51 protein-coding genes (1 of these 51 running past the window's edge) are annotated in these 55,764 nt (G+C 75.3%); 35 read left to right on the top strand and 16 right to left on the bottom strand.

What is annotated here, in order from left to right; genetic code table 11:
• The 3 genes from ANAEK_RS04925 to ANAEK_RS04915 form a co-directional block, all read left to right on the top strand.
• Positions 1–557 carry the final stretch of an ArsA-related P-loop ATPase gene (locus ANAEK_RS04925; protein ID WP_012525049.1) on the top strand. It extends 571 nt beyond the left edge of the window, so 557 of the gene's 1,128 nt are visible here — the last part of the coding sequence; the start codon falls outside the window, past its left edge; the stop codon is at positions 555–557.
• An 81-nt stretch (positions 558–638) separates the two neighbouring features.
• Positions 639–1,049, top strand: coding sequence for a secondary thiamine-phosphate synthase enzyme YjbQ (locus tag ANAEK_RS04920; protein WP_041454028.1), 411 nt, complete (start codon positions 639–641; stop codon positions 1,047–1,049).
• Entirely contained in the window at positions 1,049–2,134 is a 1,086-nt protein-coding gene (locus tag ANAEK_RS04915; protein ID WP_012525047.1) for a hypothetical protein, read from the top strand. The genes ANAEK_RS04920 and ANAEK_RS04915 overlap by 1 nt, the downstream gene beginning before the upstream one ends.
• A gap of 3 nt (positions 2,135–2,137) precedes the next feature.
• On the opposite strand, the gene ANAEK_RS04910 is transcribed toward ANAEK_RS04915, so the two are convergent.
• Positions 2,138–3,958, bottom strand: a complete 1,821-nt coding sequence (locus ANAEK_RS04910) for a long-chain fatty acid--CoA ligase (RefSeq protein ID WP_012525046.1) — start codon at positions 3,956–3,958, stop codon at positions 2,138–2,140.
• A gap of 235 nt (positions 3,959–4,193) precedes the next feature.
• On the opposite strand from ANAEK_RS04910, the gene ANAEK_RS04905 reads away from it, so the two are divergent.
• Positions 4,194–5,513, top strand: coding sequence for an O-acetylhomoserine aminocarboxypropyltransferase/cysteine synthase family protein (locus ANAEK_RS04905; RefSeq protein WP_012525045.1), 1,320 nt, complete (start codon positions 4,194–4,196; stop codon positions 5,511–5,513).
• Between the two features lie 75 nt (positions 5,514–5,588).
• Here ANAEK_RS04905 and ANAEK_RS04900 read toward each other — a convergent pair whose 3' ends face one another.
• From ANAEK_RS04900 to ANAEK_RS04890, 3 genes are read right to left on the bottom strand one after another with little or no spacing between them, the layout of a single operon-like run.
• Complete coding sequence (locus ANAEK_RS04900; protein ID WP_012525044.1) at positions 5,589–7,703, bottom strand: caspase family protein; 2,115 nt, start codon at positions 7,701–7,703, stop codon at positions 5,589–5,591.
• The gene (locus ANAEK_RS04895; RefSeq protein WP_012525043.1) at positions 7,700–8,485 is read right to left on the bottom strand and encodes a hypothetical protein; all 786 of its coding nucleotides are present in this window, start codon (positions 8,483–8,485) and stop codon (positions 7,700–7,702) included. The genes ANAEK_RS04900 and ANAEK_RS04895 overlap by 4 nt, the downstream gene beginning before the upstream one ends.
• A complete protein-coding gene (locus tag ANAEK_RS04890; protein ID WP_012525042.1) occupies positions 8,482–8,988 on the bottom strand; it encodes an RNA polymerase sigma factor in 507 nt (168 codons plus the stop codon). Before ANAEK_RS04890 ends, ANAEK_RS04895 begins: the two co-directional genes overlap by 4 nt.
• Before the next feature lie 219 nt (positions 8,989–9,207).
• Here ANAEK_RS04890 and ANAEK_RS04885 point away from each other — a divergent pair, with 219 nt between their 5' ends.
• The 14 genes from ANAEK_RS04885 (at position 9,208) to ANAEK_RS04820 (ending at position 23,443) form a co-directional block, all read left to right on the top strand.
• Complete coding sequence (locus ANAEK_RS04885; protein ID WP_012525041.1) at positions 9,208–11,061, top strand: ATP-binding protein; 1,854 nt, start codon at positions 9,208–9,210, stop codon at positions 11,059–11,061.
• The gene (locus ANAEK_RS04880; RefSeq protein WP_012525040.1) at positions 11,058–12,458 is read left to right on the top strand and encodes a sigma-54 dependent transcriptional regulator; all 1,401 of its coding nucleotides are present in this window, start codon (positions 11,058–11,060) and stop codon (positions 12,456–12,458) included. The genes ANAEK_RS04885 and ANAEK_RS04880 overlap by 4 nt, the downstream gene beginning before the upstream one ends.
• A gap of 46 nt (positions 12,459–12,504) precedes the next feature.
• Complete coding sequence (locus ANAEK_RS04875; RefSeq protein ID WP_012525039.1) at positions 12,505–13,401, top strand: urease accessory protein UreD; 897 nt, start codon at positions 12,505–12,507, stop codon at positions 13,399–13,401.
• Positions 13,402–13,415: 14 nt separating this feature from the next.
• Entirely contained in the window at positions 13,416–14,189 is a 774-nt protein-coding gene (locus tag ANAEK_RS04870; RefSeq protein ID WP_012525038.1) for an urease subunit gamma, read from the top strand.
• The gene (ureC, locus tag ANAEK_RS04865; protein ID WP_012525037.1) at positions 14,189–15,904 is read left to right on the top strand and encodes an urease subunit alpha; all 1,716 of its coding nucleotides are present in this window, start codon (positions 14,189–14,191) and stop codon (positions 15,902–15,904) included. The genes ANAEK_RS04870 and ureC overlap by 1 nt, the downstream gene beginning before the upstream one ends.
• Positions 15,904–16,560 (top strand): urease accessory protein UreF, encoded by a 657-nt coding sequence (locus ANAEK_RS04860; protein WP_012525036.1) that lies wholly within the window; start codon positions 15,904–15,906, stop codon positions 16,558–16,560. The genes ureC and ANAEK_RS04860 overlap by 1 nt, the downstream gene beginning before the upstream one ends.
• Before the next feature lie 5 nt (positions 16,561–16,565).
• Positions 16,566–17,282 carry an urease accessory protein UreG gene (ureG, locus tag ANAEK_RS04855; RefSeq protein WP_012525035.1) on the top strand — a complete coding sequence of 239 codons (717 nt, stop codon included), beginning with the start codon at positions 16,566–16,568 and terminating at the stop codon, positions 17,280–17,282.
• A gap of 267 nt (positions 17,283–17,549) precedes the next feature.
• Positions 17,550–18,719 carry an ethylbenzene dehydrogenase-related protein gene (locus ANAEK_RS04850; RefSeq protein WP_012525034.1) on the top strand — a complete coding sequence of 390 codons (1,170 nt, stop codon included), beginning with the start codon at positions 17,550–17,552 and terminating at the stop codon, positions 18,717–18,719.
• The gene (locus ANAEK_RS04845; RefSeq protein WP_012525033.1) at positions 18,716–19,159 is read left to right on the top strand and encodes a hypothetical protein; all 444 of its coding nucleotides are present in this window, start codon (positions 18,716–18,718) and stop codon (positions 19,157–19,159) included. The genes ANAEK_RS04850 and ANAEK_RS04845 overlap by 4 nt, the downstream gene beginning before the upstream one ends.
• Positions 19,152–20,306 carry a hypothetical protein gene (locus tag ANAEK_RS04840; RefSeq protein WP_012525032.1) on the top strand — a complete coding sequence of 385 codons (1,155 nt, stop codon included), beginning with the start codon at positions 19,152–19,154 and terminating at the stop codon, positions 20,304–20,306. The genes ANAEK_RS04845 and ANAEK_RS04840 overlap by 8 nt, the downstream gene beginning before the upstream one ends.
• Positions 20,306–20,641: a hypothetical protein gene (locus tag ANAEK_RS04835; RefSeq protein WP_012525031.1), complete on the top strand. Its 336-nt coding sequence runs from the start codon at positions 20,306–20,308 to the stop codon at positions 20,639–20,641. Before ANAEK_RS04840 ends, ANAEK_RS04835 begins: the two co-directional genes overlap by 1 nt.
• Positions 20,642–20,644: 3 nt before the next feature.
• The gene (locus ANAEK_RS04830) at positions 20,645–22,537 is read left to right on the top strand and encodes a PP2C family protein-serine/threonine phosphatase (RefSeq protein WP_012525030.1); all 1,893 of its coding nucleotides are present in this window, start codon (positions 20,645–20,647) and stop codon (positions 22,535–22,537) included.
• A 40-nt stretch (positions 22,538–22,577) separates the two neighbouring features.
• The gene (locus ANAEK_RS04825) at positions 22,578–23,045 is read left to right on the top strand and encodes an ATP-binding protein (protein WP_232288372.1); all 468 of its coding nucleotides are present in this window, start codon (positions 22,578–22,580) and stop codon (positions 23,043–23,045) included.
• Complete coding sequence (locus tag ANAEK_RS04820; protein ID WP_012525028.1) at positions 23,042–23,443, top strand: hypothetical protein; 402 nt, start codon at positions 23,042–23,044, stop codon at positions 23,441–23,443. The genes ANAEK_RS04825 and ANAEK_RS04820 overlap by 4 nt, the downstream gene beginning before the upstream one ends.
• 234 nt (positions 23,444–23,677) lie before the next feature.
• Here the strand turns inward: ANAEK_RS04820 and ANAEK_RS04815 are convergent, their stop codons facing one another.
• The 4 genes from ANAEK_RS04815 to ANAEK_RS04800 form a co-directional block, all read right to left on the bottom strand.
• Entirely contained in the window at positions 23,678–24,406 is a 729-nt protein-coding gene (locus ANAEK_RS04815) for a hypothetical protein (RefSeq protein ID WP_012525027.1), read from the bottom strand.
• Between the two features lie 873 nt (positions 24,407–25,279).
• A complete protein-coding gene (locus tag ANAEK_RS04810; protein WP_012525026.1) occupies positions 25,280–25,735 on the bottom strand; it encodes an SRPBCC family protein in 456 nt (151 codons plus the stop codon).
• Positions 25,736–26,045: 310 nt separating this feature from the next.
• Complete coding sequence (locus ANAEK_RS04805; RefSeq protein WP_012525025.1) at positions 26,046–26,621, bottom strand: hypothetical protein; 576 nt, start codon at positions 26,619–26,621, stop codon at positions 26,046–26,048.
• Positions 26,622–26,727: 106 nt separating this feature from the next.
• The gene (locus tag ANAEK_RS04800) at positions 26,728–30,819 is read right to left on the bottom strand and encodes a fibronectin type III domain-containing protein (RefSeq protein ID WP_012525024.1); all 4,092 of its coding nucleotides are present in this window, start codon (positions 30,817–30,819) and stop codon (positions 26,728–26,730) included.
• 815 nt (positions 30,820–31,634) lie between these two features.
• Here ANAEK_RS04800 and nrfH point away from each other — a divergent pair.
• The 6 genes from nrfH to ANAEK_RS04770 all read left to right on the top strand — a co-directional run bounded on the left by nrfH (position 31,635) and on the right by ANAEK_RS04770 (position 38,124).
• Complete coding sequence (nrfH, locus tag ANAEK_RS04795) at positions 31,635–32,090, top strand: cytochrome c nitrite reductase small subunit (RefSeq protein WP_012525023.1); 456 nt, start codon at positions 31,635–31,637, stop codon at positions 32,088–32,090.
• Between the two features lie 37 nt (positions 32,091–32,127).
• A complete protein-coding gene (locus tag ANAEK_RS04790; protein WP_012525022.1) occupies positions 32,128–33,600 on the top strand; it encodes an ammonia-forming cytochrome c nitrite reductase subunit c552 in 1,473 nt (490 codons plus the stop codon).
• A 103-nt stretch (positions 33,601–33,703) separates the two neighbouring features.
• A complete protein-coding gene (locus ANAEK_RS04785; RefSeq protein ID WP_012525021.1) occupies positions 33,704–34,096 on the top strand; it encodes a hypothetical protein in 393 nt (130 codons plus the stop codon).
• A 24-nt stretch (positions 34,097–34,120) separates the two neighbouring features.
• Positions 34,121–36,379: a molybdopterin oxidoreductase family protein gene (locus tag ANAEK_RS04780; RefSeq protein WP_012525020.1), complete on the top strand. Its 2,259-nt coding sequence runs from the start codon at positions 34,121–34,123 to the stop codon at positions 36,377–36,379.
• 17 nt (positions 36,380–36,396) lie between these two features.
• Positions 36,397–36,645 carry a hypothetical protein gene (locus tag ANAEK_RS04775; RefSeq protein ID WP_012525019.1) on the top strand — a complete coding sequence of 83 codons (249 nt, stop codon included), beginning with the start codon at positions 36,397–36,399 and terminating at the stop codon, positions 36,643–36,645.
• Between the two features lie 138 nt (positions 36,646–36,783).
• On the top strand, positions 36,784–38,124 hold the full coding sequence (locus tag ANAEK_RS04770; protein WP_012525018.1) for a multiheme c-type cytochrome: 1,341 nt from the start codon (positions 36,784–36,786) through the stop codon (positions 38,122–38,124).
• Between the two features lie 32 nt (positions 38,125–38,156).
• On the opposite strand, the gene ANAEK_RS04765 is transcribed toward ANAEK_RS04770, so the two are convergent.
• Genes ANAEK_RS04765 through ttcA form a run of 4 tightly spaced genes read right to left on the bottom strand, consistent with a single transcriptional unit; the run spans position 38,157 to position 41,840 of the window.
• Positions 38,157–39,071 carry a hypothetical protein gene (locus ANAEK_RS04765; RefSeq protein ID WP_157376675.1) on the bottom strand — a complete coding sequence of 305 codons (915 nt, stop codon included), beginning with the start codon at positions 39,069–39,071 and terminating at the stop codon, positions 38,157–38,159.
• Complete coding sequence (locus tag ANAEK_RS04760; protein WP_012525016.1) at positions 39,068–40,234, bottom strand: phosphopentomutase; 1,167 nt, start codon at positions 40,232–40,234, stop codon at positions 39,068–39,070. Before ANAEK_RS04760 ends, ANAEK_RS04765 begins: the two co-directional genes overlap by 4 nt.
• 37 nt (positions 40,235–40,271) lie before the next feature.
• A complete protein-coding gene (deoC, locus tag ANAEK_RS04755) occupies positions 40,272–40,955 on the bottom strand; it encodes a deoxyribose-phosphate aldolase (protein WP_012525015.1) in 684 nt (227 codons plus the stop codon).
• Between the two features lie 9 nt (positions 40,956–40,964).
• The gene (gene ttcA, locus ANAEK_RS04750) at positions 40,965–41,840 is read right to left on the bottom strand and encodes a tRNA 2-thiocytidine(32) synthetase TtcA (protein WP_012525014.1); all 876 of its coding nucleotides are present in this window, start codon (positions 41,838–41,840) and stop codon (positions 40,965–40,967) included.
• A gap of 114 nt (positions 41,841–41,954) precedes the next feature.
• On the opposite strand from ttcA, the gene ANAEK_RS04745 reads away from it, so the two are divergent.
• From ANAEK_RS04745 to ANAEK_RS04710, 8 genes are all read left to right on the top strand, one after another.
• A complete protein-coding gene (locus tag ANAEK_RS04745; protein WP_012525013.1) occupies positions 41,955–42,221 on the top strand; it encodes a TIGR02300 family protein in 267 nt (88 codons plus the stop codon).
• Between the two features lie 168 nt (positions 42,222–42,389).
• Positions 42,390–43,277, top strand: a complete 888-nt coding sequence (cyoE, locus tag ANAEK_RS04740) for a heme o synthase (RefSeq protein WP_198137459.1) — start codon at positions 42,390–42,392, stop codon at positions 43,275–43,277.
• 1 nt (position 43,278) lies between these two features.
• On the top strand, positions 43,279–44,247 hold the full coding sequence (locus ANAEK_RS04735; RefSeq protein ID WP_232288371.1) for an ABC transporter ATP-binding protein: 969 nt from the start codon (positions 43,279–43,281) through the stop codon (positions 44,245–44,247).
• Positions 44,244–45,107, top strand: a complete 864-nt coding sequence (locus ANAEK_RS04730; RefSeq protein ID WP_012525010.1) for an ABC transporter permease — start codon at positions 44,244–44,246, stop codon at positions 45,105–45,107. Before ANAEK_RS04735 ends, ANAEK_RS04730 begins: the two co-directional genes overlap by 4 nt.
• Entirely contained in the window at positions 45,104–45,532 is a 429-nt protein-coding gene (locus ANAEK_RS04725; protein WP_012525009.1) for a DUF420 domain-containing protein, read from the top strand. Before ANAEK_RS04730 ends, ANAEK_RS04725 begins: the two co-directional genes overlap by 4 nt.
• A 127-nt stretch (positions 45,533–45,659) precedes the next feature.
• On the top strand, positions 45,660–46,112 hold the full coding sequence (locus ANAEK_RS04720) for a hypothetical protein (protein WP_012525008.1): 453 nt from the start codon (positions 45,660–45,662) through the stop codon (positions 46,110–46,112).
• A gap of 6 nt (positions 46,113–46,118) precedes the next feature.
• Positions 46,119–46,514: a hypothetical protein gene (locus ANAEK_RS04715; protein ID WP_012525007.1), complete on the top strand. Its 396-nt coding sequence runs from the start codon at positions 46,119–46,121 to the stop codon at positions 46,512–46,514.
• Positions 46,515–46,711: 197 nt separating this feature from the next.
• Positions 46,712–47,113 (top strand): four-helix bundle copper-binding protein, encoded by a 402-nt coding sequence (locus ANAEK_RS04710; RefSeq protein WP_012525006.1) that lies wholly within the window; start codon positions 46,712–46,714, stop codon positions 47,111–47,113.
• A gap of 64 nt (positions 47,114–47,177) precedes the next feature.
• Here the strand turns inward: ANAEK_RS04710 and ANAEK_RS04705 are convergent, their stop codons facing one another.
• Together ANAEK_RS04705 and ANAEK_RS04700 are read right to left on the bottom strand one after the other, a co-directional pair.
• Entirely contained in the window at positions 47,178–48,395 is a 1,218-nt protein-coding gene (locus tag ANAEK_RS04705) for a glycosyltransferase (RefSeq protein WP_012525005.1), read from the bottom strand.
• Positions 48,396–48,520: 125 nt separating this feature from the next.
• Positions 48,521–50,563: an APC family permease gene (locus ANAEK_RS04700; RefSeq protein ID WP_012525004.1), complete on the bottom strand. Its 2,043-nt coding sequence runs from the start codon at positions 50,561–50,563 to the stop codon at positions 48,521–48,523.
• Between the two features lie 143 nt (positions 50,564–50,706).
• Here ANAEK_RS04700 and ANAEK_RS04695 point away from each other — a divergent pair, with 143 nt between their 5' ends.
• The 3 genes from ANAEK_RS04695 (at position 50,707) to ANAEK_RS04685 (ending at position 53,376) form a co-directional block, all read left to right on the top strand.
• Entirely contained in the window at positions 50,707–51,009 is a 303-nt protein-coding gene (locus tag ANAEK_RS04695; protein WP_012525003.1) for a hypothetical protein, read from the top strand.
• An 82-nt stretch (positions 51,010–51,091) separates the two neighbouring features.
• On the top strand, positions 51,092–52,684 hold the full coding sequence (locus ANAEK_RS04690) for a DUF4118 domain-containing protein (RefSeq protein ID WP_012525002.1): 1,593 nt from the start codon (positions 51,092–51,094) through the stop codon (positions 52,682–52,684).
• The gene (locus tag ANAEK_RS04685; protein ID WP_012525001.1) at positions 52,681–53,376 is read left to right on the top strand and encodes a response regulator; all 696 of its coding nucleotides are present in this window, start codon (positions 52,681–52,683) and stop codon (positions 53,374–53,376) included. The genes ANAEK_RS04690 and ANAEK_RS04685 overlap by 4 nt, the downstream gene beginning before the upstream one ends.
• Before the next feature lie 16 nt (positions 53,377–53,392).
• On the opposite strand, the gene xrtE is transcribed toward ANAEK_RS04685, so the two are convergent.
• Positions 53,393–55,039 carry an exosortase E/protease, VPEID-CTERM system gene (gene xrtE / locus ANAEK_RS04680; RefSeq protein ID WP_012525000.1) on the bottom strand — a complete coding sequence of 549 codons (1,647 nt, stop codon included), beginning with the start codon at positions 55,037–55,039 and terminating at the stop codon, positions 53,393–53,395.
• A gap of 10 nt (positions 55,040–55,049) precedes the next feature.
• Positions 55,050–55,550, bottom strand: coding sequence for a hypothetical protein (locus tag ANAEK_RS04675; RefSeq protein ID WP_012524999.1), 501 nt, complete (start codon positions 55,548–55,550; stop codon positions 55,050–55,052).
• Positions 55,551–55,764 lie beyond the last annotated feature (214 nt).

Below are 55,764 nucleotides of genomic sequence, written 5' to 3'. Positions count from 1 at the left end.
GGTTCGGGCTGCGGCTGGCGCAGCTCGGCGGCGGGTACGTGGCGAAGACGCTGGCGCGCTTCACCGGCCAGCAGGTCCTGTCCGACCTGGGCGACTTCCTGCAGGGCTTCCAGGGGATGTACGACGGCTTCAAGGAGCGCGCCGGCGAGGTGCGGGCCATGCTGGCCCGGCCCGAGACCGGGTTCGTGCTGGTGGCGTCGCCGGCGGCCGCGGCCATCGAGGAGGCGCTCGCGTTCCACGAGCGACTTCACGCGGAGTCGATGCCGGTGGCGGGGCTGGTGGTGAACCGGCTCACCCCGGACCTGTGGCCGGCGGCGACGCCGCTGCCGGAGGCCGACGACCTGGCCGCGCCGCTGGCCGCGGCCGCCGCGAGCGCGCCCGACCTGGCCGCGCGGCTCGCGGCCACGCTGGCGGAGCACCAGGCGATGGCCGCCGCGGAGCGCCGCTCGCTCGCCGGCCTCCTCGCCCGGATCGGTGCGCCGCACGCGCTGGTGCCGCGGCTCGAGGGCGACGTGCACGACCTGGCGGGCCTGGCCCGGATGGCAGACCGGCTGTGACGCTCGCGGGTGGTGCCCCGGCGGGCGCGCAGCGCGCGGCGGCGGTTCCCGATTCCGGATCGGCCGTCTAGTATGTGCCCGATGCGCCTTCCCGATCTCGAGGTCGAGACCCACGCCGCGCGCGAGCTGGTGGAGATCACCGCCGAGGTGCGCCGCGCCGTCGCCGCCGCCGGCCTGCGCGAGGGGCTGCTGCTCGTCTACTGCCCGCACACCACCGCCGGGATCACCATCCAGGAGAACGCCGACCCCGACGTGCGGCGCGACCTCGTGCTCGCGCTCGAGAACGCGATCCCGGACGCGCCGGCGCGCGGGCGCTACCGGCACGCGGAGGGCAACAGCCCGGCGCACGTCATGGCCTCGCTGGTGGGGTCCTCGGCCACCGTGATCGTGCGCGACGGCGCGCCGATCCTCGGGACCTGGCAGGGCGTGTACCTGTGCGAGTTCGACGGCCCGCGCCGGCGCACGGTGCACCTGCAGGCGGTGGCCGCGTGATGCGCCGCCTCGCCCTCCTCGCGCTGGCGCTGTCGGCGGCCTGCGCGGGCGCGCGGCGCGCGCCGCCGGCCGCCGAGCAGGTCGCGTTCGCGCCGGGCGAGCCGGTGCCCGGCCCGGCCGAGCGCGACCTCGCCGGGAAGAACGAGGAGGAGCTGGCCGCCCTCGGCGCGGCCGCGACCCAGGCCGGCGACGTCGAGCGCGCCGCCGCGGCCTGGGCGCGCCTCGCGGACGCGTTCCCCGCCTCGCCGCGCGCGCCGGAGGCGCGGCTCCGCGCCGGACTCGCCTACCAGCGCGCCGGCGCGTGGCGCCTCGCGCTGGAGCGCTTCCGCGCGCGCGCCGCCGGGCCGGGCGACGCGGCCGGGGCGCTCGAGGCCGAGTTCGGCGCCGCCGAGTGCCGGTACCACCTCGGCGAGCTGGACGAGGCCGCCGCCGCGCTGGCGGGGCTGGCCGGGCGGCCCGGGCTGGAGCCGGCGGCGCGGATCCGCGCGCTGGCGCTCCACGGCGTGGTGGAGCGCGACGCCGGCCGCGCGGCCGAGGCGGAGCGGTCGCTCCGGCTCGCGGTGGCCCGCTTCGAGGAGGCCTCGGCGGCGGAGCGGCTCGAGCCGTACTTCGCGGCGCAGGCGCAGTACTACCTGGGCGAGCTGTACCGCGACCGCGTGGCCGCCGTCCGGCTCGACCCCTCCACCGGCGACGCGGACGCGCTGCACGGCGCGCTGGAGCGGAAGTCGGAGGCGCTCCTGTCGGCCCAGGGCGAGTACCTCCGCGCCATCCGCCTGGGCGACGCCCGCTGGGCCGTGGCGGCCGGCGCGCGCGTCGGCGAGCTGTACGACGGGCTCCGCCGCGAGCTGCTCGAGGCGCCGCTCCCGCCCGGCCTGGACGCTGCGCGCGCCGACGCCTACCGCGCCGAGCTGCGCGGGCAGGTCGCCGTGCTGGCGTCGAAGGCGGCGAGCGCCTACGAGCAGACGCTGGACTGGGCGCGCCGCGCCGGCGTGGACGACCCGGCGCTGCTCGACGGCGCGCGCGAGGCGCTCTCGCGGCTCGAGCAGGCGGCCGCCGGCGAGGCGCCCGCCGTGCCTTCGCGCTGACGCCTAGGTGCGCGGCGGCTCGCCGCCGTACATCGCGTCGATCTCGGCGCGGAAGTGCTGCTCGATCACCTTCCGCTTCAGCTTCTGCGACGGGGTGACCTCGCCCTCCGCCTCGGAGAGCTCGCGCGGCAGGATGGCGAACTTCTTCACGGTGGCGAAGCGCGGCAGCCCTGCGTTGAGGCGGTCCACGTGACGCTGCAGCAGCTCCTGCACCTCCGGGAGCCGCGCGAGCGCCGACACCGGCTGGCCCGCGTGGCCGTGCTCCGCCGCCCACCTCGCGATGGCGTCGGCGTCGAGCGTCACGAGCGCGGTGACGAAGTTGCGCCGGTCGCCGTGGACCAGCACCTGCGACACGAACGGCGAGATGGCCTTCAGCTTGGACTCGAGCTCGGCCGGCGCGACGTACTTGCCGCCGGAGGTCTTGATGAGGTCCTTCTTCCGGTCGGTGATGGACAGGAACCCGTCCGCGTCCACGAACCCGACGTCGCCGGTGTGCAGCCAGCCCTCCGGGTCGAGCGCCTCGGCGGTCTGCTCGGGCATGCCGCGGTAGCCGCGCATGATCCACGGGCCGCGCATCAGGATCTCGCCGTCCTCGGCGATGCGCACCTCGATGCCCCGGAACGCGGGGCCGACCGTGCCGATCTTCCGCTTCGAGGGCAGGTTCGCGTGCGTCGCCGCGGACGACTCGGTGAGCCCGTAGCCCTCCAGGATCACGATGCCCATCGCGTCGAAGAACTCGGCGATGTCGCGGGAGAGCGGCGCCGAGCCGGACACGAAGAAGCGCAGGCGGCCGCCGAACAGCTCGCGCACCTTGTGGAACACCAGCCGGTCCGCCACCGCGAGCTGCGCCTGGAGCAGCGTCCCGAGGGGACGCCCGGCCCGCCGCGTGCGCGACGCCTCCAGCCCCACGTCGATGGCCCACCGGAAGATGGCCGCCTTGAGGGGGCCGCCGTCGCGCGCGTTCGAGAGGATCTTGTTGTGCACCTTCTCGAAGATCCGCGGCACCGCGCACACGAACGTCGGGCGCACCACGCCGAGGTTCTCGACGATCCGGTCCACCCGGCCGTCCACCGCGGTGGGGAAGCCGATCCGGAGCTGGGCGGTGCCGATCATCTTCCCGAACGAGTGCGCGAGCGGCAGCCAGAAGAACTGCACCGGGTCCTCGTGGTCGAGGATGCCCGAGGCCTGCACCGAGGCCGACTGCGACACCCAGCACGAGTGCGTGAGCTCGACGCCCTTGGGCACCCCGGTCGTGCCGGAGGTGTAGAGCAGGGTGGCGAGCGCGTCGGGGCGCACCGACGCGGCCGTCTCCTCGAACGCGCCGGGGTGCTCCGCGTCCCAGGCGCGGCCGCGCGCCTCCAGGTCGGCGAGCGTCGTCACCCAGCCGTCCGCGCTGCCCTCCCCGTCGAACACCACCACGTGCCGGAGCGCCGGCATCTCGGCGCGGCGCGAGGCCAGCTTCGCGACCTGCAGCGCGTCCTCCGCGAACGCCACCACCGCGCCCGAGTCGGCCAGGATGTACGCGCACTCCTCCGCGGTGGAGGACGGGTAGATGGTGCTGGTGGCGGCGCCGGCGCAGAGGATGCCGAAGTCGGAGAGCACCCACTCGATGCGGGTGGACGCCAGGATGGCGCAGACCTGCTCCGACTCGACGCCGAGCGCCCGGAGGCCCGCGGAGATCGCGCGCACCCGCGCCTCGGTGTCCGCCCAGGTCAGGCTGCGCCAGCCCGCGCCAGCCGGATGGCGGAACGCCTCGGCGTCCGGCGTGAGGCCGACGCGCTCGAGGAAGAGCTCGGGGACGTTGCGGGGCTGGGTGTCGGGCAAGGGCTGGGTCCTCCGGTCGCTGCGGTTGCCGCGGGAATGTAGACCGATCCGGGCCGGCCGGCGAATGGTCGTCGCGGCCGGCGCGGCGGGCGTCCGATCGCCGTCCGTTAAAACGGACAAACGGTTTGGCGCACCCATCCATGGCCGCATTACGCCCGACCGGCTTGACATCCCGCGCGTCCGTTTCTTAGGATGACCATCCAACTCAACGGACCGTCCCCGCCCAGAGGAACGCATGGCCATCCCCCCGAACAGGAAGCTCCGCTTCGAGACGCTGCAGGTCCACGCCGGCCAGGAGCCCGCGCCGGGAACGAACGCCCGCGCGGTCCCCATCTACCAGACGTCGTCCTACACCTTCGACTCGGCGGAGCACGGCGCGAACCTGTTCGCGCTGAAGGAGTTCGGGAACATCTACACGCGGATCATGAACCCGACCACGGACGTGTTCGAGAAGCGCATCGCCGCGCTCGAGGGCGGCGTCGCCGCGCTCGCCACGTCCTCGGGCCAGGCCGCGCAGTTCCTCGCCATCGCGAACCTGGCGCAGGCCGGCGACAACGTGGTCTCGACCAGCAACCTGTACGGCGGCACGTACAACCAGTTCAAGGTCACGCTCCCCCGGCTCGGCATCGACGTGAAGCTGGTGGAGGGCGCCGAGGTGGACACGATCCGCAAGGCGATCGACGGGAAGACGAAGGCGGTCTACGTCGAGTCCATCGGCAACCCCGCCGGCAACGTCCCCGACTTCGAGGCGCTCGCCGCGCTCGCGCACGACAACGGCATCCCGCTGCTGGTGGACAACACCTTCGGCGCCGGCGGCTACTTCTGCCGGCCCATCGAGTGGGGCGCCGACGTGGTGGTGGAGTCCGCCACGAAGTGGATCGGCGGCCACGGCACCTCGATCGGCGGCGTGATCGTGGACTCGGGCAAGTTCGACTGGGCGAAGAGCGGCAAGTTCCCGTTCTTCACCGAGCCGTCCCCGGGCTACCACGGCCTGGTGTTCAACGACGTGTTCGGCCCGAAGGGCCCGTTCGGCAACATCCAGTTCGTCCTGCGCGCCCGCGTCGAGGGGCTGCGCGACCTCGGCCCGACGCTCTCGCCGTTCAACGCGTTCCTGCTGCTGCAGGGCGTCGAGACGCTCTCCCTGCGCGTGCAGCGCATCGGCGAGAACACGCTCGCGCTGGCGCGCTGGCTGAAGTCGCACCCGGACGTCGCCTGGGTGAACTACACCGGCCTCGAGGAGCACCCGTTCCACCAGCGGGCCCGCAAGTACCTGCGGAACGGGTTCGGCGGCGTCTTCACCTTCGGCGTGAAGGGCGGCTACGAGGCGGGCAAGGCGTTCATCGACTCGGTGAAGCTCGCCTCGCACCTCGCGAACGTCGGCGACGCGAAGACGCTGGTGATCCACCCGGCCTCGACCACCCACCAGCAGCTCTCCGACGCCGAGCAGCAGGGCTCCGGCGTCACGCCCGACCAGATCCGCGTCTCGCTGGGCATCGAGCACATCGAGGACATCAAGGAGGACTTCGACGAGGCCCTCCGCGCCACGCGGCGGTAGCCCCTCCTCCCGCCGCGCCGCGCCCCGGCCCCTCCTGCCCCGCGGCGGGAGGGGCCGTTCCGTCCGCGGCGGCGCTCAGATCCGCAGGCCGGCCGCGAAGCCCGCCCACAGGCGCAGCACCCGGTCGCCGTGGCCGAGCTCGCGGGACGGCGTCCCCGCCACCCCCGGATCGAACGCCGGGTCGCGCGACCACAGCACGTTCACGGTGGGGCCGGCCACCAGCGCCAGCCGCCGCGCGACCTGCCACCCGCCCAGCGCCCGCAGCGTCCCGCGGACGTGGTCGATGGGCTCGTCCGGAACCGACTGGCCGATCAGGTCCACGTCGGCGAACCGGCGCGCGCCGCCCAGCCGCACGCCCAGCCCGAGGCCGGTCCAGAGCCGCGCGTCGCCGCCGGTCCGCTGCACCGCGCCGGTGAGCAGGGTGTGGACCCGGCGCGAGCCGAGCAGGACGCCGGCCTCCAGCATGCCGGCGTCGTTCCCGAGCAGCAGCAGCCGCTGCTCGCCGTCGCGGACGAGCGGCACCAGGCCCACCGACGCGCCGTCCACCGTGTCGGCCACGTTGACGACCCCGACCTGCGCGCCGCGAACCGAGCGGGCCACGTTCACGACGCCGACCTGCGCGCCGTGGATCGCGCCCCCCACGTTCACCACCCCGAGCTGCGCGCCCGAGAGCGCGCCGACCACCGAGGTGACCGCGGCCTGCAGGCCGTGCACCTCGGCGGCGTAGCTCACCACCGCGTTCGCCTGCAGGCCGGTGAAGGCGCCGCCGGTCCAGCCCACCACGCCGCCGACCTGCACGCCCCGCCCGTCCCCGCGCACCACGTTCGCGAGGGCGCCGTACTGCCCGCCGCGAAGCGCGCCCGCCAGGTTCCCCATGCTGCCGAGCTGCAGGCCCACCACCTCGCCCCTGGCGGCGTTGCCCATGCCCAGCTGCACCCCGCGCACGTCCTCGTCGACCCACAGCACGGTGCCGATCCCCACGCCGGTGAGCCGCGTCGCGCGCGAGGCGATCAGGCCGAGCTGCAGGTGGTTCTCCACGGCGCGGTCGCCGTTGGTGGAGAGCGGCGGGAACAGCGCCAGGTCGACGAACGCCGTCTCCAGGGCGCCGCCGCGCGCCGCGGTCCGCTCGCGGGCCACCGAGGCGAAGCGCTCGGACGAGAGCTCGAGGCGCTGCCCGTCCGCGAGCGTCACCCGCGCCTCGCGCAGCCGGTCGCCCTCCTCGGCCGTCACGCGGTAGGTGCCCGGCTCGAGCGCCAGCGCCACCGGCCGGCCCGGGTACTTGCGCAGCTCGGCCACGAGCCGCTCGCCGTCGTCGCGCACGAACCAGCGGCCCTGCGCCGAGTCCGGGACCACCAGCGCGGCGCCCCCGCCGCGCAGCTCGGTGAGCACCACCTCGCCGGCCCCGGCGAGCTGGATGTCCCACTCCGGATGCTGGGGGCCGCTGCGGGTCCGCTCGGTGCGCGCGAGCGTCTCCTGGAACGCGAACTGGTACGCCTCGGACAGCGTCACGCGCCCGTCCTGGCTGGTGTCGGCGGCGCCGCGCAGGCCGGTGACGAGCGCGTGCGTGAAGAAGGACGCGCCGATGCGATCCGACTCCTGCGAGGCCTCGTCGGCGGCGCTCGAGGTGAGGATGGCCCGCCCCGACACGCGGCTCGACGCGTCCACCAGGAACGGCGCGGCCCGGGTGCCGCCCTTGCCGCGGGTGAACGCCCCGGAGGCGCACGAGTCGAGGATGGCGATGCGGACCTGCGCCCCCAGGCCGTCGAGCCACCCGCGCACCTCCGCGTAGGGGATGCGGGCGCCGCGCACGAGCAGCCCCTCCTCGTCGGAGTGGCCGGAGTAGTAGAGGAGCACCTCCACGCGCCCGGCGCCGCGCACCGCCGCCACGCGCGCGCCGAGCTCGGACAGCGCGGCGCGCAGGCTGGCCGCGGTGGGCTCCCGCAGCAGCACCGCGTCCCCGGCGGCCACGCCGCCCACGCGCCGGAGCACCTCGTCCATCCGCTCCGCGTCGGTGCCGGCGTACCGGAGCGACGCGCGCCCCGGCCCGCCGTCGTTGACGCCGACCAGCAGCGCGAACCGGCGCAGCGCGCCCGAGGGCGCGGGCACGGCCGCCGCGGGGCGCGCGGCGAGCGCCGCCAGGGCGGCCGCGAGCGCGAGGGAGGGGACGCGGCAGGCGTGGCGCGGGGTCATCGGACGTCCTTGCGGAGCAGGAGCGCGGACTGCTCGAGCCCGGGGGGCAACGGCAGCGGATCGCGGTCGGGGTGCGCGGCGCCGGCGAGCCGCCGGGCGGCGTCCACCACCGCGGCGGAGTCGAACGGCGCGTCGGCGGTGACGAGGAAGAAGCGCTCGAAGCGCGGCGCGTCGTCGAGCAGGTACGCGTGCGGGAGCGCCACCGCGCCGCCCGGCTCCAGCGGCGGCGCCGCGCCGCCCTGCTCCGGCCAGTGCAGCGTGACGGCGCCGCGGCCGTCGAGCGAGATCACCGCGCCGCGCCGCGCGCCGCCGGCCAGGTACGAGAGCTGGACCCGCTCGCCGCCCCGCGCCACGTCGCCGTCGCGGAGCCGCTCGGTCGCGCCCGACGGGGCCTGCCGCCAGGCGCGGAGCTCGGGCCGCTGCCCCTTCAGCCGCACGTCCTCGCCGCCCGCGTCCGGCCCGACGCGCGGCGCGCCGGCGCGGAGCAGCGGCACGGCGACGAGCGCGGCCGCCGCCGCGAGGACCGCGGGCGCCAGCCAGCGCAGGCCCGGCGCGCGCCGCGGGGCCTGCCCCGGCCCGCCGGCCCGGCGGCGGATCTCGGCGAGCGCGGGGCCGGGCGGGTGGTCCCCCGGGAACGCGGCGTCGTCGCGGGCCAGGGCGTCGAGGCGCGCCAGGCCGCCCTCCGCCTCCAGCCGGGCGCGGACGCGGGCCGCCTCCTCCGGCGGGAGCTCGCCGGCGAGGAGCCGCTCCACCAGCCAGTCCGGCGTGCGCGGGGCGGTCATGACGCCACCTCCGCCGCGCCGGCCCCGTCGTCGGCCAGCGCCTCGACGCGCGCGCGGAACGTCCTCAGCCGCTTTCGCACCCCCGCGCCGGAGAGCCCCACCTCGCGGCCCACCTCGTCGAGCGTGAGCCCGTCGACCCAGTGCAGCACCGCCATGACGCGGGTGGACTCCGGCTCGCGCCCGAGCAGCCGGTGGAGCGCGACCCGCGAGAGCGTGCGCGCCTCCGGCTCCTCCGCCGACGCGATGGCGAGCAGCACCCGCTCGTCGCGGTCGGCGGGGTGGCGGCGCTCGCCGCGCAGGACGTTCAGGCACACCCGGGTGGCGATGCGCATGAGCAGCGACGCCGGCGCCTCGCCGTCCACCCGATCGCCCGCGCGGAGCAGGTTCACGAACGTGTCGTGCATCGCGTCCACCGCCTTCTCGTCGTCGCGCAGGAGCCGACGGCACCGGCGCAACACCCGCGCGCCGTGCGCGCGGTACCAGGAATCGACGTCCACCGTCACCCGGGTCCTCCTCGCCGACCGCGCGGCCGGCGGGTTCTACATCGAACCGGGCCCGATCGCGATGTGGGTCGCGGACCGGGCACGAGCGCCCGCGCCGCCCCCCTCCCCGCACCCGACGCCCCTGCCAACACCGCAGGCCGCCGTCCGCGCTACCACGCCTCGTGAAGTCGGCGCGCCGGCCTTCCCCGCTCCCGCCGCCACGCGCTACGCTCGGGGCGCATGCGCCTCCTCAGCCTGGGGATCACCGGCCGGACCACCCTCCTCCTGCTCCTGGTGGCGGCCGCGGTCTCGGTCGTCGCCGGCGCCGCGCTGCGCCGCGAGGAGGAGCAGGCCGAGCGCGCGCTCCTCGAGGCCCGGGCCGGGGCCATCGCCGAGGCGCTGGAGCGATCGCTGACGGAGGCCATGACCGAGCACCGGCCGGACAGCATGGCCGCCATCCTCGGGGCCATGGGCCGCGCCGGCGGGGTGGCCGGGGTGTCGCTCGCGGACGTCCAGGGCCGGGTGCGCCTGCGGGCGGGCGAGGGGCCGGAGCGGCTCGAGCTCGCCCCGTCGCTGCGCTGGACCGACGCGCGGCTCGTCGTCACGCGGCCGGTGGCGAACGCGGCGTCCTGCCGCGGCTGCCACGGCGAGCGGGCGGTGAACGGGGCGCTGCAGGTCTCGCTGGACGTGAGCGGCCTCGGGCCGCGCCTGGCCGCCTCCACCGTGCGCATGGCGGCGCTGGTGGGCCTGGCGCTCGCCGCGGTGTCGCTGGCGGTGGTGCTGGTGCTCCGCTCCACCCTGGTCGCGCCGCTCCGCCACCTCTCCGGCTTCGCCGAGGCGCTCGGCCGGGGCGACCTGGCGGCGCGGCCGCCGGACGCGCCCGGCGAGGCGGGCGCGCTGGCCGGCGCGCTGCGGCGCATGGCCGAGGAGGTGCAGCGCACGCACGCCGAGCTGGAGTCGCGGGTGCAGGAGCGCACCGCGAAGCTGGCCGAGGCGCTGGAGGAGGCCACCGCCGCGCGCGAGGCCCGCGCCGCCGACCTGCAGCGCCTCCAGGCGATCCTCGACTCGATGGTGGACGGCGTCATCTTCATCGACGCCGAGGACCGGGTGGCCCTGGTGAACCAGGCCGGGCGCGCGCTCCGCAACCTCACCGGCGGGCCGGGGCGGCCGATCAAGGACTGCCACCCGAAGGCCAGCCACGGCATGCTGGATCGCGTGCTCGGCTACCTGCGCCGCGGCGACGACGCCGGCCCGGCCCACTCGATCATCAAGGAGCGCGAGGGCCGCTTCGAGACGACCTACGCGCCGGTGGCGGGCGCGGACGGGCGCTACCTCGGCACGGTCATGGTGATCCGCGACATCACCGAGCGGCGCACGCTGGAGCGGCGGCTGCTCGACGCCGAGCGGCTCTCCGGCCTGGGCCAGATGTCCGCCCAGGTCGCGCACGAGCTGCGCAACCCCCTGAACGCCATCGCCGGCGCCGCCCAGTACCTGCGCCGTCGCTTCGACGGGGACGCGGAGGTGGCCGAGTACTCCGAGCTCATCGGCGACGAGGTCCAGCGCGTGAACCGCTTCATCTCGGAGCTGCTGGAGATCTCGCGCCCTGCCGAACCGCGCTTCGCGGCGGTGTCGGTGAACCGCCTGCTGCGCGAGGCCGCGCAGAAGGCGGCGCTGGCCCGGGGCCGCCCGGCGGACGCGGTGCGGCTGGAGCTGGCGCCCGACCTGCCGGTGCTGGACGTGGACGCCCCCATGGTCACCGACGCGCTCGTGAACCTGCTCGCGAACGCGTTCGACGCGGGCGGCGACGAGCCGCCCACGCTGGCGAGCCGCTTCGAGGCGTCGGGCGGCGAGGGGACGATCGTGGTGGAGGTGAAGGACCGCGGCGTCGGGATCCCGCCGGACCAGCTCGACGAGGTGCTGCGGCCGTTCGTGACCACCAAGGCGACCGGCACCGGCCTCGGCCTGGTGGTGGTCACGCGGGCGGTGGAGCAGCACCGGGCGCGGTTCGCGCTGCGCCCGCGGGAGGGCGGCGGGACGGTGGCGGCGATCCGCTTCCCGGTGCGGCGGATCGTGACGGCGGAGGTGCCGGCGTGAGCGCGGGCGGCGAGGGGCTGGTGCTGGTGGTGGACGATGACCCGGGGACGCGGAAGGTCGCGCGCGCGAACCTGACGCTGGAGGGGTTCGAGGTCCTGGTCGCCTCGTCGGGCGCGGAGGCGCTGGCGCGCCTGGCCGAGTCCGACCCGCTCGCCATGGTGTCGGACCTGAAGATGCCGGACCTGGACGGCATCGCGCTCATGGAGCGGGTGCACGCGCTGCGCCCGTCGCTCCCGGTGGTGCTGGTCACCGCCCACGCCACGGTCGAGACGGCCGTGGAGGCGATGCGCAAGGGCGCGCTCCACTACCTGACGAAGCCGCTCCGCTTCGACGAGCTGGCGCTGGTGCTGCGCCACGCGGTGGCGCACGAGCGGGCCAGGCGCGACGTCCTGCGCCTGCGCGGCGAGCTGGAGCGGGCCGCCGGGTTCGAGGAGATCGTGGGCACCGCGCCGGCGATGCGCGAGGTGTTCGGGATGGTGGAGCAGGTGGCGCCGGCGGACGCGACCGTGCTGCTCCGGGGCGAGACCGGCACCGGCAAGGAGCTGGTGGCGCGCGCCATCCACCGGCGCTCCCCGCGGCGCGACCGGCCGTTCGTGGCGGTGAACTGCACCGCCATCCCGAAGGACCTGATGGAGAGCGAGTTCTTCGGCCACGAGAAGGGCGCGTTCACCGGTGCGGTGGCCCGGCGGGTGGGGCGCTTCGAGCAGGCCGACGGGTCCACGCTGTTCCTCGACGAGGTGGGCGACCTCGACCTCGCCATCCAGGCGAAGCTGCTGCGCGTGCTGCAGGAGCAGGAGATCACCCGCGTCGGCGCGCGCGATCCCCTCAAGGTGGACGTCCGCATCGTGGCCGCCACCAACCGCGACCTGGAGGCGCTGGTGCACGAGGGGCGCTTCCGCGACGACCTGTTCTACCGGCTGAACGTGATCCCGCTGCGCCTCCCGCCGCTGCGCGAGCGGCCGCAGGACCTGCCCGCGCTGCTCGAGCACTTCCTCCGGTCCTTCGCGCAGCGCTACGGCCGCACCTCGCCGGTGCCGCCGCCCGACCTGCTCGCCGCGGCCCGCGCGTACCCGTGGCCGGGCAACGTGCGCGAGCTGCGCAACCTCTGCGAGCGCGCGGTGCTGATGGGCTGGGCGGCGGTCGCGCCCATCTTCGGAGCCGGGGCCGGGGTGACGCCGCGCCCGGACGCGGGCGCCGGCGTCCCGGTGGACACCTCGCTCCCGCTGCTCGAGGCGAGGCAGCGCCTGGTGGAGCGCTTCGAGCGCGAGTACCTCACCCGCCTGCTCAAGGAGCGGCGCGGGCGCATCGGCGAGGTGGCCCGCGCGGCCGGCATCGCCGAGCGGAACCTGTACGAGAAGATGAAGGCGTACGGGCTGAGCCGGGACGACTACCGGTAGCGGGCCCTCCGCTGGCGCGCGGCGTGCACCGACGCCCCGCGCCACCATGCGATGCCCGATCTCCGAGCCGAGCCCCGTGCGCGCGGCGGACGGCTGCGCGATCCGCGGGCAGCCGCGCCCGGAACCCGGGCAGCGGCCCGGGCACGGCCGGCTCGCCACGGCCCGCGTGGACGGGGCCAGCGCGCTCGTGGCCTGCGTCGCGGCGAGCCCGCTCCAGCTCCTCTCCCCGGTGCCGCGCGGCCGCGCCGCCTGGGTGGTGATGGCGAGCCACGGCGGCGGGCTGGTGGCCGGGGACGACGTCGCCCTGGAGGTGGACGTGGGCGCGGGCAGCGCCGCGCTCCTGTCGACCCAGGCCGGCACCAAGGTGTACCGCTCGCCGCGCGGCGCGCCGGCCTCGCAGCGCCTCGACGCGCGCGTCGGACCGGGCGGCCTGCTCGCGGCGGTCCCGCACCCGGTGAGCTGCTTCGCCGGCGCGCGCCTCCTCCAGGCACAGCGGTTCACGCTCGCGCCGGACGCGAGCCTGGTCTGGCTGGACGCGCTGACCGCGGGCCGCGCCGCGCGCGGGGAGCGCTGGGCGTTCGCCGAGGTGCGCTCGCGCGTCGAGATCTCGGCCGGCGGGCGGCTCCTGCTCGCGGACGGGCTGCGGCTCGTGGCGGGCGAGGGGCCGCCGCTCGGGGCGCGCCTCGCCGACGTCGAGCTGCTCGCCACCGCGGTGCTGCTCGGCCCGGCGGCGGCCGGCGCCGCCGCCGCGCTGCGGGCGGAGCTGGAGCGCGCGCCCGCGGCGCCGGGCGCGGAGGTGCTCGCCGCGGCGAGCCCGCTCGCCGGCGGGCTGCTCCTCCGGGTCGCGGCCCGCTCCGTCGAGGCCGGCCTCTCCTTCCTGCGCGCGCGGCTCGCGTTCCTCGACGCCGTCGCCGGCGCCGATCCCTTCGCCCGTACCCCCTGATCGCCGGAGATCCCGTGCACCTCACCCCGCGAGAGCTCGACAAGCTCACCCTCCACCAGGCCGGCGTGCTCGCCCAGAAGCGGCTCGCGCGCGGGCTGCGGCTCAACCACCCCGAGGCGGTGGCGCTCATCGCGACCCAGCTCCTCGAGCTCGCGCGCGATGGCCGGACGGTCGCCGAGCTGATGGACCTCGGCCGCCGGCTGCTGGGGCGCCGCCAGGTGCTGCCCGGCGTCCCCGCGCTCGTCCCCGAGGTGCAGGTGGAGGGCACGTTCCCGGACGGCACCAAGCTCGTCACGGTGCACCACCCCATCGCCGCCGAGCACGGCGACCTGGCGCTCGCGCTGTACGGCTCGTTCCTGCCGGTGCCGCCCCGCGCGGCGTTCGCGGCGCCCCCCGGGGCCGAGCCGGAGGAGGCCGAGCCCGGCGAGCTCCTGCCCGCGCCCGGCGCCCTCGAGCTGAACGCCGGCCGCGAGGCCATCCCGCTGCGCGTCACCAACTTCGCCGACCGGCCGGTGCAGGTCGGATCGCACTACCACTTCGCCGAGGCCAACCGGCTGCTCCGCTTCGATCGCGGGCGCGCGTACGGGCGGCGCCTCGACCTGCCGGCGGGCATGGCCGTGCGCTTCGAGCCGGGCGAGGCGCGCACCGTCCAGCTCGTCGAGATCGCGGGGGAGCGCGTGGTCGCCGGCGGCAACGGGCTCGCGCCCGGGCCCGTGACGGAGGAGGGGCGGCGGCGGGCGGTGGACGAGGCGCGGCGGCGCGGGTTCGCCCACGAGGAGGAGCGCTGATGTCCCGGACCCTCGACCGCCGGCAGTACGCGCAGATCTACGGCCCCACCACCGGGGACCGGCTCCGCCTCGGGGACACGGCGCTGGTGCTGGAGGTGGAGCGCGACCTCACCACCTACGGCGACGAGTGCGTGTTCGGCGGCGGCAAGGTGCTGCGAGACGGCATGGGACAGGCCGCGGGCGCGCCGCCCGCGCAGGTGCTCGACCTCGTGATCACGAACGCGCTGGTGGTGGACCACGCCGGCATCTTCAAGGCCGACGTGGGCGTGCGCGCCGGGCGCATCGCCGCGCTCGGCAAGGCGGGGAACCCGGGCGTCATGGCGGGCGTGACCCCCGGGATGATCGTGGGCCCCGGCACCGAGGTGATCGCCGGGGAGGGGCTGATCCTCACCGCGGGCGGCATCGACACGCACATCCACTTCGTCTCGCCGCAGCAGGCGGCCGAGGCCATCGCCAGCGGCGTCACCACCCTGCTCGGCGGCGGCACCGGCCCGGCCACCGGGACGAACGCCACCACCTGCACCCCGGGCGCGTGGAACGTGGCGCGCATGCTCCAGGCCACCGACGCGCTGCCGGTGAACGTGGGCCTGCTCGGCAAGGGGAACGCCTCCTCGCCGGAGGGGCTGGCCGAGCAGCTCCGCGCCGGCGCGGCCGGGCTGAAGCTCCACGAGGACTGGGGCACCACGCCGGCCGCCATCGACGCCTGCCTGCGCGTGGCCGAGGCCCACGACGTCCAGGTGGCCATCCACACCGACACGCTCAACGAGTCGGGCTGCGCCGAGGACTCGATCGCCGCGTTCGCCGGCCGCACCATCCACACCTTCCACACCGAGGGTGCGGGCGGCGGGCACGCCCCGGACATCATCCGCGTGTGCGGCGAGCCGAACGTCCTGCCCTCCTCCACCAACCCGACGCGCCCGTTCACGGTGAACACGCTGGACGAGCACCTCGACATGCTGGTGGTCTGCCACCACCTCGACCCCTCGCTGCCGGAGGACCTGGCGTTCGCGGAGAGCCGCATCCGCGGCGAGACCATCGCCGCCGAGGACGTGCTGCACGACCTCGGCGCCATCTCGATGATGAGCTCGGACTCGCAGGCCATGGGCCGCGTCGGAGAGGTGGTCACCCGCACCTGGCAGACCGCCGACAAGATGCGGCGGCAGCGGGGCCGGCTCCCGGGCGAGCGCGGCGACCACGACAACCTGCGGATCCGGCGGTACGTCGCGAAGTACACGGTGAACCCCGCCGTCGCGCACGGCCTGGCCGACGAGGTCGGCTCGGTCGAGCCCGGCAAGCTCGCCGACCTCGTGCTCTGGCGGCCGGCGTTCTTCGGCGCGAAGCCGGAGCTGGTGCTGAAGGGCGGCCTGATCGCCTGGGCGCAGATGGGCGACGCGAACGCCTCGATCCCCACGCCGCAGCCGGTGCTGGCGCGCCCCATGTTCGGCGCGCTGGGCCGGGCGCTGGGCGCGACCTGCGTCGCGTTCGTCGCGGGCGCCGCGCTCGAGGACGGCGCCGTGCAGGGCTACGGCCTCTCGAAGCGCCTGGTCGCGGTGCGGGGGTGCCGCGGGCTGGGCAAGCGGGACATGCGGCTCAACGACGCCCTGCCGCGGATGGAGGTCGATCCCGAGACCTACGAGGTCCGCGCCGACGGCGAGCTGCTGCGCTGCGAGCCCGCCGCCCGCCTCCCGCTCGCGCAGCGCTACTTCCTGTTCTGATGACGCCCTGGCTCACGCTCCAGCTCGCCGACTCGGCCCTGCCCGCCGGCGGCTTCGCCCACTCCGGCGGGCTGGAGGCCGCCGTGCAGCTCGGCCGCTGCCGCGGCGCGGCGGGGCTGGCCGCGTTCGTCGAGGAGGCGCTCTGGCACGCCGGCGCGCTGGCCCTGCCGTTCGTCGCCGCCGCGGCCCGCGCCCCGGACCGGCTCGCGGCGCTCGACGCGCGCTGCGACGCCGCCACGCCGGGCGCGGTGGCCAACCGGGCCAGCCGCGCCCAGGGGCGGGCGCTCCTCCGGGCGGCGCGCGGGCTCCACCCCGCCGCCGCCGCGCTCGAGGACCAGCTCCGGCGCGACGGGCTGGCGGGCCACCTCGCGCCGGCCTGGGGCGCCCTGCTCGGACGGCTCGGGGCCGCGGAGGACGAGGCCTGCCGGCTCCACCTGTTCGTCGCCGCCCGGGGCATCGTCTCGGCCGGCGTGCGCCTGGGCCTGGCCGGGCCCCTCGAGGCGCAGGCGCTGCTGGTCCGCGCCGGCGCCGCGGCCGACGCGGTCCTCGCCGCCTGCGCGGCGCGGGCGCCGGAGGACGCCGCCGCCGCGTCGCCGCTGCTCGAGCTCCTGCAGTCCCACCAGGACCGCCTCTACTCGAGGCTCTTCCAGAGCTGACCGCCATGCACACCGCTCCCCTCTCCCTCCACTCCGGCCACGGCCCGGGCGACGGCCCCGGCGCGTTCGGCGACCGCGAGGCGCCGCGCGCCCGCGGCGACCTGCACCGGCGGGCGTTCACCGTGGGCGTGGGCGGCCCCGTCGGCAGCGGCAAGACCGCGCTGGTGCTGGCGCTGTGCCGGCTGCTGCGCGACGCCCACTCGCTGGCGGTGGTCACGAACGACATCTTCACGCGCGAGGACGCCGAGTTCCTGGTGCGCCACCAGGCGCTCCCGGCGGACCGCATCCGGGCGGTGGAGACGGGCGGCTGCCCGCACGCGGCCATCCGCGAGGACGTCACCGCGAACCTGCTCGCGCTGGAGGCGCTGACGCAGGCGCACCACCCGGAGCTGCTCTTCTGCGAGTCCGGGGGCGACAACCTCGCCGCGCACTTCAGCCGCGAGCTGGCGGACTTCACGGTGTACGTCATCGACGTGGCGGGCGGGGACAAGGTGCCGCGCAAGGGCGGGCCGGGGATCACGCAGGCCGACCTGCTCGTCGTCAACAAGACCGACCTCGCGCCGGCGGTCGGCGCGGATCTCGGGGTGATGGCCCGCGACGCGGCGCGCATGCGCGGCGACGGGCCGGTGGTGTTCGCGCAGGTGACGCGCGGCGCCGGCGTGCCGGAGATCGCCGCGCACGTGCTGCACGCGCTGCGGCACGCGCTCGGCGAGCCGCACTAGCGCCGGCGGCGCGCCCCGGCGCCCGGGGTGCCGAAAGCTCGCATTCACGCTTCGTGCATGCGCCGGCGCCGGCCGCGGCCATTTCCCCGAGCGAGTCCGGGCGCCTCTGCCCGCCCGCGCAAACTTCGCGGGGCGGTGGGTGAAATCACCCACCGTATTGCGCACTTCGAGAAATTGACACCCACATGGATTGCGCCCCTAGCATGCGCGCTCATTGCATCGGATTGGCGCGCGGGGACGGGGAATCCTCGCGGCCATGGAGGGGGCATGCGCCTCGGTCGCGCAGGGGGACTCGCCGCGCTCGTGCTGCTCGGAGGCTGCCTCGAGGCGCCGGAGCTCACGCACGCGCCGGCCGACGCCTGGTTCAGCGTGGGCGTGGTGAACTCGGGCGGCAGCATCCCGCAGTCCTCGAGCTCGGTGAAGATCGCGTTCCTGTCGGGCAAGCCCGGCGCCAGCACGGTGGCCGCGCGCCGCGTCGCCTCCCCGCCCACCGTGGACGGCGACGCCTCGGACTGGGCCGGCCTCCCGGAGAGCGAGATCCCGCTCGTCTCGCCCGGCGCCATCATGGGCATGACCGAGGCGCAGTGGACCGAGGAGTACACCGGCTACTTCGTCTCGCGCGGCGTGTGCGTGGCGGGCGAGCCGTGCACCCGCGTGCCGCGCTACGACTACGGCATCGATCGCATCCGCGTGCGCGTCGCCTACGACGACCGCCACGTCTGGTTCCTGTTCCGCTGGAGCGATCCGACCGAGAGCCGCGCCTGGCGCCCCTGGGTGTGGTCCGCCGGCGCGTGGGCGCAGGACGCCACGCTCGACGAGGACAAGCTCTTCCTCTCGTTCGACGCCGCGAACTTCAAGCCGCACGACGCGGTGGGCTGCGCGGCCGGCTGCCACGTGAAGGAGAACCTGGGCGTCTTCACCGATCCGGTCCGGTCGCAGCGCTTCAGCATGCACACGAACGGCGCGGGCCAGCTCGTGGACGGCTGGACCTGGCGCGCGGCGCGCACCGGCCCGCTCGGCCTCGCCGACGACCAGTTCTGGAACGAGACCCGCATCTACGGCGACTGCCCCGACCCGCCGGCCTGCGCGCAGGCCTGCCTCGCCGGCCGCACGCCGCCGTGCAGCGTGTCGCTCACGCAGACCAACTCCGACGGGCTCACGCCGGCCTCGCCGAAGTGGATGGGCGAGGGCGGGCTCGCCTCCAACCCGGCGACGCTGTTCGTGAGCGGCGGCGCGCCGCTGGCCGTGCCCATCGACACGCTCACCCTGCCCGCCGAGGGCACCCGCATCCCGGCGGTGGCGCTGCAGCCTCCCGGGCTCCACCGCGACGACGTGATCGCGGCGGCCCGGTGGGCCGATGGCACGTGGACGGTGGAGCTGCGCCGCACGCTCGTCACCGACGATCCCAACGACGCGCAGTTCCCGCCCCGGCCATGAGCCGCACGTCCCCGCTCGCGCTCGCGTTCGCGCTCGCCTCGGTGCTCGCCGCCTGCGCGCCCGATCCGCGCGTGGGCGAGCGGCTGCCGGGCGGCGGCGCCGTCCCCGGGACGTTCTCGTCGATCGCCGAGAACGTGCTGGTGCCGCGCTGCGCCACCACCGCCTGCCACTCCGGCAACCCGCCGCCGACCGCGCCCACCTCCCTCGACCGCGAGCTCGCCTACGGGCAGCTCGTCGACGTCGCGTCGATGCAGGCGCCCGCGCTCATGCTGGTCGAGCCCGGCGCGCCCGAGCGCAGCTACCTCGTCCTGAAGCTCCGCGGCACCGCCGGCGACGCCGGCGGCGTGCCCACCCCCATGCCCACCGGCGACACCCTGCTCGACGAGGCCGAGATCCAGGCCATCGAGGCGTGGATCGCCGTCGGAGCGCCCAATGACTGACCTCCTCGCCCGCCCTCGCGCCCTCCGCCTCGCCGCCCGCCTCTCGCTCGCGGCCTGCCTCCTCGCGGCCGCCGCGGCCGCCCGCGCCGGCGACGGCGTCATCGTCTCCGGCTCCGCCTACGTGGACTTCTGGGGCATCCCGGACCGCAGCGTGGGCCGCGGCGCGCCGCAGGGGCTCACGCTCGACGCCTCGCTGAAGGTCGGGGTGGACATCCACGACGACCTCTCGTTCACGGCGAAGGCGTGCGCGAGCTGCCACGGGTTCGAGATGGAGCACGTGGCGCTCGAGTACACGCCGAAGACCTGGTTCAACGTCCAGGCCGGCCGGATCCTGGTGCCGTTCGGCGAGTACTCGCAGCGCGCCGATCCCTCCGGCCACAAGCCGGCCTCGGCCCCGCTCATCTACGACATGGGGCGCATGGCCTACGGCGCCCGCACCGTCATGAACCTGGGCATCGTCCCCATGCCCTACAGCGACACCGGCGCGCTCGCCTACGGCGTGGCGTGGCTGGGGGAGCGCCTGCAGGTCTGGTACGGGCTGTACGGCGTGGCGGGCCTCAAGGGCTCGAACGACGTCGACTGGATGGCGCTCCGCACCAGCTCCTACTCCGACAACAACCGCGAGCTGGCGGGAGGGGCGCGGCTCGCGCTGACCTACTCCGCCGACGCGAACGCGTTCATCGGCGACGCCACGCTGGGCGGCTCCTTCACCGGAGGGCGCTACGACAAGGACGCGAAGCTGAAGTACCTGATGTGGGGGGTGGACGCGTCGTTCCGGCTCGGCCCGTTCACCGCCCGCGGCGAGTACGCCGCGCGCCGCACCGACCTCGATCCCGACGCGACCGGCTACCGCTACGGCCTGGTGGACGACTGGTTCGAGAAGGAGGGCTGGTACGGGGAGCTGGAGCACCCGCTGGGCCGGTACCTCGCCGCCGTCTACCGCTTCGACGAGCTGCGCCGCAAGGGCGCGCCGCTGCCGGGCGCCTCCGCCGAGCTCTCGATCGACAGCCGCATCCAGCGCTACACGGGCGGCCTGGTCGTCACGCCGGCGCAGGGCGTGTTCGTGAAGCTCTCCTACGAGTACTGGGACACGACCGACTTCGAGGACTTCCACTCGTACCACGTCGGGATGGGAGGTGCGTTCTGATGCCCGCGCTCCCGCTCGCCGCCGCGCTCGCCGCGCTGATCGCCGCGGCGGAGCCCCCGCAGGCCCCGCCGGATCCGCGCGACGGCGGCCCCGATCGCATCGACGTCACGCAGTACCCGCAGGACCAGCAGCGCAAGTACCAGGTGTTCTCGGTGAAGTGCGCCAAGTGCCACCCGCTGGCGCGCTCGGTGAACGCCCGGTTCAGCCCCACCGAGTGGAAGCGCTACATGAAGCGGATGCTGCGCCGGCCCAACTCCGCCATCAACGAGGAGCAGGCCCAGCTCATCTACGACTTCCTGAAGTTCCACGCCGTGCAGCAGGGCTACGGGAGCTAGCGGGTGTTCGCGTTCGTGGCCCAGCGCACGCGCACCTCCCTGCGCCTCCGCCTCCTGGTCGCGACGGTGGCGCTGCTCGCGCTGGCGCTCGCCGCCGCGGCGATGGCCTTCGAGCGCGTGGCGCGCTCGGTGGTGGTGGACGCGGTGCACTCGCACCTCGCCGCGCGCGCCAAGGAGGTGCACGAGGCGGTGGTGCGGTTCCAGGGCGAGCGCGCGCTGACCGTCCGCAACTGGGCCGAGGCCGAGGCCATGCAGATGAGCCTCGACTCCGGCGACCCGAAGTTCGCCGAGGACTACCTGCGCCGCACCATCCAGGACCAGGGCGGCGCCATCGGCGCGGCCGCGCTGCTCGCGCCGGACGGCGAGATCCGGGCGGCCGTGCGCGCGGCGCCCGGCGCGGCGCCTCGCGGGATCGCGCTCGGCGAGATGCGCGGCATCGTGGTGGACCTGCCCGGGCTGGCGCGCGCCGGCCAGGGCGCCGCGGTGGCCACCGACGTGGTGCCGCTCTCGAGCCTCCTGCGCGGCGCGCCGGAGGGGAACGCGCTCGTCCTCACCGCCCCGGTGAAGGACTTCGCCGGCGACCTCTGCGGCTACGTCGTCGGGGCGGTGACGCGCGACGCGCTGGCGCGCCTGCTCGGCGAGGTGAGCGGGCGCGACGGCGACTACCGGCCGGTCGTGGCGGACGCGACCGCCGCGCTCACGTTCTCGACGCCGGGGATCGACGCGGCCGCGCTCGCGCCGGTGCTGGCCGCGCCCGCGGGCGCGCCCGGCACGCTGGAGCGGCTCGAGCCGGCCGGCGGGGAGCCGGCGCTGGCCGTGCGCACGCAGGCCGCCGCCGCGGCGCCGCGCTGGGCGACGCTGATGCTGGTCCCGGAGCGGGTGGCGTACGGGAAGCTCACCTGGCTGCGCGTCGTGCTCGGCCTCCTCTACGCGGGCGTGCTGCTCGCCGCAGCGGGCGCCGGCGTCGCGGCGGTGCGGCAGGCCTCGCGCCCGCTGGTGGACGTCTCCGCGTCGATGGCGCGGGTGTCGCGCGGCGACCTCACCGCGCGCGTGCACGCGGAGTACCGCGACGAGCTCGGCGACCTGGTCCACTCGTTCAACGTGATGGTGGAGGAGGTGGCGCGCTCCCGGGACGAGCTGCAGCGGACCGAGGCGCTGCGCCGCGAGGTGCAGATCGCGCACCAGATCCAGACGGCCATCCTCCCCGTCAGCCCGGCCGTCCCCGGCTACGAGGTGGCCGCGCGGATGAAGCCCGCCGACGACGTCGGCGGCGACCTGTACGACATTCTGGCGTTCGAGGACGGCTTCTGGGTGCTGGTCGGCGACGTCTCCGGGCACGGCATCAACTCCGGCCTGGTGATGATGATGGCGCAGGCGGCCGCGTACGGCGCCATCGCCGAGGACCCGCGCTGCTCGCCGCGCCACGTGATCGCCGCGGTGAACCGCGTGGTCCACGAGAACGTCCGCCGCCGGATGGGCCGTGACGACTACCTCACGCTCATGGCGGCCCGCCACGTCGGCGACGGCCGCTTCGTCGCCGCCGGGGCGCACCAGCCCATCTTCGTCGTCCGCGGGCCCGGGGCCGTCGAGGTGGTGGACTCGCCCGGGCCGTGGGTGGGCCTCACCGCCGGGGTGCCGCCCGGCGTGACCGAGTACGAGTTCCAGGTCGGGCCCGGCGAGCTGCTCTGCCTGGTGACCGACGGCATGCTGGAGGCGCCCGCCGCCGGCGGGGAGCTGTTCGGCGAGGACCGGCTGGCCCAGGTGCTCGGGGACCTGCACGGTGCGTCCGCGCCGCAGGCGCTCGGAACCGTGTTCTCGGCGGTCGAGGCGTTCGCCGCCTCGCAGGAAGACGACATGACAACCGTGGTGCTGAGGCGCAAGAATGACGACCGCTGATGTCCGACGCGGAGGGACGCCCGTCTATCTCACGCTGCGAATGAAGCCGCCCTGGGTCTTCATCGACGAGATCCGCCGGTTCGTCGAGTCGTTCTGCGCGTGCGCCGGGACCACCGACAACCGCGAGGCGCAGCTCGCCCTGGCGGTGCACGAGCTGATGCAGAACGCCGTGCCCAACTCGCACGACGACGACGTCGAGCTCACGCTCGAGGTCGAGCCCGAGGCCGACCGCGTGGCCGTGGCGGTGACCAACCGCTGCACCGAGGCCGAGTACCACGCACTCGAGGAGCGGGTCGCGCGCATGAACGGCGAGCCCGACGCCCTCCGCCACTACCTGCAGGCGATGCACGACACGCCCACCGCGCAGCGCGGAGGGCTCGGCCTCGCCCGCGTCCGCTTCGAGGCGCAGCTCGAGCTGTCCGTGAGCCGCGCCGGCGGGCGCATGACCGTCCACGCGTCGGGGCGGCTCCGCCCCGCCCCGCTCCAGACCTCCGGAGGTTCCCGATGACCGCACCGTTCCAGCCCGGCGGCCGCGCCACGCCGTTCCAGGTGTCCGAGGAGAAGTACTCCGCCAGCGTGGCCAGCGAGCCGCTCGGGACCCGGGTGCTGTTCCGCGGGACCATCAGCACCGTCAACCCCGCGACCGTCCTGAACCCGTTCCTCGACGCCGTGCACGAGGAGGTGGTGAAGAAGGGCGAGCGCGCCGTGCGGGTGGACCTGCGCGAGCTCGAGTTCTGCAACTCCTCCGGCTTCAAGGCGTTCATCCACTGGATCCAGCGGATCCAGGCGCTGCCCGAGGCGCAGCGGTACGGGCTGCGGTTCCTGTCGAACCCCGCTCGCAAGTGGCAGAAGACCAGCCTGCTCGCCCTGTCCTGCTACGCGGTGAACACGGTGGCGATCGACTGAGAGCGCCGCCCATTCGCGTAGAGCCCTGCTGCGGCGCACGCTGGCTGCCTGCGCCGGGCAGACTCGTCCCTGCGCTGCTCGACGTGCCTAGGGGCACGCCTGCGCTGCTCGGTCCTCGTGTGCCCGGCTCGGCGACGCCATCGTGTGCCTCGCGACGGGCCCCACGCGAACGGGAGGCGCTATGAGCCCCCCGGCCGCCTGCGTCGCCCCCCGCTGCGGTCGCGGCTCGACGGCTCAGCGCGAGCCGCATGCGGGCGGACCGGGCGGACCGCCGAGAGCCACGACCGCCGGGACCTCGTCGACGGAGAGCAGGCCTCTTCGTCGCCACCCCGTCGCCAGCAGCCACGTCCGCGCCGCCGCGGTCACGCGAGCCGCCTCCCCCCGTCCCGCCGCGTCGCGCCACCCGTCGAAGCACGCGCCCGACGAGTACCGATCCACCGAACCCCGCCCCGCCCGCTCGCCCGCACGAGCGCGGTGGCTGCGGTGGTTCAGCAGCACGTAGGCGAGCGCGTTGCGGACCTCGGCGGGCGTGCGGAGCACGTGCGCGTGATACCGGTCCGCGAACACCCGCCCGCGCCGGGCCATCAGGCCGTTCAGCCCCTTCGCCAGGCGGATGGTCAGCCCCTGCATGCCCGCGGAGAGCGCCCCCGCCCCGCCCGCCTCGACGAGGAGGTGGAGGTGGTTGCCTTGCAGGGAGAAGTGGACCACGCGAAACCCGGAGCCGTCCCGGATCGCCGAGAGCGCCGCCTCGACGACACGCAGCGAGCGCCCGCTGCGAAGGTTCCAGACGTGCGGCAGCACCCGCAGCGTGACGTGGACCGGCGTCGCCGCGGTGACCTCCGGCCGCCCGTGGTGCGAGACGCCCGCCCGCGCCGCCTTCGGCTTCCGCCCCGCACCCCGCCGGCGCCCGCCGTGCGTCCGAGGAGCGGGGAGCCGGAACCGAAGCTGGCGAGCCGTGAACATGATTGGGCAGATATTAACGCACGGTGCACCTGGAATCCACCGTCCGTGTGGGTCGCAAGCGTTCGCTCGCGCGCGGACTCGCGCCTGCCCAGGCGAGCCCGCCCGGACGCGCCGAGCCGCGAGCGAGGAGTCACCGCGCTCCCGGGGACGTCACCGGTCACCCTGCTCCGATCTTGATTGGGCAGATGCTCCCGCCGACGAGCGTGCATCGCCTTCCGTTGCGCAACAGCCTTCGCTCGCGCGCGGACCCGCGCCTGCCCAGGCGAGCCTGCCCGGACGCGCCGAGCCGCGAGCGAGGAGTCACCGCGCTCCCGGGGACGTCCCCGGTCACCCTGCTCCGATCTTGATTGGGCAGATGCTCCCGCCGACGTGCGTGCATCGCCTCCGGTGCAAGAGCGTTCGCTCGCGCGCGGACTCGCGCCTGCCCGTGCGCGGCCTGCCCGGGTGCGCCGAGCCAGAATGGAGTCACCGCGCTCCCGAGGATTTCCCCGGTCGCCCTGCTCCGATTTTGATTGGGCAGATGAACCCGCCGACTCACACCTGGCGTGCATCGCCTCCGTATCGCAGAGCCTTCCGCCCGCGACCGCGACCGTCAGCGATGACTCGACTGGTTCCGGGCCCGCGACCCCACCTGTCAGCGATGTCTTGACTGGCTCCGCGCTCGGAAAGTCCCCACCTGTCAGCGATGTCTTGACCGTTTCCCGGCCGCGCGCCCCTGCGTGCCCGTCGCCCCCTCAGGCCTCTCGTAAGCCGATCCCGCGCCCCGCGGTTCCGGCACGCAGCCCCGCCCATGGCCGCCCCCGCACCTCCAAAGCCCCCCTCCCCACCCCCGCACCTCCAAACCCGCCCGCCCGAAACGCTCCCCCCCGCCCCCTACCCACCCCGCCGGACCGCCACCGCGCCCTTCTCCATCCTCGCCTTCAGATTGGCGAGCAGCGTGTCCGCCTCGCGCTCGTTCATGGCGCGCAGCGCCGCCCCGGCGACGATCTGCACGATCCCGGGCACCTCGTACTCGATGGCGAGCTCGACGGTCGTCCCGTCGCCGGCGGGGTCGAAGCGCCACCGGAACGTGCTGGGGATGCCGCCGCTGTTGTGGTCCTCGCGGCTGCGGCCGGGCACGACGGCGGTGGTGTCGCAGTGCCCGCGGAACGGAAGCCCGGCCATGCGGTAGGTCCAGTCGAACGCGTGCCGGCCGTCGTCGCCGACCTCCGCGTTCCGGACGGCCACCAGGCTGGGCCAGATCTCCAGCAGGTTCCCGGGCTCCGAGAGGTGCGCGAACACCCGCTCCGCCGGAGCCCGGATCGCGATCGAGCGCGTGATGCCGATCATGATCGCCTCCGGGCCGGTGCTCCGGCGATCAGGCTACGCCGCCGCGGCGCGCCCGGCGGCGCACCGCCCGGGCCGAGGCACGCCGCCGCAGACCGACGTCCGCTCGCGTGGAGCCCCTGCTGCGCGCCCGCTCGTTGCCCTCGGCAGGGCAGGCTCGTCCGGCGCCGCTGGATCCTGGCCGCCCGCTCGACGCTACCCCCGCCCGCCGGCCTCACGCCTCCGGGAGACGCCGCTCGGTGCTCGTGCGCCCCGCTCGGCGACGCTCGCCGTCCGCGCGCGCGACCGGCCCGGCGAAGACGGGCACCGGCCGTCAGGCGCCCGGCCGGAGCGCGAGCGGCAGCTGCCAGCGCCGCCCGGGCTCGGCGCTCTGGGCGGGGAGCACCTGGCCGGCGAGCGCGGCGCGGGCGCAGGACACCTCGGCCTCGGTCGCGCTGCCGGGCGCCTGCGCGCGCGCGTCGAGCACCCGGATGCCGCCCTCCACCGTCTCGAGCGCCACCAGCACCGCGGCGGCCTGGCCGTCGCGCGGCGCGCAGCGCTGCGCGCGCTGCTGCAGCGCCACCATCCCACCGGCGAGCTCGCGGCGGAACGTCGCCAGCGCGTGACGGCGCGCGGGCGGCATGGCGCGCTGCGGGGACCGGTCCACGCCGCCGGGCCGCAGCGGCGCGGCGCCGGTCGCGGGAGCGGCCGGAGGGGCCGCGGTCGCCGGCGCGGCGGGCCTCGCCGGCGCCGCGGGCGGGATCGCCAGCGCGAGCGGCGCCGCGGCCGCGGCCTCCGCGCCGGACGCGAGGCCACGCGGATCGCGGTCGGCGAACAGGGCCAGGAGCGCGAGCCCGGCGGCGAACGCGGTGGCGAGGACGGCGAGCAGGGTGCGCTGGGAGCGGCTCACGGCGACCTCCGGCAGGCCGGCCCGTGGCGGGCCGGGACGCTGGGTGGGAAGGCGAGGAGCGTCGCCGGCGCGGTCCGGAGGCCGGCGCCGGCGACGCCCGCGACCGCTACGGCGTGATCACGGTCGCCACGTTCGACCAGGCGGATGCCCCGCCGCCGTTCACGGCGCGGATCCGGTAGTAGTACGTGACCCCGCGGTACAGCCCGGTCTGCGTCACCGTGACGGTGTTGGCCGCCAGGGTGCTGGTGCTGAACCCCACGGTGAACGAGGCGTTCGTCGCGCGCTGGAGCTCGAACCCGGTCTCGTCCGTCGAGCCGTCCACCCAGGTGAGCGTGACGTTCGCCTTCTTGCCGGAGCGCACCGCGGTGCCGGCCAGGCCGGAGGGCGCGAGCGGCGGGCTGACCACGGTCACGGCGTTCGAGACCGCCGGGGCCGACGAGCCGCCCCCGTTCACCGCGCTCACCCGGTACTGGTAGGTGTGCCCGGCCGACACGGCGGGGTCGGTGAACGTCACCGTGCCGGTGTTGCTGCGGGCCGGCGGCGCGGAGAGGTACGCGAAGGCTCCGCCGTCCACCGAGCGCTCCAGGACGAAGTACGCCTCGTTGCTCGCGTTGTCGCGCCAGGTGACGGTGACGGACGGGCCGCCCGCCACGGTCGCGACGACGTTCGTGGGCGCCTGCGGCGGGGCCGGCACCGGACCGCCCGCCGGCGCCGACACGGACTCGCCGGCCGCGTTCACCGCCACGATCCGGTAGCTGTAGGTCAGCGCCGGGTCGGCGGTGGTGTCGCGGAACCGGGCCTGGTTCGCGAGCGTCGTGCCGAGCGAGACGTACGCGCCCGTCTTCCCGTTGTTCCCGATGGGCGCCCGCTCCACGCGGAAGCCGATCTCGTTCGACGGATCACCCCAGGTCGCGGTGCCGGCGTAGCTCACCGGCGTGGCGTCGAGCCAGGCGAGGTCCACGCCGCCGGCGGCGGGCGCGACCGTGACGCCGGTGGGCGGGTACGGCAGCGACGTCGCGACCGACACGGCCATGGGCCGCATCATGTCCATCTCCTCGTGGCTGAGGATGTGGCAGTGCCAGACGTACTCCCAGCCGAAGTCGGTCATCACGTTGGTGAGCGCCGGGCTGATGGGGTTGCCGTTCGCGTCCACGCTGTTGAAGCCGTCCGGCGAGCCGAGCGGCATCATCGGGTTGAGCGGACGGACGCTGTGCGGCAGGCCGAACGGGAGCTTCGGGACGACGGGCCGCATCGCCACGATGGTGTCCTCGAGCGGGCTGATCCGCACCGTGTCCTTCCACCCGAGCTCGTTCGCGTCCGGCCGGCGGACGATGCCGTCCCAGCCGACGCGGTTGACGAGCTGGATGTCGAACAGGTGGAAGTGGATGGGGTGCGTGTCCACGCCGTTGTGCGTGATCTTCCAGAGCTGCGTGCCGTCGTCGGTGGTGGTGATCGGGGTCACGTCCACGCCGGGCGGCAGCACGATGCCGGCGAGGACCTCGCTGGCCGGGTTGACGTACGGGTACAGGATCAGGTTCTGCTGCTGGCCGGCCTGCGCGTTGGGCGCCTCCAGGCCGAGGTTGCCGCTCATGCGGCCGTACTCCTTCTCGAACGCCTCGCCCATCTCGTCCTGGATGGCCTTGCGCTGCAGCGGCATGGTGAGCGGCACGCCGGAGACGGTGTCGAACGCGAACAGCTCGTCGTAGATCTGCACCAGGCCGGCGCGGGGGCCGTTCGCCTGGAACGCGGTGCCGAGCGCGGCGTTGTACGGCTCCTGGCCGACGACGATGGGGTGCTGCGAGGCCTCGAAGACGCCGGTCCCGTCGGGCTTGTGCGCGAACGCCGCGCGCAGCGCCGCCAGGTCGAACGCCGCGGCCGGGGTGCTCCCGCTCACCTTGATCTGCATGACGGTGCGGGTGTTCGGGCCGAAGCCGGGCGGCGTCGACGGCGCGCCGCCGGTCGAGGTCAGGTCCGCGTTGCCGGTGTAGTAGTCGTAGCGCGGGTCGCGCGCGGGGAACGCGGCGGGCGCGTCGTTGTAGAGGATGAGCGTCTGCCCCGCGAACGCCGACAGGTCCACGATGACGTCGGCGCGCTCGGCCGGGCCGAGCAGCAGCGAGTGCTTGTCCACGTTGCCGGCGTTGAACACGGTGGGATCGGTGATCCAGGTGATGGGCTGCGGCGGGACCACCACCGGCGACGGCAGGAAGCCGCCCTCGGTGCCGATCTGCACGAAGCTCGGGCCGGGCGGGCTGAGCGCGGTGTCGGGCGTGGGGAACACGCCGGCCGGGTCGGCCAGCGCCGCCTGGACCTCGGCGGCGTTCAGCGCCACCTCGGTGCCGCTCGCGTCGGCGACGTACAGCTGCAGGTTGAAGAAGCGGTCGTTGGCCGCGTTCAGGATGCGGAACCGGTAGGTCTTCGGCTCGAGCGTCACCGTGGGGTAGACCGTGCCGTTCACGGTCGGCGTGTCGTTGAACGCCTCCATGCCCATGGACAGCCACGGGGTGCCCGGGACCAGCGGCGGCTCGCACCAGCCGGCGCTCGGGTCGCAGGCCGGGTCGTAGTAGGGGTTCGCGATGGGCGGGTAGTCGATGTTCGACGTCGGCGGCCAGAACCACGGGCCGTACGCCCAGCGGCCGAACTGGTTCACGCCGCTCGCGTCACCCGGGTTCTGCGCGGGCATGTAGACGTGCGGGACCCAGAGGCTCCCCAGGCCGCCCCAGCGCGCCATGTCCCAGGTCGGATCCTGCGCCGCGAGCTGCGGCTCCGGCGGCACGAACGTCTTGTCCTGCACGATGAGCGGCAGCGTGTCGGCCGGGCCCGGGATGATCCCGTTCGCGACCAGCGAGCCCTCGGCCGCGTCGGAGATCACGTACGCCGCGGCCTCGCCGGCGTAGACGTTGAGGCGGGTGATGCCCCACGCGTGGTCGTGGTAGAACATGAGCCGCGCGCTCTGCTGGTTCGTGTAGAAGAACGTCATCGCGCCCGGGCCGGGATCCGGCATGTCGGGCACGCTCGTCACGCTGACGCCCTTCGGATACGAGGTCGAGTCGCCCGCCGGCGTGATCCACTGGTGCGGGGTGCCGTCGCTGATCCACGGGGTGATGCCGCCGTGGAGGTGCAGCGTGGCCCGGTTCTCCGCGAAGCAGCCCATCGGCTTCGGGGTCATGCCGCACATCGGGTTGCGCGGGTCCGGGTCGGCCATGCCGCCCATGTCCGGGCCCATGCCCGCGCCCATCACGGTCGTGTCCACCGGCAGGAACAGGTCACCGCCCTGGCCGGACGGGAGCAGGTTGCGGAACAGGATCCGGACCGGGCGGTCCCTGGTGGCGACGATCGCCGGCCCGAGGGAGTGCGCACGGTCCACCCCGACCGCCTGCTGGCCGCCGGGGAGCAGGATGGGCAGGCCGTCGGTCCCGGTGAGCGGGACGGTGGGCACGCCGGCCCCGGGGACCACCGCGGTGGCGAGCTGCACGTAGCCGCGCAGCAGCGTGGGCGGCAGGTCGGAGTGGAGCTGCTCGCGGTACTGCACCACCGCGATCTCGTAGTAGTCGGAGCCCGGGTACGTGGTCGTGTCCGGGACCGCGACCGGGATGTACTGGCCGAGGTCGTTGGCGGCGCCGGGCCCGAGCCCGGGCAGCCGGTTCACGAACTTGCGGATGCCCGGGCTGACGTAGCCCGTGCCCGGGGCGTCCAGCACGATCGCGGTCACCTCCCCGGTGAGGGGGTCCACCACCGCGGTCGCGGCCGCGCCGGCGGCGGTGGTGGCGGTGCTGGAGATGGTGACGAGCGTGCTCCCGTCGGCGAGGTAGCCGGTCCCGGGGGCGGTGACGGCGACGGCGGTGACGGCGCCGGTGGCGAGGTCCACGGTGGCGGTGGCGGCCGCCCCGGTGCCCGCGCCGGTGATGTCCACGGTGGCGTCGGCCAGCCGGAGCGGGCTGTTCGCGTAGTTCGCGTACGGGCCGAAGTAGTGCGGCGCCGACCCCGGCGCGGCCATGGTCGCCGTCGCCATGGCCGCGTCGAGGCTCTGGACCACCAGGCCGGACCCGGCGGCGGCCGCGTCCCGCTGCGCCTGCGTGACCCGCGTCTGCTGGAGCGACCCGCCCGCGCCGGACGCCGCCCGCGGCGCGTCCGCCGCCCACCCGACCGACATCAGGGCCAGCGCCAGCCGTGCCCCGTGCCGAAGCATCCTCGTCGTCATCGCCGTGTCCTCCCGTGCACCGTCGGTGCTGCGCACCGTCCGCGCCACGCCGCCCGCGGCCACCCTCGCTCCGTCGGTACGTGGTCTCCGCCGAAGCTATCCAGGGGTCGGCGGGCGACCATCCCGAACAACGGGGACACATTGATCAATGATTGAACTGGCGTAGTCCCGACGATGCTCGGGATTGCTCGGGGTCGGCGGCCTCGCGCGCGGAGCCGGCGCTCGCGCCTCACCGTGCGTGAATGCGCCCGCCGGGGACAAACCGTCCGGGCGGCAGGGACTTGGGTCGGCTCCCTTGATCTGGCGTGGCGCGTGCGGAGCGCGATGCACGCCCGCCCCGCCGCGGCCGCGGCTCCGCGTTCGATCCGCTGGCTGCGCGAGAACACGGTGAGAAAGATCTCATTGACGACCCAACGGAGCCGGGCGGCTCAATCACGATCCGTGAAGCCTGCGAGGCGCCTCGCCCGCAGGCCTGGCGCGCTCGGCCTCGCCCGGGGACCGGGGAACCCCCGGCGCGACCGCTCACGCGGCGCCGCGCGCCCGCGCGCGGTCGGCCCTTTGATCCGGATTGCAATCCGGCTCGCCGCCCTCGAGGCGGCTTCACCGGGAGCCACTTGATCCCGGCGCGGCGCCCGATCGGACGCGCGCATCCGACGCTCCGGCGCACCCCATCCGACCGGGTGGGGCGCGGCATCCCGCCGCCAGGGGATCTCCCGCAGTGAACGCGCGGGGTTGCGCGGGGGCGGGGCTTCCCGCGGTGGTGGCAGGGCGCTTGCGAGGAGGGAGGGCCGTCCCCGAACGCGAGGCTCCCCTCCATGCGCAAAGGAAGCTCCCTCCTCTCCCTGCCGGTCGTCCTCCTCGCGGCCGCCGCCGGCGCCGCGGTCGGCGTCGGCGGATACGCCTTCGCCTACGCGAAGGGCACGTCCTATCTCGGCAACGACCCCGCCACCTGCTCCAACTGCCACGTCATGAGCGGCCACTACGCGGGCTGGCAGGCCTCGGCCCACCACGCGGTGGCCACCTGCAACGACTGCCACACGCCCGCCGCCACCGTCTCGAAGTACGCGGTCAAGGCGGAGAACGGCTGGCACCACTCGATGGCGTTCACCGTGGGCGGCTTCCCGGACGTGATCCGGGCGCGCGCCGAGAGCAGCGCGGTGATCGAGGGCCAGTGCCGTCACTGCCACGCCCAGATCGTCGATGCCATGACCGGCGGCCGGGACGGCGTCTCGTGCATCCGCTGCCACGCCTCCGTCGGACACCTCCGCTGACCCACCGCCTCACGCCGCACTCCAAGGAGAACCCGCAATGACCGTCGAGACCCAGTCCCCGAGGAAGCGCGCGCTCGTCGTCGGCGCGATCGCCGCCGTCTTCGCGCTCGCCGCCGTCCTCGCCGCCGTGGTCCTGGTGGACGTCGCCCAGAAGAAGGCCGAGGCGCGCAACCCCGTGGTGCGCGTCGTCGAGCTCACCGACGAGACCGAGGACCCCGCCGTGTGGGGGAAGAACTTCCCCATCGAGTACGACCTCTACCGGAAGACCACCGACATGGTCCGGACCAAGCACGGCGGCTCGGAGGCGATGCCGCACGCGCCCGGCGACGGCGACCCGCGCACCGTCACCGCCCAGTCCAAGACCGACGCGGACCCGCGCCTGAAGACCATGTGGGCCGGCTACGCGTTCGCCGCCGACTTCCGCGAGGAGCGCGGCCACGCGTACATGCTCGACGACCAGTTCTTCACCCAGCGCCAGGTGGTCGCGAAGCAGCCCGGCACCTGCGGCCAGTGCCACGCGTCGGTGTACGTCCCGATGAAGAAGCTCGGGAACGGCGACCTGTTCAAGGGCTTCGAGGCCCTGAACAAGATGCCGTACTCCGAGGCGAAGCAGCACTTCAAGCACCCGGTGTCCTGCATCGACTGCCACGACCCGACCACCATGGACCTGCGCGTCACGCGCCCCGGGTTCCTGGAGGGCATCCGCGCGTACAAGGCGTCGCTCGGCGTGAAGGACTACGACCCGAACACCATGGCGACGCGCCAGGAGATGCGCGCGTACGTCTGCGGCCAGTGCCACGTCGAGTACTACTTCAAGGGGCCCGAGAAGCGGCTCACCTTCCCCTGGTCGAAGGGGCTGAAGGCCGACCAGATCGTCTCCTACTACGACGAGGTCGGGTTCAAGGACTGGGTGCACAAGGAGAGCGGCGCGCCGGCGCTCAAGGCGCAGCACCCCGAGTTCGAGATGTGGAACCAGGGCATCCACGCCCGCTCCGGCGTGGCCTGCGCCGACTGCCACATGCCGTACATGCGGGTGGGCGGCACCAAGGTGTCGGACCACCAGGTGCGCAGCCCGGTGCTGAACCTGAACCGCGCCTGCCAGGGCTGCCACAAGTGGCCGGAGGCGGAGCTGAAGGGCCGCGTCGAGGCGATCCAGGACAAGCACATGGAGCTCCGCGAGCAGGCCTTCGACGCGCTGGTCGCGCTCATCGGCGAGATCAAGGCCGCGCGCGAGGCGGGCAAGGCCGACGAGCAGCTGGTCACCGCCCGGTACCTGCAGCGCCGCGCGCAGTTCCTGTTCGACTTCGTCGAGGCCGAGAACTCCACCGGCTTCCACGCGCCGCAGGAGGCCGCCCGCGTGCTGTTCGAGTCCATCGACGCCTCGCGCCAGGGCCAGCTCGCGCTGCGCGACCCGTCCTTCGAGCCGACCGTCGCGGTGGTGAACGTCTCCACCGCGCCCGCGCCCGCGGCGCCCGCCAGCGCGCCGGTGGTCCCCGCGGTGCTGAAGTAGCAGCCGGGTCCCCGCGCCCGGCCGCCCCGTCCCCCACTCCCCCGGGGCGGCCGGCGCGCGGGGGTCCACGCCGTTCCACCCGTCGCCCCCGAAGGAGTCGAGAATGCGCACGCTCCTGCTCGCTTCCCTCCTCGCCCCGGCGCTCGCCGCCGCGGCCCCGGGCGTCCCCGCCCGCGCCAAGGCGCCGCCGCGCCACCCCGACGTCACCGCGCAGCTCCCGGTGCAGGACTGCGCCGAGTGCCACGCCACGCGCTCGCCCGCGGTGGTCCGGGCGTGGGAGGGCTCGCCGCACGGCCTCGCGCTGGTGAAGTGCGTCGTCTGCCACGGCTCGACCGGGAAGGACTTCACCCGCACCGTCGCCGAGGCGCGCTGCGCGGGCTGCCACCCGGCCCAGGCCGCCTCGCAGGTCCCGGCGCGCGCCGGGCCCGGCGGCTGCTTCACCTGCCACGAGCCGCACGCCCTCACCGCGAAGGGCGAGCCCCCGCATTCCAAGTGACCCGCGCAGCCCGAGGAGAACACCATGCCTCTCACGCGCCGTGACTTCCTGAAGGCCTCCGCCGCCGCCTCCGCCCTGGCCGGGCTGGGGCTCCCCGTGGACGCGCTCGCCGCCGAGGGCGGTGAGCGCTGGGTGAAGTCGGTCTGCCGCTACTGCGGCACCGGCTGCGGCCTGTACGTCGGCGTCCGCGACGGCAAGGTGTTCGCCGTCAAGGGCGACCGCGACAACCACAACCGCGGCCTGCTCTGCCTCAAGGGGTTCCTGCTGCCGCAGATCATGTCGGCGCCGGACCGCTGCCTGCACCCGCTGGTGCGCAAGGGCGGCAAGCTGGTGCGCGCGAGCTGGGACGAGGCGATGTCGCTCGTCGCGCGGCGGTTCCGCGAGGCCGTCGAGGCGCACGGGCCGGGCGCGGTGGGCTTCTACGGCTCCGGCCAGGGGCTCACCGAGGAGACCTACGCGGCCAACAAGCTGTTCAAGGCGGGCCTGCGCACGAACCACGTCGAGGGCAACCCGCGCCTGTGCATGGCGTCGGCGGTGGGCGGATACCTGAGCACCTACGGCAAGGACGAGCCGATGGGCTGCTACGAGGACCTCGACCACGCCGACGTCATGCTGCTGGTCGGCTCGAACGCCGCGGAGGCCCACCCGATCCTGTTCGAGCGGATGGCGCGCCGGAAGCAGACCGGCAAGGACGTGAAGGTGGTCGTGCTCGACCCGCGGCGCACCCCGACCGCGCGCATCGCCGACCTGCACCTCTCGTTCACCCCGGGCACGGACCTCGCCATCCTGAACGCGATGGCGAACGTGCTCGTCGCCGAGGGGCTGGTGGACGAGGCGTTCGTGAAGGCGCACGTCGCGTTCGGCGAGGGCAAGGACGTGAACAGGGCCTGGGAGGACTACCGGGCCTTCCTCGCCCCGTACACCCCGGTGCGCGCCGCCGAGCTGTCCGGCGCGCGCGCCGAGGACATCGTCACCGCCGCGCGCTGGTTCGGCGAGCGGGGACGCACCGCCACGTCCATGTGGTGCATGGGGCTCAACCAGCGGACCCGCGGCGTGTGGGCGAACAACCTCGTCCACAACCTGCACCTGCTGACCGGCAAGATCGGCCTGCCCGGCTCGACCCCGCTGTCGCTCACCGGCCAGCCCAACGCCTGCGGCGGCGTCCGGGACGGCGGGGCGCTCTCGCACCTGCTGCCCTACGGCCGGCTGATCGCGAACGAGAAGCACCGCGCCGAGATGGAGAAGCTCTGGAACGTGCCGCCCGGCACGATCCAGCCCGAGAACGGGAAGCCCACCATGGACCTGTTCCAGGCGCTGGAGCAGGGCGACCTGAAGGCGCTGTACGTGATGACCACGAACCCGGCCCAGTCGCTGCCGAACGTGGACCGGTACCGGAAGGCGCTCGAGGCGCGCAAGGCGTTCCTGGTGGTCACCGAGGCGTTCCACCCGACGCGCACCTCCGAGCTCGCCGACGTGGTGCTGCCGGCGGCGCTGTGGGCCGAGAAGGAGGGCGTGTACGGCTGCACCGAGCGGCGCTACCAGCTGCTCGAGCAGGCGGTCCGCCCCGCCGGCGAGGCGCGGCCGGACTTCGCCATCCTGTGCGACCTCGCGGCGCGGCTCGGGCACGGCGCGCTCCTGCCGTGGAAGGCGCCGGCGGAGGCGTGGGACGAGATCCTGACGCTGAGCAAGGGCACCGCGTACGACTTCACCGGCATGACCCGGGCCCGCCTGGCCGCGTCGCACGGGCTGCTCTGGCCGCTGCCGGCCGAGGGCCACCCGGGCACGAAGCGCCGCTTCGTGAAGGGCGAGGACCCGCTCGTCCCGGCCGACGCGCCCGACCGGATCCGCTTCTACGGCCGGCCCGACGCCCGCGCGGTGATCTGGCTCCGGCCGCAGCAGCCGCCGGCCGAGGTGACCGACGCCGCGTACCCGCTGGTCCTCACCACCGGCCGCGTCATCGAGCACTGGCACACCGGGACCATGACCCGGAACTGCAAGGAGCTGCGCCACGCGAACGCCGAGTCGGTGGTGGAGCTGCACCCGGACGACGGCAAGCCGCTCGGGATCCGGACCGGCGACGAGGTGCGCGTCAGCTCGCGCCGCGGCGCGGAGACGTTCAAGGCGAAGCTGGTGGACGGGGCGCGCCCGGGCACGGTGTTCGTGCACATGCACGACCCGCAGCGCATGTGCAACCGGCTCACCATCGACGCGGTGGACCCGGTCTCGAAGCAGCCCGAGTTCAAGATCTGCGCGGTGAAGATCGAGCCGATCCGCAAGGCCTGAGCCGGACGGAGGTCCACATGCTGGTCGCGGGGGTGGTGATCGAGACCGTGCCCGGGGCGGCGCCCCGGGTCGCCGCGCGGCTGCTCTCCGAGCCCGCGCTGGAGCTGGAGGGCGGCGACGGCGACCGCCGGCTGGCGGCGGTGTTCGCCGGGCCCGACGGCGCGGCGCTCGAGGCGCTCGCCGACCGGCTGCTCGCGACGGACGACGAGGTGCTGGGGGTGTACCCGACCTACGTCGCGGACGAGCCGGGGCACGGCGAGGCGTGAGCGGCGGCGGGCGCCGATGGGGCCGCCCCGCGCGGCGCAGGGACCCGCGGGCGCCGGGCTGCGAGCATCTCCGACCGGTCCGGCCGCGGCGCGGCCGCGGCCGTGCTCGCACCGATCGAAGACCAGGAGGAGGGACGCATGACCATGCTTCGCACCGCGCTCGCGCTGGGCCTGTGGCTCGCCGCGGGCGCCGCCGCCGCCCAGGCGAGGAAGCCGGCCCCCGCGCCGTCCGCCGGCCAGGGCTGCGTGGACTGCCACCAGCAGCGCACCCCCGCCATCGTCGCGGACTGGAAGGCCTCGCGGCACGCCGCGGTACAGGTGGACTGCGCCACCTGCCACGGCGACGCCCACCGCGGCAACGACGACGTGGCGAAGGCGCTCATCCCCACGCCCGAGACCTGCGCGCAGTGCCACGAGGCCCAGGTGGCGCAGTTCAAGAAGGGCAAGCACGCGCTCGCGTGGGCCTCGGTGAAGGCGATGCCCACGTTCCACTACCAGCCGCTCGCCATCCGCGAGGGCCTGAAGGGCTGCGGGGGCTGCCACAAGCTGGGCCTGAAGTCGCCGGCCGAGCTGAAGGAGCTGAAGGAGGCCTCCGGCGGCTTCGGCGTCGCCTCCTGCGACGCCTGCCACACCCGGCACCTGTTCTCGAAGGCCGAGGCGCGGCGGCCCGAGGCCTGCCAGACCTGCCACATGGGCTTCGACCACCCGCAGTGGGAGATGTACTCCGGGTCGAAGCACGGCGTGCGCAACGCGCTCAAGCAGCAGAAGGCGATCCCGGAGGACGCGGCCGCCCCCACCTGCCAGACCTGCCACATGCAGGAGGGGAACCACGAGGTCCGGACGGCCTGGGGGTTCCTCGCCCTGCGCCTGCCGTTCCCCGAGGACGACCCGCAGTGGAAGGCCGACCGCATCACGATCCTGCAGGGCCTGGGCGTGCTCGATCCGAAGGGCAACCCGACCGCGCGCCTCGACGCGGTGAAGGGCGCGGACATGGCGCGCCTCACCCAGGAGGCGTTCGACGCCGAGCGCGCGAAGACGCTGCGCACCTGCAACCCGTGCCACTCGGCCAACTTCGCGAAGGAGCAGCTCCGGCAGTCGGAGGGGCTCCTGCGCGACGCCGACCACCTGATGGCGGAGGGCATCCGCGAGGTGGCCGCGCTGTACCAGGACGGCGTGCTGCAGAAGCCGAAGGGCTACGCCTCCGCGTTCCCGGACCTGCTCACGTTCCACGACGCGCCCACGCCCGTGGAGCAGACGCTGTTCGTCATGTTCCTCGAGCACCGGATGCGCGCGTTCCAGGGTGCGTTCCACGCGAACCCGGACTACGCGAACTGGTACGGCTGGAGCGAGCTGCAGCGGGACCTGGTGGAGATCCGCGCCATGGCCGAGGACATGCGGCGGGTGGCGAGGAAGCCCGCGGCGAAGGCCGCCGCGAAGCCGCGGCCCAGCCCGACCCCGGCGGCGAAGCCGAAGCCGTAGCGCTGCCGGGCATCGCCTGCGCCGCTCCCGGCTCAGGCCGGGGGCGGCGCGGCCGGCACCGCCGCGTCCCCGTCGCCCTCGAGCCGCGCGTTCAGCGCCGTCGCGGCCACGATCGCGATGGAGCGGAAGAAGAAGCCGACGCCCGGGACCGCCAGCACCGCGCCCACCGCCACCCCGAAGCCGGCCGTCTCCCAGGGATGACGTTCGGTGAACTGGACCTCCTCGGCCCACGGCCGCGTCAGGCGCGCGAGCAGCCGGCCCGCCCAGCGGAACGGCCGCAGCAGCCACAGCGCGGCGCCGAGCCGCTGCAGCGCCCGCGCGTACCAGGGCGCGCCCGCGCCCCGCCGCGGCCCGGGGATCGCCTCCAGCGGCAGCTCGAACGCGTCCACCAGCACCCAGTAGAACGCCCACGCCGCGCCCAGGGCGGCGGTGGCGAGCTTCCCCGGCAGCATCGCGAGCACCATCGCCACGGGGAACAGCCCCGCGGAGACCACCACCGCCTGCCGCAGCGCCTTCACCCACTCGCGCAGCACCATCCGCGGCCAGCGCTGGCCGGCGAAGGGATCCTCGCCCGCCGGGACGCCGAGGGCGCGGCGCGCCTCCAGCGCGACGCGCATCCACTGTCGCTGCAGCAGCGTGGGGGGCATCGAGGCGAGCCCGACGAAGGTGACGGTGAACACGTGGAGCGCGCCCGGCCCGGTGACCTCGCCGTCGGCGGCGTCGCCCGCCACCGTGAGCGCGGCGAACACCGCGCACCCCGCCGCGGTGAGCGCGGTGGGGAGGAGCGCCGCCCGGCGCAGCGCCGCGTCGTCCGCCAGGAGCCGGGCCGCCCGCAGCACCTCGCCCGCCGCCCACCGGGCGCGCTCCAGCCGGCCCGCGTCCGGCGCCGGCGCCTGCGCCGCCCCGCGCTCCGCCGCGCCCGCGCCCGCCACCCCCGCCTCGCTCAACGGGTCACCTCGGCGAGGAAGCTCGTGCCGACGTCGGACCGGACGCCGAAGTACTCGGCCACGGTGGCCCCGAGATCGGCGAACGTCGTGCGCGTGCCGAGGTCCCCGCCGCCGCGCCCGGGCGCGTACACGAGCAGCGGCACGTGCTCGCGCGAGTGATCGGTGGACGGGGTGGTCGGATCGCAGCCGTGATCGGCGGTGAGCGCGAGGAGGTCGCCCGGCCCGAGCCGGTCGAGGATGGCCGGCAGCGCGCGGTCCAGCTCCTCCAGCGCCCGCGCGTAGCCCGCCGGATCGTTGCGGTGCCCGTAGAGCATGTCGAAGTCCACCAGGTTCACGAAGACGAGCCCGCGGTCCACCCGGTCGAGGAGCGCCGCGGTGCGGGCCAGCCCGTCGGCGTTGCCCGCGGTGTGGATCTCCTCGGTGATGCCCCGGCGGTCGAAGATGTCGGGGATCTTCCCGACGCCGACCACCGGCACGCCCGCCTCGACCAGCCGCTCCAGCACCGTCGTCGCCGGCGGCGGCATGGAGAAGTCCTTCCGGTCGTACGTGCGCGCGTACTTCCCCGGCGCCCCCACGAACGGCCGCGCGATCACCCGCGCCACGCGCCACGGGTCGAGGATGCGCCGCGCCGTCCGGCACCAGGCGTACAGCGTCTCGAGGGGCACCGTGTCGGTGTGGGCCGCCACCTGGAACACCGAGTCGGCAGAGGTGTAGACGATCGGCTTGCCGGTGCGCTGGTGCTCCTCGCCCAGCTCCTGGATGATGACGGTGCCGCTCGCGACGGTGTTCCCGAGGACGCCCGGCGCGCCGGTCTCCCGCACGAACGCCTCGACGATCTCCGGCGGGAAGCCGCCCGGGAACGTGCGCAGCCCCTGGCGCAGCACGACGCCCATCATCTCCCAGTGGCCGGTGGTGGTGTCCTTGCCCTCCGAGCGCTCCGCCATGCGCCCGTGGAACGCGGTGGGGGCGGGATCGGGCGGCACGCCCTGGATGGCGGTCACGTGGCCGAGGCCCATCCGGCCCAGCACCGGCAGCGAGAGCCCGCCCACGGCGCGGCTGGTGTTGCCCAGCGTGTCGGAGCCCGCGTCGCCGTAGGCGGCGGCGTCGGGGAGCGCGCCGCAGCCGGCGCTGTCGGCGACCAGGATGACGAGGCGGCGGTTCATGCCCGGATCCTAACCGCAGGGGCGCCGCGCGGCGCGGTCACGGGAAGGCGCCGGACACCAGCGCCACCGAGGCGGAGGCGCCGATGCGGCTCGCCCCGGCCGCCAGCATGGCCCGGGCCGCCGCCGCGGTGCGGATCCCGCCCGACGCCTTGACCCCCACCTGCTCGCCCACGACGGCGCGCAGCAGGGCCACGTCCTCCGCCGTGGCGCCGCCCCCGGCGAAGCCCGTGGACGTCTTCACGTACGCGGCGCCGGCGCAGCGTGCCAGCGCCGCCGCGACGACCTTCTGGTCGCGGGTGAGGCGCGAGGTCTCGAGGATCACCTTCACCGGCACCCCCACCGCCCCGATCACCGCGCGCAGATCCTCGAGCACCTCCTCGTGCCGGCCGGCGAGCAGCGCCGGGAGCCGGATCACCAGGTCGAGCTCCTCGGCGCCCAGCCGCGCCGCCTCGCGCGCCTCCGCCACCCGCGCGCCGGTGTCCGCCTCGCCGCGCGGGAAGTCCACCACCGCGACCGCCCGCACGCCGCTGCCCTCCAGCGCGCGCCGGACCTCCGCCACCGCCTCGGCGCGCACGCACACCCCCGCGAACCGGTGCGCGCGGGCCTCGGCGCAGGCGCGGCGCACGTCCTCGAGCGTCGCCTCCGGCGCGAGCACGGTGTGGTCGAGGTACGGCGCGAGATCGCGCGGGGTGCGGATCGCCTCGGGGGGAACGGAGCGCATGCGCGGATGCTACCGCCCGCCGCGGGCGCCGCCCAGCGACACCACGCCGTCGCCCGCGGACGGCTCGCCGCAGTCCTCCGCCTCCTCGTCCTCGGCGTCGAGCCACGGATCGCGGCCGGTCGCGTCGGCGAGCTGGCGGTGGAGGTCGCGGTCGAGCAGGTGCGAGGGGACGACGTGCGCGAGCGCGTGGAGCAGGTTGCCCTTCACCGCCGGGTGCTCGGCGGACAGCTCCGCCAGCAGGCGCTTCACGCGCTTGCGGCGCAGGTTGGGCTGCGAGCCGCACAGGTCGCAGGGGACGATGGGGAAGCGCATGGCCTCCGCGAACGCGGCCACGTCCTCCTCGGCCGCGTAGCAGAGCGGCCGCACGACCACGTTCCGGCCGTCGCGCGAGCGGAGCTTGGGCGGCATGCTCTTCAGCGCGCCGGAGTAGAGCGCGGAGAGGAGCAGCGTCTCGACGAGGTCGTCGCGGTGGTGGCCGAGCGCGATCTTCGTGCAGCCCATCTCGACGGCGGCGTTGTAGAGGACCCCGCGCCGCAGGCGCGAGCAGACCGGGCAGGTGGTCTTCCCCTCCGGCACCAGCCGCCGCACCACCGAGTAGGTGTCGCGCTGGAGCATGCGGTAGGGGACGCCCACCGACCGGAGGTGGTCCTCCACCACCTGCGCCGGGAAGCCGGGCTGCCCCTGGTCGAGGTTCACCGCCACCAGGTCGAAGTCGATGGGGGCCCGCTCGCGCAGCCGCATGAGCAGGTGGAGCAGGGTGTAGCTGTCCTTGCCCCCGGAGACGGCGACCATGATCCGGTCGCCCTGGGAGACGAGATCGAAGTCGCGGATGGCCTCTGCCGTCGCGCGGAGGAGCTTCCGCTCCAGCCGGTGGATCTGCTGCATGGCGGGGTTCTAGCGCGGCCCGGCCCCGGCGGTCGAGGGTGCGGCGCCATTTCCGTTTGACGCCGCCGCTTTCGTTGGGATAAAGGCCCGGCTTCTCCGCCAGGACGAGGAAACATGGCTGCCAAGGACCTCGGGACCAAGCACAGCTGCTTCAAGTGCGGCACCAAGTTCTACGACATGAAGAAGCCGGTCCCGCTCTGCCCGAAGTGCGGCGCGGACCAGCGCGAGAGCCCGGCCCTGAAGCCTCCGGCGCCCGAGCGCAGGGTGCGGGCGGCCGCTCGCCCGGTCGAGCCGGAGGCCGAGGAGGTCGAGGTCGACACCGACGACCTCGAGGACGACGCGGAGGACGTGGACGAGGCCGCCGAGGACGACGAGCCCTGATCCGCGGCCACGCCCCGCCGCGGGCGTGGGACCCGTTCACCGTTCGTGAATTCGAGGCGCGCCGTCGCCCGTCGGGGCCATGGGGACCTCCCGCTGCCGCGCCCGACACCCGGGCGAGGCCCCTAACGCGACGTTGACCCCCTGCCGAGCCCTGACTAAGTGCTCGCGGTGACCGTCGCCACCGCGCAGGCCCGCACCGCTCCGCAGCCGCTCGCCTACCTCAAGGACCTGGTCCTCCTCTCGAAGCCGCGGCTCTCGGGCCTGGTGATGATCACCAGCGCCGGGGGCATGTGGCTCGCGCCCGGCCACATCGGCACCGCCCGCGCCGTGCTGACCGTCCTCGCCACCGCGGTGGTGGTCGGCGCCGCGAACGCGCTCAACTGCTACCTCGAGCGCGACATCGACGCGCGCATGCGGCGGACCCGCGATCGCCCGCTGCCCGCCGGCCGCGTCGATCCGTTCGTGGCGCTCGGGCTCGGCATCGCCGCCCCCGCCTTCGCGATCCCGATCCTGTCGCTCGCCGCCAACGGGCTCACCGCCCTGCTCGCGCTGGTCGCGCTCCTGACCTACGTGCTCGTGTACACGCCCATGAAGCAGCGCTCCGCGGCCGCCCTGTTCGTGGGCGCGGTCCCGGGCGCCATCCCGCCGCTCATGGGCTGGACGTCGGTGACCGGCGGGGTGGACGCCGGCGGGCTGGCGCTGTTCGGGCTCCTGTTCGCGTGGCAGCTCCCGCACTTCCTCGCCATCTCGCTCTATCTCCGCGAGGACTACCAGCGCGGCGGGCTGCGCATGTTCGCCTCGGTGCACGGCGAGCGCGCCACCCGGCTGTGGATGGCGCTGACCACGATCCTGCTCCTGCCCGCTTCGCTGGCGCTCGTCCCGCTGGGCGTGGCCGGCACCGGGTACGCGGTCACCGCCGCGGTGCTGGGCGTCGCGCTGTCCGCCTACGCCATCTCCGGCGTCGGCCGCGAGGGCGGGCGCTGGGCGCGCACGTTCTTCCTCGGCACCCTCGTCCACCTCACGGTGCTGTTCGTGGCCCTGTTCCTCTCGCGCTGACGTGCCCGCCCCCGCCGCCATGCAGGCCGCTCCCGCGCGCCTCGCGCTGAAGGACGTCGCGTTCCACCACGGCGCGCGCGAGGTGCTGCGCGGCGTCTCGCTGGAGGTCCGCGCCGGCGAGGTGTTCGGGCTGCTCGGGCCGAACGGCGCGGGCAAGTCCACGCTGTTCTCGATCCTGGCCGGCCTGCTGCCGCCGGCGGCCGGACGCTTCTGGCTGGACGGCCGCGAGATCCCCGCGGGCGCCCGCGCGCTCCGGGCCGCCTCCGGGATCGTCTTCCAGTCGCCGGGCCTCGACGGGAAGCTCTCCGCCGAGGAGAACCTGCGCCTCGCCGCCGCCATGCACCGGGTGCCGCGCGCCGAGGCCCGCCGCCGGATCGCCGCGCTGCTCGCCGGCGCGGGTCTGGCCGACCGCGCCCGCGAGCCGGTGGACCGCTTCTCCGGCGGCATGCGGCGGCGGGTCGAGCTGGCGCGCGCGCTGGTGCACCGGCCCGCGCTGCTCGTCATGGACGAGCCCACCACCGGGCTGGACGCCGGCGCGTTCCAGGCGTTCTGGGACGAGGTCCTGGCGCTCCGGCGCGAGCAGGGGCTCACCGTCGTGCTCACCACCCACCGGCCCGACGAGGCGGAGCGCTGCGACCGGCTGGCGGTGCTCTCGGGCGGCGCGGTGGTCGCGTGCGAGTCGCCCGACGCGCTGCGGGCGCGCGTGCCGGGCGACGTGGTGGTGGTCGAGGCGGACGCGCCGGAGGCGCTCGCCGCGGACATCCGGGCGCGGCTGGGCCTCCCCGCCCGCGTGCGCGACGGCGCGGTGCACGTCGAGCGCGAGGCCGGCCACACGCTGGTGCCGCGGATCGTCGAGGCGTTCCCGGCCGGGCGGCTGCGCGCCGTCTCGCTGCGGCGCCCCACGCTCGCCGACGCCTACCTGGCGCTCACCGGCGCGTCGCTCGAGGACGCCGCGGAGGTGGCCGCGTGAGCCCAGCCCGCCCCGAGCCCGTCCCCGCCGCGCCGCCCGCCGGCGCCGCCCCCGCCGCGCCGCTGCCCGCGCCCGGCCCGGCCCTCGCCTACGACGTCGCCACCGCGCTGGTGCTGTGGCGCCGCGACCTGGTCCGCTTCTTCCGGCAGCCGTCGCGGCTCGCCGGCGCGCTCGGGCAGCCGCTGATCTTCTGGTTCGTCATCGGCTCCGGCATGTCCGGCACGTTCCGGATGGCCGGCAGCGGCACCGGCTACCTCGCCTACTTCTTCCCGGGCGTGGTGCTGATGGTGGTGCTGTTCGCGTCGATCTTCACCACGCTGTCCGTCATCGAGGACCGGCACCGCGGCTTCCTCCAGGGCGTCCTGGCGGGGCCCGGCTCGCGCGCGGCGCTCGTCGCGGGCAAGACGCTCGGCTCCGCGTCGGTGGCGCTCAGCCAGGCGGCGCTGTTCCTGCTCCTCGCCCCCGCGGCGGGCTTCCCGTACGGATCGATCGACTGGCCGCTGCTGGTGACGGCGCTGGCGCTCGCCGCGGTGGGGCTGGCGGCGCTCGGCTTCGCGGTGGCCTGGTTCATCGACAACGTGCAGGGCTACCACGCGGTGCAGATGACGCTGCTCGTGCCGCTGTGGGTGATCTCCGGCGCGATGTTCCCGGTGCCGGCCGACCGGCCCGGGTTCGCCACCGCCATGCGGTGGAACCCGGTGTCCTACGCGGTGTCGGCCGCGCGCCGGGCCCTGGCCGGCCCCGACGCTCCGGGCGCGCTGCCCGGCTCCGCCGCGCGCGACCTGGCCGTGCTGGCCGCCTTCGCGGCGATCGCCCTCGCGGCCGCCGTCCTCTCCACCCGACGGGCCCCCCGCGCATGACCCTGGCCGAGATCCTCCCCACCGTGAACGCCGTCCTGAACGGCACCAGCGCCGTGCTGCTCCTGGCCGGCTTCGTGGCCATCCGCCGCGGCGCCCGCGACGTGCACCGGGCGCTCATGCTCGCCGCCTGCGCGAGCTCGGTGCTGTTCCTGGCCGGCTACTTCACGCGCATCGCGCTGACCGGCACGCACCGCTTCCCCGGCGGCGGCGCGCTCCGCGCGGCGTACCTGGCCGTGCTCGGCTCGCACACCCTGCTCGCCGCCCTGGCGGCGCCGCTCATCCTCCGGACGCTGTTCCTGGCGTTCCGCGCCCGCTTCCCGGATCACCGCCGCATCGCCCGCGCCGCGCTGCCGGTCTGGATGTACGTGTCGGTGACCGGCGTGGTCGTCTACGTGATGCTGTACCACCTGGCGCCGGCGCCGTAGCGGCGTCGCCGGCGTGCCTTGACCGCCGTCACGCGGCGCTCCGCGCGTTGCGCTAGCGTTGCGCACGACGACCCGGCCCCACCCGATTCACCACCAGTCCGGCGCACGGGTCGACGGGGGGAACGCCATGATCCGGTCCAGCCGTCCCGCGGCTCGCCTGCTGCTGCTCTCGGCGCTCGTCGCGCTCTCGGGCTGCGCGGGCACGCACGTCAGCAAGTTCGAGTACGACCCCAGGGCCCACCAGGTGAACGTGCCGGCCAGCGGCGAGGGCTGCTACGACGCCTGCGTCCTGCTCGCCGTCGACGCGGCCAGGACGCGCGACATCGCCGGCAAGGTGCTGGCCGCCCTCGACGCCACCGTGACCGAATCCAGCGACTCCGGCCTGAAGGCGCAGCGCAACCGCCACATCGGCGTGTTCGTGGGGAGCGGCGGGGAGGTGCTGGGCGTGACGTGGAAGGTGGTGGACCCGGGGAGGACCTTCGTGACCGCCACCACCAAGACCGGCTTCGTGGGTGGCGCCGGGCAGAAGGCCTGGTCGTGCGAGGTCGTCGCCAAGATGGCGGAGCTGGCGTCGAAGTAGGCCCTCATGCCTCGGGTGAACGTGGTGCGGCTCCTGCCGTCGTGCGCGCTCCTCCTCGCTGCCTGCGCGACGACCAGCAAGGTGGACCCGGTCGGCCCGGGCCTCGCGGCGAAGCGCGAGGACTGCGAGATCGCGTTCTTCAAGGACTCGAAGCCGGCGGCGCCGTTCGAGATCGTGGGGAAGATCGAGACGCATATCGCGAAGAACCTCTTCTTCGGCGGGCGCGCGCTGCTCGAGCGCGACGGCTATGCGGAGCTCCGGAAGAAGGCCTGCGCGCTCGGCGGCGACGCGGTCATCGTCGACGATCGGCTCGAGAGCCAGGCAGCCGAGGTGACGCACCTGCACATCTGGGCCACCGTCGTGCGGTCGGTCCCCGCGCCGCCGCAGGGCGCCACGCGGTGAGGGACCCCCTGGCCGCACGGCGCGGCAGGGGGGAACGCGCAAGACGGGCGAACTCCGCGTCGCTGCCCGGTCACGCGAAGGCGGTGGCGCCCGCCCCGATGCACGCCCGCAGCCGCGGCGCCCGCCCGTCCACCGGCGTCGTTGAACGCCCCGCGTCGCGTGGCCATCGTTCGTCTCTCTTCCAGGGAGGGACGACGATGGCCACGACGACGGGCACGCAGGGATTCCAGGCGGCGTACCAGGGGACGCCGCACTTCGGGCACATGGGCGAGCAGATGCAGCGCTGCATCCAGGAGTGCCTCTCCTGCTTCAGCGTGTGCGAGCAGACGCTGGCGCACTGCCTGCGGAAGGGCGGCCGCCACGCGGCGGCCGACCTCGTCAAGGTGATGGTGGACTGCGCCGAGAGCTGCCGGATGAGCGCGGCGATGATGTCGCGGGAGTCGGCGTTCCACGCCCGGCACTGCGAGCTGTGCGCGGACATCTGCAAGGCGTGCGAGGAGGCGTGCGAGGAGCTCGGCGGCGACGCGCAGATGAAGGCGTGCGCGGACGCGTGCCGGTCCTGCGCCGACGCGTGCCGCCAGATGTCCGCCCGGCACTGAGCGACGGCGGCCGCCGCGCGGCGGGATCCTTCGCGCGGCGCCCGCGACGGTTCAGCGACGTGCGTCAGGAGACGGCGTCGGCGAGCGGCGGGGGGTCGTCGAGCCCGGTGGCCGCCGCGGCCGCCGTCGGCGGCACGGCGCGCGCGTCCGCCTCGTCGATGCGCGTCCCCGGCCCGACCCGCAGCCGGGTGCCGCGCCACACGACGTCGCGGCGGAAGAGGCCGTGGGCCCAGGCCGCACCGAACACCAGGTCCTTCAGCGGCACCACCGCGAGCTGCGCGAGCGTGAAGCCGCCGGACCGCAGCGCGCGCGCGGCGACGCCATCGAGGGCCGCCTTCGCCGCGGCGGTGGCGCCCAGCAGGGCCAGCGCCCTGCCGGACGGTGCCGCGGCGGCCGCGAGCGTGGCGAGGAGCACCGGGTTGAGGAGCACCTGCGCCGCGTAGGCGCCGGTTCCGGCCGCCTGCCGCTGGAGGACGGCCCAGCGGCGATACCGGGCCGCGAACCCGCCCACGCTGCGCCGGCCGCCCACGTTGCGGATCGGGCGCACCGCGATCGCGACCCGCTTGCCCAGGACCGAGCCGACCATGCGCCCGAGCACGTAGTCCTCGGCGAGCACGTCCTTCACCGCCGCGAAGCCGCCCAGCGCGCGCAGGTCGGCGCGCCTGAGCGCCATCGACTTCCCCACCACGATGTCGCGCCCCGCCAGCCGCTTCGCCGCGAGGACGCCCGGGGTGATGGAGCCGGCGAGGTGGAGGTCGTCCATGAGCGCACCGAGCGTCTCCGCGCCGGCGCCGACGATGGGGTGCGTCACCAGGCCCACCGCCTCGTCCTCGAGCAGGGCCACGATCTCGCGAAGGTACCCGCGCTCCACGCGCACGTTCGAGTCCGACACGACCAGCACGTCGTGGCGCGCCGCCGCGCCCAGCGTGGCGAGCTGGTTCACCTTGGGGTTCAGCCCCGGCTCGCCGCGCTGCACCGCCACCGAGTACCGCTCCGGCCAGCGCCGCGCGGCCCAGCGGGCGACCGGCCAGGCCGGGTCCGCCTCGCTGCGCACGCCGAGCACCACCTCGTAGTCCGGGTAGTCGAGGACCGCGAAGGCGGCCAGGTTCGCGGCAAGCCCGTCCTCCACCCCGCACAGCGGCTTCAGGATCGAGACCCCCGGGGTGCCGAGCGGCACGCGCGGAGCCTGCCGCACGTGCCGCCACAGCACGAGGTGCTGCGTCGCGACCGCCGCGATCCCCACCGCGGCGCCGACCAGGAGGACGTTCGAGAGCCACTCCATGCAGGCCACCTCCGCGCTCCGGGCGCACGCGCAGGCTCGCGCACGCCGGTGGCGAACGCGCGGCGGCGACGTGACGAGTGGCGGTCGGAGGAGGGCCGCGCCGTGCGACGACGCGGCGGCCGGGTTCAGGGCGATGCCGGCGCCAGCACGCGGACGGGCAGCACCATCGCGTTCAGCCCGCCGAGCTGGAGGCGGCGCTGGAGCTGGTAGGCCGTCTCGTTGTGCAGCAGCCGCTGGAACCAGCGCTCCTGCTGGAACACCAGCTTGCCCGCGAACACGACGCTCCGCGGGTACTCGCGGGCGAGCTCGAGGCACAGCTTCTCGGCCACGCTGACGGCCTCCGTGCCGATCTCCATCCGCAGATCCGCCGCGAGCTTCAGCCGGTGCGCGAGCGCGACGTACTGCTCGAGCGCCGCCTGGGTCCGGAGCCGGACCCGGTCCACCTCCTCGATCCCCTTCATGGAGGCGGCGTCGATGACGCCGACCGACACGAACACGAAGTTCCGGAAGTGGCCGGGGAAGGTCCGCTGGATGGTGAGGAGCGCGTGCACGCCCAGGCCGCCGTAGCCGCCGACGAGCAGCACGGCCGTCGGGCCCTTCGGATCCAGGACGGGGTGCGGGCCGGGAGGGTGCGGCGGCAGCACCTCGAGGATGTCGTCGAGCCGCTTCAGGTTCGCCTGCACGCTGCGGTAGTGGCGACGGATGGCGAGGCACAGGCCCACCACCAGGCTGGTGACGAGGATGGTGATCCAGCCCCCCTGCGCACCCTTCTCGTAGACGGTCCCCACCAGGATGGCGAGGCAGAGCACGAACGCGACTCCGTGGATCGCGAGGCCCCGCCGTCGCCCGCTCGCGCGGGCCCGCCGCCAGTAGCGGAGCATCGCGAACTGCGAGAGCGAGAACGTCACGAACACGTTGATCGAGTACATCGTGACGAGGTGCAGGATGTCGCCGCGCGTCCAGAGCAGGGTCGCGAGGGAGGCGCCGCCCATGAGCAGGACGCCGTCCTGGATGGTGAGGCGGTCCGAGAGCTGGCCGAAGCGGTGCGGCAGCCACGAGTCGTGGGCCATGTTGGCCATGACCCGCGGCCCGTCGATGAACCCGGCCTGCGCGGCGACCACGAGCAGCGCGGCCTCGGCGAGCAGCGCCACGACCACGAACCCCCGGCCGACCGGAACGCCGGGCAGGCTCCACCCGCCCGCGAAGCGATCGAGCAGCACCGCGTTCATCGTCTTGCCCTCCTCGGGCGCGACGCGGAACAGGAGGTAGCAGACCAGGATGCCGCCGGCCGTGAAGGCGAGCGAGACCGCCATGTACGCCATGGTCCGCTTCGCGGTGTGCACCTTCGGCTCGCGCATGATCTGGATGCCGTTGGAGACCGCCTCGATGCCGGTGTACGTCCCGGCGCCCATGGAGTAGGCGCGGACGAAGACGGCGAGCAGCCCGACCGCGCCCAGCTCGGCCAGGCCCGCGCGGAACTCGTGGCCCACCTCCCCGGCCACTCGCGGCACGTCCGGGAGGTGCGCGCCGACGCCGCCCACGATCAGGACGAGGTGCGTGACGAGGAAGAGGCCGAAGATGGGCGCGAGGATCGTGACGGACTCCTTCACGCCGCGCAGGTTGAGCACGACGAGGAGGCCGATCACGAGCGCCTCGACCGGCAGCTTCCACGCCTCGAGCCCCCGAGGGAGGAAGCTGAAGATCGCGTCGCCGCAGGAGGCCACCGACACGGAGATCGTGAGGACGTAGTCGACCAGCAGCGAGGAGCCGGAGACGACGCCCACGCGCGGGCCGAGCAGCTCCGTCGCGACGACGTACCCGCCGCCGCCGAACGGGAAGCGCTTGATGATCTGCGAGTACGCGACGGCGATGACGAGCACGGTCGTCGCGGTGGCGAGCGCGAGCGCGACCGCGAGGTAGCGGTGGTCGCCCAGCGCGCGGAACGCCTCGTCGGGACCGTAGGCGGACGACGACAGCCCGTCGGCGCCGAGCCCGACCCAGGCGAGCATCGCGACCAGCGAGATGGAGTGGTGGGTGCGCGGATCCTGGACGTCCCTCGGCGCGCCGAACACGAGCGTCCGGAGCCGCGCGAGCGACCGCCGCGGCGGCCCGAGGGATCCCGGCGCGCGCGCCCCTTCCTCCGGCGTCGTTCCCGGGGTGGCTGGCATGCCCGCAGCTTGCCGCCCACGCGTGTCGCCGCGACATCAAGACTCGACCGGCGGATGTCAACGGAACGTCAAGAAGGCGCCCCGTCACCTTGACACCTTCTTGATGCCGGCCGGGCTAGGCTCTCGTGGCGAAGGGAGCGGCCATGGCCACCGTCACCCCCCGACTCCACGCCGTCGCGGCCCACGGCAGGCCTCGGGCCGACGTGCCCGTCCCCGGCGACGAGGGGACGCTCGAAGACCTGCTCCTCATCGGGGTTCTCTTCGCGATCGCGTGCCTGCCCCTCGTCGGCGCGGCCGCCCACTTCGGCCAGTGGACGCCGGGCGAGCTGGGGCTGGCGGCGGCCGGGGCCCTGTTCACCGGACGCCACCTGTGGGCCTCGGCCGGCTCGGCGATCCGCGCAGGGAAGCGGCGCCGCCGCCGGGACCGCTCCGAGCACGTTGCGTGAACCCACCGCCACCCGGGGTCGCGCTTGACGGGCCTGGCGCCGCGAGCGTTGATGAGCGGCGGATCGAGCGGGGGCCCCCGACATGACGTCAGCGCCCGAGCGAGCAGACCCGGACCGCCGCCCGGCGCGGACGCCCGACGTCGGGACGCCCGCGCGCGAGTACCTGCGCGCGGCAGGCGTCATCGGAGCCACCGCCGCGCTGGCCGCGGCGGCGCGCGCGCTCCTCCACGTCCCCGATGTCGAGATGCTGTTCCTGCTGGGCGTGATGGTGGTGGCGCTCACCAGCGGCCGCCGTGCCTCCATCCTCGCCGCCGCGCTCGCGGTCGTCTGCTACGACTTCTTCTTCGTCCCGCCCCCGTTCACCCTCGACGTCGCCGACGCCCGCTACATCCTGACGTTCGCGATGATGCTCGGCGTCGGCGTGGTCATCGGGACGCTCACGCTGCGGCTCCGCGAGCAGCGGCGGGAGGCGATCGTCCGGGAGCGGCGCACCGCCGCGGTGTACGCGCTCGGCAAGGAGCTGGCGGCGGCGATGGACTCGACCGAGGTGGGCGCCGCGTGCGTGCGCGCGGTCGCGGAGGCCTTCGACTGCGCGGCGCTGTTCCTCCTGGCGCGGGATCGCGACACGCTCGAGGCGGTGGCTACCGCGCCCGCCGGCCAGTCGCTCGGGACCGGCGAGCTCGCCGCCGCCCGGTGGGCGTCCGAGCACGGACGTCCCGCCGGCTGCGGCACCGACGCGCTCCCGGGCGAGTCCGTGCTCTGCATCCCCCTCCGGACCTGGGGCGACGTCCTGGCGGTGATCGCGCTGCGGCCCGGGAACGAGCGCAGCCTCGGCGGCGAGCAGCAGGAGCTCGTCGAGGCGCTGGCGCGGCACGCCGCCGTCGCGCTGGACCGGGTACGCCTCGCCGACGAGGCGCGGCGGGCCGCGCTCCGGGCCAGGACGGAGGAGCTGCGCAGCGGCCTGCTGTCCTCCGTCTCGCACGATCTCCGGACCCCGCTCGCCGCCATCACCGGCGCCGCCACGCTCCTCCTCGACGACGGCGTGAACGATCCGGCGATCCGGAGGGACCTGGCCGCCACGGTGGTCGATGAGGCGGAGCGGCTCGAGCGGCTCGTCTCGAACCTCCTCGACATGACGCGCCTCGAGGGGGGCGCGGTCGAGCCGAAGCGGGAGTGGGTCCCGCTGACCGAGGTGGTCGGCGCCGCCATGAACCGCCTGGAGCGGCCGCTCGCGGGGCGCCCGGTCGCCGTCGCCATCCCGGACGAGCTCCCGCTGCTCTCCGTCGACCCGATCCTGGTCCAGCAGCTGTTCGTGAACCTGCTCGAGAACGCGACCAAGCACACGCCGCCGGGATCCGAGATCGCGGTCCGCGCCGTCCGCGAGGGCGGGACGGTCGCGATCGAGGTGGCCGATCGCGGCCCCGGCCTCCCCGAGGGCGAGGAGGAGCGCATATTCGAGCGGTTCCAGCGGGCCGCCCGTCCCGGCGTGCGAGGCGTCGGGCTGGGGCTCCCCATCGCGCGGGCGATCGCCCAGGCGCACGGGGGCCGCCTCACGGCGGCGAACCGGGCCAGCGGCGGGGCGGTGTTCCGCCTGACCCTGCCCGTCGGGACGCCTCCTGCCGCACCGCCGGAGCCCCCCAGCGAGCGCCTGCCGGAGCGAGGGGTCGGGCCGTGACCGGCGGCGGCCCGCTCGTGCTCGTCGTCGAGGACGAGGCGCCGGTGCGCCGCTTCCTGCGCGCGGCGCTGGCCGCGCACGGCTACCGGATCGAGGAGGCCGGGACGGTCGCCGAGGCGGAGCAGCTCGCGCCCGGCCACAACCCGGACGTCTTCCTCCTCGACCTCGGGCTCCCGGACGGAGACGGGATCGACCTCGCCCGGCGGCTCCGCGAGTGGACGCGCGCGCCGATCATCGTGCTGTCGGCGCGCGGCCGCGAGGAGGACAAGGTGACCGCCCTCGACGCCGGGGCCGACGACTACCTGACGAAGCCGTTCGGCGTGAACGAGCTCCTGGCGCGCCTCCGGGTGGCGCTCCGGCACGCCCAGGCGCCGCCGGATGGGCCTCCGGTGGTCGAGGTCGGGCCGCTCCGCATCGACCTCGCCCGCCGCGAGATCACGCGCAGCGGCGCCGAGGTGCGGCTCACGCCCACCGAGTACCGGGTCCTCGCGATGCTCGCGCGCAACGCGGGCAAGGTGCTGACCCACCGCCAGATCCTTCGCGAGGTGTGGGGCCCGAACGCGACCGAGGCGCACTACGTCCGCGTCCAGGTGGCCGAGCTGCGCAAGAAGCTCGAGGACGAGCCGGCCCGGCCGCGGCTGCTGATGACGGAGCCGGGCGTCGGGTACCGCCTGCGCGACCGCGTCGACTGACGGAAGCGGGGGCCGCTCACCCGCCCCACAGCCCCCAGCGCCCGGCGCCCAGCACCGCGGCGGCGATGGCGGCGTTCGCGACCGCGTGCGCCAGCACGGCGTCGCCGAGGCGGCCGCGCCAGCGGCGCACGCCGGCGAAGACCAGGCCCGCCGCCGCGCCGAGCAGCCACTCCGAGTGGATGGCGCCGAACGCGAGCGAGGACCCGAGCGCCGCCGGCCAGCTCCAGGCGCGCGGCGGGACGTCCCGGAAGCCGGGCGCGACCAGCCAGGGCAGCAGGAACCCGCGGAACGCGAGCTCCTCCACCACCGGCACCAGCAGGCAAGCGCCGGCCACCCTCGCCGAGATCCACGCGGCGCGCTCCGCCGGGCCCATCCGCGCCAGGCCCTCGGAGATCGCCGTCCCGTCGCCGCCGGCGAGCGCGACCCACGCGGCGCCCACCGCGAGCCCGGCCGCGATCGGCAGCAGCGCGGGTGCGAGCGCCGCCACCGGCAGCCGCCGGCGGACCGCGAGCAGGACGCCGGCGCCCGCGGCGATGCGGAGCCCGTAGAGGCGGTCGAGGCCGTCGCCCGCGAGCATCGAGGTGGCGAGCGCGGTCGCGAGCGTGGCCACGAACGGCGCCGCGTACGCGCCCGCGCCGGGCGGGACGCCGGCGGCCGCGCTGCCCTCCGCGTCGGCGGGGCGAGCGAGCCACCGCGACCGCTCGGCGATGGCCACGCTGCCGAGCGCGATGGCGATGAAGAACGCCCAGCCGAGCTTGGAGTGGAAGCCTCCGAACGCGAGGTCCGGGCGACCCGCGGCCGCGAGCAGCGTCAGGGCCGCGACCCGCAGCACGTTGCCGGCGAGCGCGGCCGCGGCGCCGAGCGGGAGGAGGACGAGGGCCCGCTCCCACCGGATCCGCTCGCGCGCGAGCGCGATCCAGACCGCCTGGAACAGGACCACCAGGCCGATGCCGTCGACGCCGGAGCAGACGGGCGCGATCTCGATGCGCAGCCCGCTCGCCCAGATCACGCTGCGGGCCGGGTCCACCTGGATCTCGGCGCCGGCCGCCGACGCCAGCGCGCCGGCCGCGTGCAGCGTCACCGCCGTGAGCGCTCCCCACAGCCCCTCCGCCGCCGACGCCGCGCGCCAGGCGAGCAGCCCCACCGAGAGCGCCACCAGCGGCGCCAGCCAGCGCCGCGCCAGCGCGGCGAGCAGCCACCCGAGCGGCGCGGCAGCGCGCAGGGCGAGCAGGCCCGTGGCGGCCGCGCAGGCGATGAACCCCGCCATGCCCGCGGGGGACGGCGGGGGCGCGCCGGGGCGGAGGAGCGCCACCGCCGTCGCGGCGGTGACCGCGTAGGCGCCGGCCTGGAGCGCGAGCGTGGGCCAGGGCCGCCAGGCCGGCAGCGGCGGGAGCGGGGCCGCACCCGTTCCGCCGCGCGACTCGCCGCGGGCGATGAGCCAGCCGGCGGCGGCGGCGCCGAACAGCACCGGCCCGAGCATGCGCAGGGGCCGGACCAGGGTCATGGCCGGGCCGGCCATGGGCAGGTCGACGAGCAGCGACAGGCCGAGGTACTCCGCGGCCACGATCACCGCCGGGACCGTCCATCGGACGCCCCCCCGCAGCCGCGCGACGCGCAGGCCGCGGCCGCAGGACCTCGCGGCGACGCCCGCGCCCGCGCTCATGCGGCCGTGCTCAGCGGCGACGGCGGCGCGCCAGCAGGATGCCGCCGCCGGCGACCAGGGCGGCGATCACGCCCGCCGCGGACGGATCGAGCTCGGGGACGCCGATGCCTCCCGACTCCCCGCCGCCGCCGTGGCCCGCGTTGCCGCCGCCCACGTCGACGCCGCCGACCCCGCCGGAGCCCCATCCACCGCCGGTCCCCTGGGTGCCGTCGTTGCCCTGGCCGACGCCGCTGCCGTGGTCGCCGCCGTTGTGGTGACCGACGCCGTTCTGCTCTCCCTGCTCGCCGGCGCGATCGCCGGCGGGCGCCTCGCCCTGCGCGTCGCCGGCGAGCGGCTCGCGCACGGACGGCACCCCGGGATCGGCCGGCGCCGTACGCCCGGCGCGGTCGGCGACCGGATCCGAACGGCTGGCGCCGTCCGGCCGGAACTTCTCCCGCGCCGTTGCATCCCCGGACCAGAGCAGCAGCGCAGCGACTGCGGACGCTCCCAGCGGCACGAACGAGAACCGCATGTCTGAATCCCCCGGGCGCCCACGGTGGCGCCAGTACGGGGAGTCTGGATCCCGCACGTCGCCGGCACAATCCCGAACGCGAGCGACAGCGGGTGGGGCTGCGCGCCCCGGAGCATTCCCGCGTATCACCCACCGTACGGGTGCGCGCAGGGGCGCGGCGCCGGGTTACACCCGGAGAAAGGCGCGCGATCGCGTGCGCCTGCGGAGGGACGAC

Source organism: Anaeromyxobacter sp. K, assembly GCF_000020805.1.
Taxonomy (GTDB): Bacteria; Myxococcota; Myxococcia; order Myxococcales; family Anaeromyxobacteraceae; genus Anaeromyxobacter; species Anaeromyxobacter dehalogenans.
This window is presented reverse-complemented; position numbering and strand designations above follow the sequence as displayed.

What these genes read in the sequence shown, in the direction of transcription:
- ANAEK_RS04675 (WP_012524999.1), bottom strand. Translation starts at nt 55,550, where the DNA reads ATGCGGTTCTCGTTCGTGCCGCTGGGAGCGTCCGCAGTCGCTGCGCTG.
- ANAEK_RS04690 (WP_012525002.1), top strand. Translation starts at nt 51,092, where the DNA reads ATGACGTCAGCGCCCGAGCGAGCAGACCCGGACCGCCGCCCGGCGCGG.
- ANAEK_RS04825 (WP_232288372.1), top strand. Translation starts at nt 22,578, where the DNA reads ATGAAGCCGCCCTGGGTCTTCATCGACGAGATCCGCCGGTTCGTCGAG.
- ANAEK_RS04900 (WP_012525044.1), bottom strand. Translation starts at nt 7,703, where the DNA reads ATGACCCCGCGCCACGCCTGCCGCGTCCCCTCCCTCGCGCTCGCGGCC.
- ureC (WP_012525037.1), top strand. Translation starts at nt 14,189, where the DNA reads ATGTCCCGGACCCTCGACCGCCGGCAGTACGCGCAGATCTACGGCCCC.
- ANAEK_RS04905 (WP_012525045.1), top strand. Translation starts at nt 4,194, where the DNA reads ATGGCCATCCCCCCGAACAGGAAGCTCCGCTTCGAGACGCTGCAGGTC.
- ANAEK_RS04875 (WP_012525039.1), top strand. Translation starts at nt 12,505, where the DNA reads ATGCGATGCCCGATCTCCGAGCCGAGCCCCGTGCGCGCGGCGGACGGC.
- ANAEK_RS04695 (WP_012525003.1), top strand. Translation starts at nt 50,707, where the DNA reads ATGGCCACCGTCACCCCCCGACTCCACGCCGTCGCGGCCCACGGCAGG.
- ANAEK_RS04895 (WP_012525043.1), bottom strand. Translation starts at nt 8,485, where the DNA reads ATGACCGCCCCGCGCACGCCGGACTGGCTGGTGGAGCGGCTCCTCGCC.
- ANAEK_RS04715 (WP_012525007.1), top strand. Translation starts at nt 46,119, where the DNA reads ATGCCTCGGGTGAACGTGGTGCGGCTCCTGCCGTCGTGCGCGCTCCTC.
- ANAEK_RS04850 (WP_012525034.1), top strand. Translation starts at nt 17,550, where the DNA reads ATGCGCCTCGGTCGCGCAGGGGGACTCGCCGCGCTCGTGCTGCTCGGA.
- ANAEK_RS04790 (WP_012525022.1), top strand. Translation starts at nt 32,128, where the DNA reads ATGACCGTCGAGACCCAGTCCCCGAGGAAGCGCGCGCTCGTCGTCGGC.
- ANAEK_RS04780 (WP_012525020.1), top strand. Translation starts at nt 34,121, where the DNA reads ATGCCTCTCACGCGCCGTGACTTCCTGAAGGCCTCCGCCGCCGCCTCC.
- ANAEK_RS04770 (WP_012525018.1), top strand. Translation starts at nt 36,784, where the DNA reads ATGACCATGCTTCGCACCGCGCTCGCGCTGGGCCTGTGGCTCGCCGCG.
- nrfH (WP_012525023.1), top strand. Translation starts at nt 31,635, where the DNA reads ATGCGCAAAGGAAGCTCCCTCCTCTCCCTGCCGGTCGTCCTCCTCGCG.
- ANAEK_RS04720 (WP_012525008.1), top strand. Translation starts at nt 45,660, where the DNA reads ATGATCCGGTCCAGCCGTCCCGCGGCTCGCCTGCTGCTGCTCTCGGCG.
- ANAEK_RS04710 (WP_012525006.1), top strand. Translation starts at nt 46,712, where the DNA reads ATGGCCACGACGACGGGCACGCAGGGATTCCAGGCGGCGTACCAGGGG.
- ANAEK_RS04700 (WP_012525004.1), bottom strand. Translation starts at nt 50,563, where the DNA reads ATGCCAGCCACCCCGGGAACGACGCCGGAGGAAGGGGCGCGCGCGCCG.
- ANAEK_RS04860 (WP_012525036.1), top strand. Translation starts at nt 15,904, where the DNA reads ATGACGCCCTGGCTCACGCTCCAGCTCGCCGACTCGGCCCTGCCCGCC.
- ANAEK_RS04810 (WP_012525026.1), bottom strand. Translation starts at nt 25,735, where the DNA reads ATGATCGGCATCACGCGCTCGATCGCGATCCGGGCTCCGGCGGAGCGG.
- deoC (WP_012525015.1), bottom strand. Translation starts at nt 40,955, where the DNA reads ATGCGCTCCGTTCCCCCCGAGGCGATCCGCACCCCGCGCGATCTCGCG.
- ANAEK_RS04820 (WP_012525028.1), top strand. Translation starts at nt 23,042, where the DNA reads ATGACCGCACCGTTCCAGCCCGGCGGCCGCGCCACGCCGTTCCAGGTG.
- ANAEK_RS04840 (WP_012525032.1), top strand. Translation starts at nt 19,152, where the DNA reads ATGACTGACCTCCTCGCCCGCCCTCGCGCCCTCCGCCTCGCCGCCCGC.
- ANAEK_RS04835 (WP_012525031.1), top strand. Translation starts at nt 20,306, where the DNA reads ATGCCCGCGCTCCCGCTCGCCGCCGCGCTCGCCGCGCTGATCGCCGCG.
- ANAEK_RS04760 (WP_012525016.1), bottom strand. Translation starts at nt 40,234, where the DNA reads ATGAACCGCCGCCTCGTCATCCTGGTCGCCGACAGCGCCGGCTGCGGC.
- ANAEK_RS04800 (WP_012525024.1), bottom strand. Translation starts at nt 30,819, where the DNA reads ATGACGACGAGGATGCTTCGGCACGGGGCACGGCTGGCGCTGGCCCTG.
- ureG (WP_012525035.1), top strand. Translation starts at nt 16,566, where the DNA reads ATGCACACCGCTCCCCTCTCCCTCCACTCCGGCCACGGCCCGGGCGAC.
- ANAEK_RS04745 (WP_012525013.1), top strand. Translation starts at nt 41,955, where the DNA reads ATGGCTGCCAAGGACCTCGGGACCAAGCACAGCTGCTTCAAGTGCGGC.
- ANAEK_RS04915 (WP_012525047.1), top strand. Translation starts at nt 1,049, where the DNA reads ATGCGCCGCCTCGCCCTCCTCGCGCTGGCGCTGTCGGCGGCCTGCGCG.
- ANAEK_RS04815 (WP_012525027.1), bottom strand. Translation starts at nt 24,406, where the DNA reads ATGTTCACGGCTCGCCAGCTTCGGTTCCGGCTCCCCGCTCCTCGGACG.
- ANAEK_RS04920 (WP_041454028.1), top strand. Translation starts at nt 639, where the DNA reads ATGCGCCTTCCCGATCTCGAGGTCGAGACCCACGCCGCGCGCGAGCTG.
- ttcA (WP_012525014.1), bottom strand. Translation starts at nt 41,840, where the DNA reads ATGCAGCAGATCCACCGGCTGGAGCGGAAGCTCCTCCGCGCGACGGCA.
- ANAEK_RS04885 (WP_012525041.1), top strand. Translation starts at nt 9,208, where the DNA reads ATGCGCCTCCTCAGCCTGGGGATCACCGGCCGGACCACCCTCCTCCTG.
- ANAEK_RS04775 (WP_012525019.1), top strand. Translation starts at nt 36,397, where the DNA reads ATGCTGGTCGCGGGGGTGGTGATCGAGACCGTGCCCGGGGCGGCGCCC.
- xrtE (WP_012525000.1), bottom strand. Translation starts at nt 55,039, where the DNA reads ATGAGCGCGGGCGCGGGCGTCGCCGCGAGGTCCTGCGGCCGCGGCCTG.
- ANAEK_RS04845 (WP_012525033.1), top strand. Translation starts at nt 18,716, where the DNA reads ATGAGCCGCACGTCCCCGCTCGCGCTCGCGTTCGCGCTCGCCTCGGTG.
- ANAEK_RS04785 (WP_012525021.1), top strand. Translation starts at nt 33,704, where the DNA reads ATGCGCACGCTCCTGCTCGCTTCCCTCCTCGCCCCGGCGCTCGCCGCC.
- ANAEK_RS04725 (WP_012525009.1), top strand. Translation starts at nt 45,104, where the DNA reads ATGACCCTGGCCGAGATCCTCCCCACCGTGAACGCCGTCCTGAACGGC.
- ANAEK_RS04705 (WP_012525005.1), bottom strand. Translation starts at nt 48,395, where the DNA reads ATGGAGTGGCTCTCGAACGTCCTCCTGGTCGGCGCCGCGGTGGGGATC.